General features: G+C 62.5%; 49 protein-coding genes (2 of these 49 only partly in view). 28 read left to right on the top strand and 21 right to left on the bottom strand.

What is annotated here, in order from left to right; translation table 11 throughout:
* The 4 genes in view from prsK to ACZ0BA_RS08710 are tightly spaced (at most 56 nt apart) and all read left to right on the top strand, a layout consistent with a single transcriptional unit that may run on beyond the window.
* Window positions 1–1843 carry the 3' portion of an XrtA/PEP-CTERM system histidine kinase PrsK gene (prsK, locus tag ACZ0BA_RS08725; protein WP_463450893.1) on the top strand. Its footprint begins 212 nt before the window's first position, so only the last 1843 of its 2055 coding nucleotides appear in the window; its start codon lies beyond the left edge, outside the window; the stop codon is at window positions 1841–1843.
* Window positions 1844–1861: 18 nt separating this feature from the next.
* Window positions 1862–3214: a PEP-CTERM-box response regulator transcription factor gene (gene prsR / locus ACZ0BA_RS08720; RefSeq protein WP_463450892.1), complete on the top strand. Its 1353-nt coding sequence runs from the start codon at window positions 1862–1864 to the stop codon at window positions 3212–3214.
* Between the two features lie 56 nt (window positions 3215–3270).
* Window positions 3271–5010: a S8 family serine peptidase gene (locus ACZ0BA_RS08715; protein WP_463450891.1), complete on the top strand. Its 1740-nt coding sequence runs from the start codon at window positions 3271–3273 to the stop codon at window positions 5008–5010.
* 3 nt (window positions 5011–5013) lie between these two features.
* Window positions 5014–5277: a hypothetical protein gene (locus tag ACZ0BA_RS08710; protein WP_463450890.1), complete on the top strand. Its 264-nt coding sequence runs from the start codon at window positions 5014–5016 to the stop codon at window positions 5275–5277.
* Window positions 5278–5281: 4 nt separating this feature from the next.
* Here the strand turns inward: ACZ0BA_RS08710 and ACZ0BA_RS08705 are convergent, their stop codons facing one another.
* The 4 genes from ACZ0BA_RS08705 to ygfZ all read right to left on the bottom strand — a co-directional run bounded on the left by ACZ0BA_RS08705 (window position 5282) and on the right by ygfZ (window position 7771).
* The gene (locus ACZ0BA_RS08705) at window positions 5282–5668 is read right to left on the bottom strand and encodes a VOC family protein (RefSeq protein WP_463450889.1); all 387 of its coding nucleotides are present in this window, start codon (window positions 5666–5668) and stop codon (window positions 5282–5284) included.
* A 63-nt stretch (window positions 5669–5731) separates the two neighbouring features.
* Window positions 5732–6475: an NRDE family protein gene (locus ACZ0BA_RS08700; protein WP_463450888.1), complete on the bottom strand. Its 744-nt coding sequence runs from the start codon at window positions 6473–6475 to the stop codon at window positions 5732–5734.
* Entirely contained in the window at window positions 6466–6753 is a 288-nt protein-coding gene (locus ACZ0BA_RS08695) for a DUF4936 family protein (RefSeq protein ID WP_463450887.1), read from the bottom strand. Before ACZ0BA_RS08695 ends, ACZ0BA_RS08700 begins: the two co-directional genes overlap by 10 nt.
* Before the next feature lies 1 nt (window position 6754).
* Window positions 6755–7771: a CAF17-like 4Fe-4S cluster assembly/insertion protein YgfZ gene (gene ygfZ / locus ACZ0BA_RS08690; protein WP_463450886.1), complete on the bottom strand. Its 1017-nt coding sequence runs from the start codon at window positions 7769–7771 to the stop codon at window positions 6755–6757.
* A gap of 163 nt (window positions 7772–7934) precedes the next feature.
* On the opposite strand from ygfZ, the gene mltG reads away from it, so the two are divergent.
* The 6 genes from mltG to ACZ0BA_RS08660 all read left to right on the top strand — a co-directional run bounded on the left by mltG (window position 7935) and on the right by ACZ0BA_RS08660 (window position 12560).
* Window positions 7935–8924 carry an endolytic transglycosylase MltG gene (gene mltG, locus ACZ0BA_RS08685; RefSeq protein WP_463450885.1) on the top strand — a complete coding sequence of 330 codons (990 nt, stop codon included), beginning with the start codon at window positions 7935–7937 and terminating at the stop codon, window positions 8922–8924.
* 7 nt (window positions 8925–8931) lie between these two features.
* Window positions 8932–9564, top strand: a complete 633-nt coding sequence (gene tmk, locus ACZ0BA_RS08680) for a dTMP kinase (RefSeq protein WP_463450884.1) — start codon at window positions 8932–8934, stop codon at window positions 9562–9564.
* A gap of 33 nt (window positions 9565–9597) precedes the next feature.
* Window positions 9598–10635: a DNA polymerase III subunit delta' gene (locus tag ACZ0BA_RS08675; RefSeq protein ID WP_463450883.1), complete on the top strand. Its 1038-nt coding sequence runs from the start codon at window positions 9598–9600 to the stop codon at window positions 10633–10635.
* Between the two features lie 10 nt (window positions 10636–10645).
* A complete protein-coding gene (locus ACZ0BA_RS08670; protein WP_463450882.1) occupies window positions 10646–11026 on the top strand; it encodes a PilZ domain-containing protein in 381 nt (126 codons plus the stop codon).
* A gap of 69 nt (window positions 11027–11095) precedes the next feature.
* Entirely contained in the window at window positions 11096–11875 is a 780-nt protein-coding gene (locus tag ACZ0BA_RS08665; RefSeq protein ID WP_463450881.1) for a TatD family hydrolase, read from the top strand.
* A 7-nt stretch (window positions 11876–11882) separates the two neighbouring features.
* Window positions 11883–12560 carry an ankyrin repeat domain-containing protein gene (locus ACZ0BA_RS08660; RefSeq protein ID WP_463450880.1) on the top strand — a complete coding sequence of 226 codons (678 nt, stop codon included), beginning with the start codon at window positions 11883–11885 and terminating at the stop codon, window positions 12558–12560.
* Window positions 12561–12621: 61 nt separating this feature from the next.
* Here ACZ0BA_RS08660 and ACZ0BA_RS08655 read toward each other — a convergent pair whose 3' ends face one another.
* Window positions 12622–13443, bottom strand: coding sequence for an alpha/beta fold hydrolase (locus ACZ0BA_RS08655; protein ID WP_463450879.1), 822 nt, complete (start codon window positions 13441–13443; stop codon window positions 12622–12624).
* 185 nt (window positions 13444–13628) lie between these two features.
* Here ACZ0BA_RS08655 and ACZ0BA_RS08650 point away from each other — a divergent pair, with 185 nt between their 5' ends.
* From ACZ0BA_RS08650 to ACZ0BA_RS08640, 3 genes are all read left to right on the top strand, one after another.
* Entirely contained in the window at window positions 13629–14552 is a 924-nt protein-coding gene (locus tag ACZ0BA_RS08650; protein ID WP_463450878.1) for a methyltransferase domain-containing protein, read from the top strand.
* 64 nt (window positions 14553–14616) lie between these two features.
* A complete protein-coding gene (locus ACZ0BA_RS08645; RefSeq protein ID WP_463450877.1) occupies window positions 14617–14865 on the top strand; it encodes a hypothetical protein in 249 nt (82 codons plus the stop codon).
* A gap of 156 nt (window positions 14866–15021) precedes the next feature.
* Window positions 15022–15222: a hypothetical protein gene (locus tag ACZ0BA_RS08640; protein WP_090318760.1), complete on the top strand. Its 201-nt coding sequence runs from the start codon at window positions 15022–15024 to the stop codon at window positions 15220–15222.
* Window positions 15223–15245: 23 nt separating this feature from the next.
* Here the strand turns inward: ACZ0BA_RS08640 and ACZ0BA_RS08635 are convergent, their stop codons facing one another.
* Window positions 15246–16346, bottom strand: coding sequence for a phospholipase A (locus ACZ0BA_RS08635; protein ID WP_463454729.1), 1101 nt, complete (start codon window positions 16344–16346; stop codon window positions 15246–15248).
* Window positions 16347–16556: 210 nt separating this feature from the next.
* On the opposite strand from ACZ0BA_RS08635, the gene fusA reads away from it, so the two are divergent.
* Window positions 16557–18668 (top strand): elongation factor G, encoded by a 2112-nt coding sequence (fusA, locus tag ACZ0BA_RS08630; RefSeq protein WP_463450876.1) that lies wholly within the window; start codon window positions 16557–16559, stop codon window positions 18666–18668.
* 49 nt (window positions 18669–18717) lie between these two features.
* Here fusA and ACZ0BA_RS08625 read toward each other — a convergent pair whose 3' ends face one another.
* Window positions 18718–19224, bottom strand: a complete 507-nt coding sequence (locus ACZ0BA_RS08625; protein ID WP_463450875.1) for a hypothetical protein — start codon at window positions 19222–19224, stop codon at window positions 18718–18720.
* A 130-nt stretch (window positions 19225–19354) separates the two neighbouring features.
* Here ACZ0BA_RS08625 and ACZ0BA_RS08620 point away from each other — a divergent pair, with 130 nt between their 5' ends.
* A complete protein-coding gene (locus ACZ0BA_RS08620) occupies window positions 19355–19507 on the top strand; it encodes a hypothetical protein (protein WP_463450874.1) in 153 nt (50 codons plus the stop codon).
* A gap of 97 nt (window positions 19508–19604) precedes the next feature.
* Window positions 19605–21002 carry a DUF2799 domain-containing protein gene (locus ACZ0BA_RS08615; RefSeq protein ID WP_463450873.1) on the top strand — a complete coding sequence of 466 codons (1398 nt, stop codon included), beginning with the start codon at window positions 19605–19607 and terminating at the stop codon, window positions 21000–21002.
* A gap of 163 nt (window positions 21003–21165) precedes the next feature.
* Here the strand turns inward: ACZ0BA_RS08615 and ACZ0BA_RS08610 are convergent, their stop codons facing one another.
* Window positions 21166–23355 (bottom strand): TonB-dependent receptor, encoded by a 2190-nt coding sequence (locus tag ACZ0BA_RS08610; protein WP_463450872.1) that lies wholly within the window; start codon window positions 23353–23355, stop codon window positions 21166–21168.
* Between the two features lie 123 nt (window positions 23356–23478).
* Here ACZ0BA_RS08610 and ACZ0BA_RS08605 point away from each other — a divergent pair, with 123 nt between their 5' ends.
* Window positions 23479–24648: a PepSY-associated TM helix domain-containing protein gene (locus tag ACZ0BA_RS08605; RefSeq protein ID WP_463450871.1), complete on the top strand. Its 1170-nt coding sequence runs from the start codon at window positions 23479–23481 to the stop codon at window positions 24646–24648.
* A gap of 209 nt (window positions 24649–24857) precedes the next feature.
* On the opposite strand, the gene ACZ0BA_RS08600 is transcribed toward ACZ0BA_RS08605, so the two are convergent.
* Both ACZ0BA_RS08600 and ACZ0BA_RS08595 read right to left on the bottom strand, forming a co-directional pair.
* Window positions 24858–25238, bottom strand: coding sequence for a hypothetical protein (locus ACZ0BA_RS08600; RefSeq protein WP_463450870.1), 381 nt, complete (start codon window positions 25236–25238; stop codon window positions 24858–24860).
* A gap of 234 nt (window positions 25239–25472) precedes the next feature.
* Window positions 25473–27155 (bottom strand): FAD-dependent oxidoreductase, encoded by a 1683-nt coding sequence (locus ACZ0BA_RS08595; protein ID WP_463450869.1) that lies wholly within the window; start codon window positions 27153–27155, stop codon window positions 25473–25475.
* Between the two features lie 205 nt (window positions 27156–27360).
* Between ACZ0BA_RS08595 and ACZ0BA_RS08590 the strand changes: the two genes are divergently transcribed.
* Window positions 27361–30528 carry a TonB-dependent receptor gene (locus ACZ0BA_RS08590; RefSeq protein WP_463450868.1) on the top strand — a complete coding sequence of 1056 codons (3168 nt, stop codon included), beginning with the start codon at window positions 27361–27363 and terminating at the stop codon, window positions 30526–30528.
* Between the two features lie 53 nt (window positions 30529–30581).
* On the top strand, window positions 30582–31571 hold the full coding sequence (locus tag ACZ0BA_RS08585; protein WP_463450867.1) for a glycoside hydrolase family 43 protein: 990 nt from the start codon (window positions 30582–30584) through the stop codon (window positions 31569–31571).
* Between the two features lie 16 nt (window positions 31572–31587).
* Here the strand turns inward: ACZ0BA_RS08585 and ACZ0BA_RS08580 are convergent, their stop codons facing one another.
* From ACZ0BA_RS08580 to ACZ0BA_RS08555, 6 genes are read right to left on the bottom strand one after another with little or no spacing between them, the layout of a single operon-like run.
* A complete protein-coding gene (locus tag ACZ0BA_RS08580) occupies window positions 31588–32976 on the bottom strand; it encodes an FGGY-family carbohydrate kinase (RefSeq protein WP_463450866.1) in 1389 nt (462 codons plus the stop codon).
* Entirely contained in the window at window positions 32973–33992 is a 1020-nt protein-coding gene (locus ACZ0BA_RS08575) for an ABC transporter permease (RefSeq protein ID WP_463454728.1), read from the bottom strand. Before ACZ0BA_RS08575 ends, ACZ0BA_RS08580 begins: the two co-directional genes overlap by 4 nt.
* A gap of 14 nt (window positions 33993–34006) precedes the next feature.
* Complete coding sequence (locus ACZ0BA_RS08570) at window positions 34007–35008, bottom strand: ABC transporter permease (protein WP_463450865.1); 1002 nt, start codon at window positions 35006–35008, stop codon at window positions 34007–34009.
* On the bottom strand, window positions 35005–36528 hold the full coding sequence (locus tag ACZ0BA_RS08565) for a sugar ABC transporter ATP-binding protein (RefSeq protein WP_463450864.1): 1524 nt from the start codon (window positions 36526–36528) through the stop codon (window positions 35005–35007). The genes ACZ0BA_RS08570 and ACZ0BA_RS08565 overlap by 4 nt, the downstream gene beginning before the upstream one ends.
* A gap of 11 nt (window positions 36529–36539) precedes the next feature.
* A complete protein-coding gene (gene rhaS / locus ACZ0BA_RS08560) occupies window positions 36540–37553 on the bottom strand; it encodes a rhamnose ABC transporter substrate-binding protein (protein ID WP_463454727.1) in 1014 nt (337 codons plus the stop codon).
* Entirely contained in the window at window positions 37544–38410 is an 867-nt protein-coding gene (locus ACZ0BA_RS08555; RefSeq protein ID WP_090318706.1) for a DeoR/GlpR family DNA-binding transcription regulator, read from the bottom strand. The genes rhaS and ACZ0BA_RS08555 overlap by 10 nt, the downstream gene beginning before the upstream one ends.
* Before the next feature lie 334 nt (window positions 38411–38744).
* Between ACZ0BA_RS08555 and ACZ0BA_RS08550 the strand changes: the two genes are divergently transcribed.
* The 6 genes from ACZ0BA_RS08550 (at window position 38745) to ACZ0BA_RS08525 (ending at window position 47923) form a co-directional block, all read left to right on the top strand.
* On the top strand, window positions 38745–40844 hold the full coding sequence (locus ACZ0BA_RS08550) for a bifunctional rhamnulose-1-phosphate aldolase/short-chain dehydrogenase (protein ID WP_463450863.1): 2100 nt from the start codon (window positions 38745–38747) through the stop codon (window positions 40842–40844).
* Window positions 40845–40876: 32 nt separating this feature from the next.
* On the top strand, window positions 40877–42184 hold the full coding sequence (gene rhaI, locus ACZ0BA_RS08545; protein ID WP_463450862.1) for an L-rhamnose catabolism isomerase: 1308 nt from the start codon (window positions 40877–40879) through the stop codon (window positions 42182–42184).
* A gap of 72 nt (window positions 42185–42256) precedes the next feature.
* Window positions 42257–44968, top strand: a complete 2712-nt coding sequence (locus tag ACZ0BA_RS08540; protein ID WP_463450861.1) for a glycosyl hydrolase — start codon at window positions 42257–42259, stop codon at window positions 44966–44968.
* Between the two features lie 8 nt (window positions 44969–44976).
* Window positions 44977–46416 (top strand): glycoside hydrolase family 28 protein, encoded by a 1440-nt coding sequence (locus ACZ0BA_RS08535; RefSeq protein ID WP_463450860.1) that lies wholly within the window; start codon window positions 44977–44979, stop codon window positions 46414–46416.
* Entirely contained in the window at window positions 46416–47612 is a 1197-nt protein-coding gene (locus ACZ0BA_RS08530) for a glycoside hydrolase family 88/105 protein (RefSeq protein ID WP_463450859.1), read from the top strand. The genes ACZ0BA_RS08535 and ACZ0BA_RS08530 overlap by 1 nt, the downstream gene beginning before the upstream one ends.
* Window positions 47609–47923, top strand: coding sequence for an L-rhamnose mutarotase (locus ACZ0BA_RS08525; RefSeq protein WP_363495213.1), 315 nt, complete (start codon window positions 47609–47611; stop codon window positions 47921–47923). Before ACZ0BA_RS08530 ends, ACZ0BA_RS08525 begins: the two co-directional genes overlap by 4 nt.
* Here the strand turns inward: ACZ0BA_RS08525 and ACZ0BA_RS08520 are convergent.
* Window positions 47911–48819: an alpha/beta hydrolase gene (locus ACZ0BA_RS08520; RefSeq protein ID WP_463450858.1), complete on the bottom strand. Its 909-nt coding sequence runs from the start codon at window positions 48817–48819 to the stop codon at window positions 47911–47913. The genes ACZ0BA_RS08525 and ACZ0BA_RS08520 overlap by 13 nt on opposite strands.
* A 17-nt stretch (window positions 48820–48836) precedes the next feature.
* On the opposite strand from ACZ0BA_RS08520, the gene ACZ0BA_RS08515 reads away from it, so the two are divergent.
* Window positions 48837–49469, top strand: coding sequence for a 3-keto-disaccharide hydrolase (locus ACZ0BA_RS08515; RefSeq protein ID WP_463450857.1), 633 nt, complete (start codon window positions 48837–48839; stop codon window positions 49467–49469).
* Between the two features lie 7 nt (window positions 49470–49476).
* On the opposite strand, the gene ACZ0BA_RS08510 is transcribed toward ACZ0BA_RS08515, so the two are convergent.
* Window positions 49477–50805: a TolB-like translocation protein gene (locus tag ACZ0BA_RS08510; protein ID WP_463450856.1), complete on the bottom strand. Its 1329-nt coding sequence runs from the start codon at window positions 50803–50805 to the stop codon at window positions 49477–49479.
* Between the two features lie 125 nt (window positions 50806–50930).
* Here ACZ0BA_RS08510 and ACZ0BA_RS08505 point away from each other — a divergent pair, with 125 nt between their 5' ends.
* Entirely contained in the window at window positions 50931–52595 is a 1665-nt protein-coding gene (locus tag ACZ0BA_RS08505; protein ID WP_463450855.1) for a rhamnogalacturonan acetylesterase, read from the top strand.
* 34 nt (window positions 52596–52629) lie between these two features.
* Here the strand turns inward: ACZ0BA_RS08505 and ACZ0BA_RS08500 are convergent, their stop codons facing one another.
* From ACZ0BA_RS08500 to ACZ0BA_RS08490, 3 genes are read right to left on the bottom strand one after another with little or no spacing between them, the layout of a single operon-like run.
* The gene (locus tag ACZ0BA_RS08500) at window positions 52630–53589 is read right to left on the bottom strand and encodes a glycoside hydrolase family 43 protein (protein ID WP_463450854.1); all 960 of its coding nucleotides are present in this window, start codon (window positions 53587–53589) and stop codon (window positions 52630–52632) included.
* A 1-nt stretch (window position 53590) separates the two neighbouring features.
* A complete protein-coding gene (locus ACZ0BA_RS08495) occupies window positions 53591–54967 on the bottom strand; it encodes a rhamnogalacturonan acetylesterase (RefSeq protein ID WP_463450853.1) in 1377 nt (458 codons plus the stop codon).
* Window positions 54968–55009: 42 nt separating this feature from the next.
* The gene (locus ACZ0BA_RS08490) at window positions 55010–56233 is read right to left on the bottom strand and encodes a DUF4861 family protein (RefSeq protein WP_463450852.1); all 1224 of its coding nucleotides are present in this window, start codon (window positions 56231–56233) and stop codon (window positions 55010–55012) included.
* Between the two features lie 340 nt (window positions 56234–56573).
* Here ACZ0BA_RS08490 and ACZ0BA_RS08485 point away from each other — a divergent pair, with 340 nt between their 5' ends.
* Window positions 56574–56942 carry the 5' portion of a cellulose binding domain-containing protein gene (locus ACZ0BA_RS08485; RefSeq protein ID WP_463450851.1) on the top strand. Its footprint extends 2118 nt past the window's final position, so the window shows 369 of its 2487 coding nt (coding positions 1–369); the start codon lies at window positions 56574–56576; its stop codon lies off the right edge, out of view.

The raw sequence follows: 56942 nt of genomic DNA, 5'->3' as shown, positions 1-56942 counted from the left end.
GCGCGACGCCGCCTGCAGTTTTTTCATGCTGCGCCTGCTTGGCTACCCGCGTGCCGACGCCCGTTGGCGCTGGGTCGCTTATTGCGTCGGCTATGGCGCCGCACTGCTGCTGGCGCTGCTGCCGGGATGGCGGCTGGCAGAGGCGGAAGGGCTGGCGCTGGCGACGCTGCTGGCTACCCGTACCGTCATGGCGGTGGCCGGCATGGTGCTGGTCGAACAGCTGTATCGCCAGAAGGACGCGCAAAGCCAGTGGGCCGTCAAGTACGCCTGCCTGGGCATCGGCGGCATCTTCGCCTACGATTTTTACCTGTACTGCGATGCGATGCTGGTGCGCCGCGTCAGCGCCGACATCTGGGCCGCGCGCGGCGTGGTCAACGCGCTGACGGTGCCGCTGATCGCGGTGGCGGTGGCCCGCAGCGCCTCGTGGCCGAGCGGCATGCTGCTGTCGCGCCAGGCGATGTTCCATTCCGCCGCGCTGCTGGGATCGGCCGCCTACGTGCTGGCGATGGGCGGCGTTGGCTATTATTTGCGTTATGTCGGCGGCAACTGGGGCGGTTTGATACAGGTCGGCTTCCTGTTCGGCGCCATGCTGCTGCTGGCCGGCGTGCTGTTTTCCGGCACCTTCCGCTCGCGCCTCAAGGTTTTTATCAGCAAGCATTTCTACCGCTACGACTACGACTACCGCGAGGAATGGCTGGGCTTTACGCGCAAGCTGTCGCAGCAGACCCCGGGGCCGGCCGAACGCGCCATCGAAGCGGTGGCGCAGCTGGTGGAAAGTCCCGGCGGCGCGCTGTGGATCTGGCGCGACGGCGAGCGTTTCGCCTTGTCCGCGCACCGCCAGATGACCGTGCCGGCGGCAGCGGCGGGCGGCGGTGCGCAAGACGAGGATGCCGCCTTCTGCCAGTCGGTCGAGCGCAACCAGTGGGTGATCGATCTGGGCGAGCCGTTGCAGCGGGCATCGGTGCCGGCGTGGCTGGCCGGCTTGCCGCGCGCCCGGCTGGTGGTGCCGTTGATGTTGCAGGACCGTTTGTTCGGCGTGTTGCTGCTTCAGCAGCCGCGCAGCGCGTTGCGCCTGAACTGGGAGGTGATCGACTTGCTGAAAGTGGCCGCCAGCCAGGTCGCCAGCTATCTGGCGCTGCAGGAAACCACCACCGCGTTAATGACCGCACGCCAGTTCGAGTCGTTCCACCGCATGTCGACCTTCATCGTGCACGACCTGAAAAACCTGGTAGCGCAACTGTCGCTGATGATCCCCAACGCCAAACTGCATCTGGACAATCCGGAATTTCAGCAGGACATGCTCGACACGGTCGAACACGGCGTGCAGAAAATGAAGCTGATGCTGCAAAAACTGCAACGCAGCGACGCGCCGGAAGCGGCGAGCCCGATAGAGCTGGCTCCGCTGCTCGCGCAAATGGTGGCCTTGCGCGGCAGCGCCTTGCCCAAGCCGGTGTTGCGCTGTGACGAGCCAGACCTTTGCGTGATGGCGGCGCACGGGCGCCTGGAACGGGTGCTCGGCCATCTGCTGCAAAACGCCGTCGAGGCCACGCCGCACGACGGCCAGGTGGCGCTGCGTCTGCGCCGCGAAGGTGACGACGTGCTTATCGAGATCAGCGACACCGGGCAGGGCATGACGCCCGAGTTCGTCCGCGAACGCCTGTTCAAGCCATTCGAGTCGACCAAGGCGGCGGGCATGGGCATCGGCGCCTTCGAGAGCCGCGAATATGTCGCCGAACTGGGCGGCCGGCTGGAGGTGCACAGCGAACTGCGGCGCGGCACCACCTTCCGCGTGGTGCTGCCCGGCTGGCGCGCGGCCGATATTCCCGTAATCCAAGCGGCCTGAACGCCAGAGAGGTAGTACATGGCCAACAAAGCCAAATTATTGATCATCGAGGACGACGTCGGGCTGCAAAAGCAGCTGCGCTGGAGCCTCGATCACTACGACATCGCGCTGGCGGACAACCGGTCCAGCGCGCTGGCGCAGCTGCGACGGCACGAGCCGGCCGTGGTGACGATGGACCTCGGCCTGCCGCCCGATCCGGACGGCGCCACGGAAGGACTGGCAACGTTGCGTGAGATCCTGGCGCTGGCGCCGGACACCAAGGTCATCGTCCTGACAGGCAACCAGGATCACGCCCACGCGCTGAGCGCGATCGCCGCCGGCGCCTACGATTTCCACCAGAAGCCGGTCGATCCGGGCGTGCTCGGCCTGGTGTTGCAGCGCGCTTTTTATCTGCACGGCCTGCAGCAGGAAAACGTGCGCATGCGCGAGGTGCAAACCACCTCGGCGCTCAGTACCGTCATCAGCCGCGCGCCGGGAATGCAAAAGGTCTGCCGCAATATCGAGAAAGTGGCGCCAACGTCGGCCACCGTGATGCTGCTGGGCGAAAGCGGCACCGGCAAGGAAGTGCTGGCGCGCGGCCTGCATCAACTGAGCCCGCGCGCCAACCAGCGTTTCATGGCCATCAACTGCGCGGCAATACCGGAACACCTGCTCGAGAGCGAGTTGTTCGGCTACGAGAAGGGCGCCTTTACCGGCGCCGCCAAGCAGACCAAGGGCAAGGTCGAGATGGCGCAGGGCGGCACTTTCTTCCTCGACGAAATCGGCGATCTGCCGATGGCTTTGCAGGCCAAACTGCTGCGCTTCCTGCAGCAGCGCGTCATCGAGCGGGTCGGCGGGCACGAGGAGATCGCCGTCGATGTGCGGGTGGTGTGCGCGACACACCAGGATCTGAAGCAGCTGATCGCGCAGGGCCGCTTCCGCGAGGATTTATATTACCGCTTGTCCGAGATCGTGATTCCGATTCCGCCGCTGCGCGAGCGTAGCGGTGACGCCACTTTGTTGGCTTATCATTTCCGCAACCTGTTTTGTGCGCAGGAGGGCCGCAGCCGCATCGAGTTCAGCCAGCAGGCGCTGGCGGCGGTCGAGGCCTGGCAATGGCCGGGCAATGTGCGCGAGATGGAAAACTGCATCAAGCGCGCCGTTATCATGGCCGACGGGCCGCAGATCGTCGCCGAGGATCTGGGGCTGGAGGCGCCCGGCGAGGCGGCCGACGACTTCAACCTGCGCCAGGTGCGCGACCGCGCCGAGCGTGAAGCCATCGTGCGCGCGCTGGTGCGTTGCGAGAACAATATCCTGCGCACCGCCGAATTGCTGGGGGTCAGCCGGCCCACACTGTACGACCTGATGAACCGGCACGCGATCGATGCTTAATCCGGCTATGTTGTACAGTATGTCCTATCTTTAACATATTGAAGACAGGGCGAAACATGGCGAGCAAATCGAAGGCCGCGGTCGGCGGCAAAACCAAGATGTCGGCTGGTCTGGCCGTGTTACTGGCATCCAGCGACGCCGGCCAGGTCGCGGGCGCGCGGACGTTGCTGCCGGTCACAAAAGGTGTGCCGAACCTGTCGCCGGTCTACCATGTGCTGGTGCGTTGCAGCGATCCGCAGGTCAAATCGATTGCCGGCATCAAGCTGTCGAAAGGCTCTGGCGAGGTGATGACGGCGTTGGTGCCGGCGTCCAAGTTGATGGAGTTTGCGCTGGATGAGAAGGTGATACGCGTGTCGGCGCCAAGGCGGCTGCGCCCGCTGATGGACATCGCCGGACCGCTGGTCGGCGCCCCGCAATATAGTACCGAGAACAACGTCTCCGGCAAGGACGTGATCGTCGGCGTGGTCGATACCGGCATCGATGTCAAGCATCCGGCGTTTGCCGGCCGTGTGTTGAAGATATGGGACCAGGAAATCGCCGGTGAGGGGCCGGGCACCGGCTATAGCAAGCTCGGCCGCGTGCTGACCGGCGCCACGATGGATGCCAGCGCCGATATGCATGGTCACGGAACCCATGTGGTGGGCATCGCCAGCGGGGCGATCGCGCCGTACAGCGGCATCGCCGGCGGCGCCGAGCTGATCATCGTCAAGACCAATTTCCAGAACAGCGCCATCGTCGAAGGCGTGCGCTGGATCTTCGACGAGGCCAGGAAGCTTGGGCGTCCGTGTGTCGTCAACCTCAGTTTGGGCGGGCACTTCGACGGCCACGACGGCGAGGACGACACCAGCGTCGGCATCAGCGATGAATGCGGCCCGGGCCGGCTGGTGGTGGCGGCGGCCGGCAACGAGGGCGGCGATGCGATCCACGCGCGGCAGACCGTCAAGTCCGCGCAGGCCGTGCGCTTCGAGATCAAAGTGCAGCCCAAGCGGTCCGCGCAGTCGGCGCCGTGGTTCCTGATCAACGGCTGGTACTCGGGAAAAACCAAATGCGAGGTCCGGGTCATCAGCTCGACCGGTGCGGCGACTCCGTGGCAGGGTTTGCTCGATACCGATCCGGCCGCAAAGACCACCATGCTGGGCACCGATCAGGTAGTGGTTTCCACGCCCGACTCCCCCGCGCCGGGCGGCGATCGGCAATTTCTGGTGGAGGTGTCCGGGCAGGGCGCGGTGCAGGGCGGCGCTTGGAAGGTGGAGGTGCGGCGCAAGTCCGGCGCGGCGACCGACGTCGATGTCTGGTTGCTCAGTGATCAGGAACGCTATGGCTCGGCCGAGCTGGTCGCGCCGGTATTCGATACGCTGATCGGCTCGCCGGGTTCCGGCCAGGAAGTCGTCACGGTCGCGTCCTATACTTCGCGCAACCAGTGGGTCGACATCTCCGGCGCGCCGCAATCGGTGGGTCTGGCGCCGGACACGGTCTCCGAATTCAGCAGCCCGGGTCCGCTGCGCGGCGGCGCCCTGAAGCCGGACGTGACAGCGCCCGGCGCCATGATCGCGTCGTGCCTGTCGTCGGCGTCGAGCGTCGAGAAAAACGATGTGATCGCCCAGGGCTACCGCGTGATGGCGGGCACCAGCATGGCCTCGCCTGTGGTGACGGGTTTGCTGGCGCTGTTCCTGGAATCAAACCCGAAGGCGACGCCGGCGCAAGCGAAGGCGTGGCTGAAAAAGAATTCGGCCGTGCCCGATGCGGCTGCCGGCGCCCATGATATAAAGTGGGGCTATGGCCTGGTCAAGGTGTAGATCATGAACGGTAACAAGTTCGACGCCGCCCTCAGCCTGGCGCTGGTGCGGCCACCACAGGGCAATGTCGACGTCTCGGTGCGGCTGCGGTCGCCCCTGACGGACGACGAGGTGGGCGCTTTTCAGCAGCTGGGCTGCGCGGACGCGGATACCGGGCGCAGGGTGCTGTTCGCCTGCCTGCCGCCCGACGCGTTGAGCGCGTTGGCGCAACATGACAAGGTCGCGCAACTGTCTTTGGTGCAGAAGCTGGCGCCCAATATCAAATAATTCGTTATTGTCCGGCCGGGGGTTGCCAGAGTTCGACTTTGTTGCCCTCCGGGTCGACAACCCAGCCGAATTTGCCATATTCCGAGTCATCGGTGTTTTCCAGTACATGGCAACCTTCGTCGCGCAGCGCCTGGAGCAGCGCGGCCAGGTCATCGACCCGGTAGTTGATCATGAAGGACGAGGCGCTCGGAGCGAAGTTGTTGTCGCCGGCCGCGCCGATCGACCAGATGGTGGAGCCGTTGGCCGGCGCGTCCGCGCCGTCTGCCCAGTTGAACGAGGCGCCGCCCCAGGCTTGGACGTCGATGCCCAGGTGCCGCCGGTACCAGTCGCGCAGTGCAGCCGGGTCCTTTGCGTGGAAGAAGATGCCGCCGATGCCGGTAACACGTTTCATGGAGTTCCCCTGTCCTTAGGTTTCTGCTAACTCTAGCACAGCCTGGGGAATGTACAACCTGAACTACTGAATCAACATTTCGTGCAAGGTGGCTTGATCGTCGGCGTATAGCTTGACGACGGTCGAGGTGCGCGTGCCATAGCTGGGGCTCTCGATGCGTACCGCCGACAGCATGCGCTCGAGGTCCAGGGGTACGCCTGTTTCCGGCAGGCGCTGGTCCGGCGCCGGCGCGGTGTCGGCCAGCATTTCGAAAAACGCATCGTCCGGTGCGCCCAGGCACAGCAAACTGGCGAATTGCGCTTTGGTCTTGACCACCTTCGGCCACGGCGCGTCGAGCAGCGCGTTCGAGAGCCCATAGACGCCTGGCTCGAGCGGCTTGCCGTTGCGCGGGTCGTCGTCGCCCCGGTTGGAGAACCAGATCAGGGTGTCGCGGTCGCCCAGCACCAGGTTAAAGCCGTTGTAGGCGCCGGCGCCTTCGCGGATGGCGTCGACATATTCCTGCGGCGTCATGCAGCCGGCCAGGAAATCGGCCACCAGGCGTCCGCGCGAGGGCGCGTCGTCGCGGTGCTCGGACGGCGCGCGGATATTGGTGATGGCGGCGAAGCGGGCCGCGCCGCCGCATTCGGTCGGCTGCGTGATGCCCATCCAGCTGCCACCGGCCTGCAGGTCGCGGCCGGCGTAAATTTGCGGATGCTCCGGCCACGGGGCCGCCGGCGCGGTGGCGCGCTGATAAAACTCATCGCGGTTGGCCGCAGCCACCAGCGGGACCGCCGGAATGACCCGCCAGGCAAATACAATCAAACACATGGGACTAAATCCGTAAAAACTTCGGTGTGGCGCGCGCCGCTGGTCCACGCGGACAAGCCGGCTTGTTCGACCGCGTTCAGCAATGTGTCCGCGAAGCCGGCCGGCGTGGCGGCGTAAACTTCCATCCACGTCTGCAAGCCGTCCCTCGCTTCGGGCCGGCGCTTGAGCTGGCAGGCGACGCCGTGCCGACGCGACAGTTCTGCCTGCATCGAGACGACCGCCCCCTGCAAGGAAGCCGCGTCGGCGTCCTTGACCTGGTAATAAATATAGAGATCCATGCTAGAGGTCGAGCGGGTCCAGCACGTACGGCATGTCGAGGAAGGCCAGGGCCGGGCCCTGCGCCGAGCCGAGGCGGACCGAGGCCGCTTCGATCGCGGCCAGCTTCATTTCCACCAGCGCATCGACGCCACCACTGCCGTTGGCCGCGGCGTTGACGATCATGCCGCATGGCTGCTCGGGGTCGGCCGTGGCGAACACTTCGGCGCCGGCGGCGGCGCTTGGATCGGGGATGCTGACCAGCGTGGTACGGCGCTTGAGCTTGCCGAGGTACTGGCTGCGGGCGACAATTTCCTGCCCCGGGTAGCAACCTTTTTTAAAGTTGACGCCGCCCAGCAGCTCCAGATTGACCATCTGCGGGACGAACTGCTCCTGTGTGGCTTTGGCGATCTGCGGGATGCCGGCGTGGATTTCCGACAGGTGCCAGGCCTGGTTGCCACCGACGGTCAGGCGCCCGGCCAGTTCCGCCGCGACCGTTTGCGCGACCTCGGCCGACAGCAGCCACTGGTAGCGCGCGGCGCCAAAGGCGTCGGCCACGCGGATCAGTGTGCCCAGCGGATGATCGACTTTGGCGAACGGTTTGGCGGGCAGCGTGTCGAACCACGTTTGCAGCACGGCTTCGGCCAGGCCGCCGCCCAGGCCGAGGACGACCTCGTTGGCGGGCGCGCCGGTGGCGTCGCTGAGTTTGGCTTTGGCGCGCAAAACGAACATCGACAGCCGTTTCTGCACAGCGACCTGAATGTCGCGCGATAATTGCAGGAAGATAGTCGTATCGTTGCGCCACATCAGGAACGAGGCCAATAAACGGCCCTTCGGCGAGCAGTAACCCGCCAGACGCGCTTCGCCGAGGCCGAGATGCTCGACGTCATTGGTGAGTTGGTTGTGCAGGAAACTGGCCGCTTCTTCCCCGTCCAGCGCGATCAAGCCCTGGTCCGTGATGGGCGCGACAAAGCCGACCGCCAGAGCGGTGGGCGTCAGCGGGGCGGCCGGCTGTGCTAAAAGTTCATTCCAAGAAGACATAATTTCCAATAGTTTGACGATTAAAGCATTATCATTACGGGCTCATTATAGTGATGTCCCGAAGATCGCGTCGGATGCCGTGCAAAACGCGGTGCTGGCGGTCTGGTCCGAGAAGTGGCAAGCTGTACCCGTTTTCAGTTGACTCTACAATCCGGCTCGAACAATGGCATTTATCAAAAAAATAATTACACTTTGCGTTCTCCTGGCAATCGCCGGCGGCGGCTACTTCATGTACTGGTCGCAGGCGCCGATCATCGTCGGCGACGTCGAACCGATACCGTTCACCATCATTCCGGGCAGCGGCGCCCACGCGGCCGGCGAGCAGATCTCCGACGCCGGCATTCCGATGGGGCCCTTGCTGTTCAACCTGCTGGCGCGCGTGACCAACAAAAGCGGCCGCCTGAAGGCCGGTTCCTACGAGCTCAAGCCCGGCACCACGCCGCTCAAGCTGATCGACCAGCTGGTGCGCGGCGAGTTCGCGCAGGAGCAGCTGACCATCATCGAAGGCTGGACCTTCCGCCAGATGCGCGCGGCGATCGCCGCCCATCGCGGCCTCAAGCACGACACCTCCGCGCTGAGCGATCAGGAAGTGATGAACGCCATCGCCTCCGAATACAAGCAGCCCGAGGGATTGTTCTTCCCGGACACGTATTTATTCGCCAAGGGCGCCAGCGACTTGCAGATCTACCGCCAGGCCCACACGATGATGCTCAACCGCCTGGCCTCGGCGTGGGAAAAGCGCGATCCGGCGCTGCCCTACAAGAACCCGTACGAGGCGCTGACGATGGCGTCCATCGTCGAGAAGGAGACCGGGCAAAAGTCCGAGCGCAACATGATCGCCGCCGTGTTCGTCAACCGGCTGCGGATCGGCATGATGCTGCAGACCGATCCGACCGTCATCTACGGCATGGGCGCCAAGTTCGAGGGCAACATCCGTAAAAAGGATCTGGAGACGGACACCCCGTACAATACCTATACGCGCAACGGCCTGCCGCCGACGCCGATCGCCTTGCCGGGCGTGCAGTCGCTGGCGGCCGCGCTGGCGCCGGCCAAGTCCCAGGCGCTGTACTTCGTCGCCCGCGGCAACGGCACCAGCAAATTTTCCGATAATCTGACCGACCACAACCGGGCAGTGAATCAGTATCAACGTTAAGAACCACATGACTCAACACAGCGCCACGCAGCACAGCGGCAAATTCATCACCTTCGAGGGCATAGACGGGGCCGGCAAGTCGACCCACATCGCGTTCGTCGGGGAGTACATCAAGTCGCGCGGCATTCCGCTGGTCAGCTCGCGCGAGCCGGGTGGCACGCCGCTGGGCGAAACGTTGCGCGAGCTGGTGCTGCATGAAAAAATGCATCTGGAAACCGAGGCGTTGCTGATGTTCGCCAGCCGCCGCGAGCATATCGCGCAGGTCATCGCGCCGGCGCTGGCCGAGGGCGCCTGGGTGATTTCCGACCGTTTCACCGACGCCAGCTTTGCCTACCAGGGCGGCGGGCGCGGCATGGATCTGGCCAAGCTGGAGGCGCTGGAGCAATGGGTGCATCCGCATCTGCAACCGGACCTGACGTTGCTGTTCGACGTGCCGCTGGAGGTGGCGCGCGCCCGGCTCGACGCCACCCGGTCGCTCGACAAGTTCGAGCAGGAGAAGGCCGATTTCTTTGCCGCCACGCGCAACGAGTATCTGCGTCGCGCGACCGAGTTCCCGGAGCGCTTCCGTGTCATCGATTCGACGCAATCGATCGCCGAGATTCAGTTGCAGATCGGCGCAATACTTGATGATCTACTTTAAACGTAACACCTAAGTATCTGTATCTAAAGACTAATGAGTAATACCATCTACCCGTGGCAAGAATCGTCGTGGACCCAGCTGCAACAGCTGCGCGAACGTATGCCGCACGCCATTCTGTTCCACGGCGCCGCCGGCATCGGCAAGTCCGACTTCATCGAGAGCTTCGCCCAAGGCCTGCTGTGCGAAGCGGTGCTGCCCGACGGCCATGCCTGTGGCCAGTGCGCCTCGTGCGGCTGGTTCGCCCAGCAAAATCATCCGGACTACCGCCGCGTGCGGCCGGAGGCGCTGGAGGATGAACCGTCCGCCGAAGGTGGCGAGGAAGGCGAGGCCGACACCAAGAAGTCCGCCAAGTCGACCAAGGCGCCGTCCAAGGAAATCAAGATCGAGCAAATCCGCAATCTGGCCGATTTCATGAATATCTCGACCCACCGCCAGGGGCTGCGGGTGGTGGTGCTGTATCCGGCCGAGGCGCTCAATATGCCGGCCTCGAACGCCTTGCTGAAGACGCTGGAAGAGCCGCCTCCGGGCACGGTGTTCCTGCTCGCCTCAAACAGCCTCGACCGCCTGCTGCCGACGATCCTGTCGCGTTGCCGCAAGTTCGCGCTGCCAATGCCGAGCCACGCCGAGGCGTTGGCCTGGCTCAAGGCCCAAGGCGTGGCCGACGCCGACAGCTGGCTGCGCGAGCAGGGCGGCGCGCCGCTAGCGGCGATGGCGCAGGCCGAGACGGGTAACCGCGACGATCTGGAAACGCTGCTGCAACTGCTGGCAAGGCCGAGCGTGGAAGGCGCATTGAAAGTGGCCGATAAACTTCAAAAAGTCCCGCTGAGCGCGCAGGTGTCTTGGCTGCAACGCTGGCTTTATGATTTGTTTTCCTACAAACTGGCAGGTAACATCCGTTACTATCCGCGCTACCAGAAAGAGCTGGCGGGGCTGGCGGACAAGGTCCATGTCAGCAAGCTGCTGGCGGCGATCAAGGGCGCCAACGAGCGCCGCGCGACGTCTGACCATCCGCTATCGCCCAAGCTGTTTTTGGAGGATATGTTGCTTGACTATACCTCCTGCGTTGCCTGAAAGGTAATCCATGTCCGCTGCCGGCCCCGTCGACCCGAACACCGCGCCCATTGCGCGGCCGACGGTGTTGTCGCTGGCAATCAAGGAAAAGGCGGCGCTGTATGCCGCCTACATGCCATTCCTCAAGAACGGCGGCATGTTCGTGCCGACCTCCAAGCCGTACAAGCTGGGCGACGAGATCTACTTGATCCTTGCCCTGATGGACGACCCCAACAAGTATCCGATCGCCGGCAAGGTGGCCTGGATCACGCCGCCTGGCGCGCACAACAACAAGGCGCAGGGCATCGGCGTGCATTTTCCCGACGACGAAAGCGGACAGCGCGCCCGGCTGCGGATCGAGGAAATCCTCGGCGCCGCCTTGCGGTCGTCGCGCGCCACGCATACCTTGTAAGTTTCGTTTTCAGCGGCGTTGCGCGTCCCTGACGCAGTGGGCTGGCCCCGTCCGGGGTACAATATCGGCATGTTTATCGACTCCCATTGCCATATCAATTTCCCCGAGCTGGCCGCTCGCATGCCCGAGATCCTGGCCAAGATGGCCGACAACAAGGTGACCCACGCGCTGTGCGTGTCGGTCGACTTGCCGGATTTCCCCCAAGTGTTGGCGCTGGCCAAGGAATACCCGCATATCTACGCGTCGGTCGGCGTGCACCCCGATTACGAGGATACGCCCGAGCCCAGTGTCGAACAGCTGGTCGAGCTGTCCGACCACCCGAAGATCATCGCCATCGGCGAGGCGGGCCTGGATTATTTCCGTCTGCAGGGCGACCTGGAATGGCAGCGCGAGCGCTTTCGCACTCACATCAAAGCTTCAAGAGTCACGCGTAAGCCATTGATTATTCACACCCGAGCGGCCAGCGAGGACACTATCCGCATCATGCGCGAAGAGGGCGCAGGCACCGAGGCGGGCGGCGTTGCCGGCGTTATGCACTGCTTCACCGAATCGCTGGAAGTGGCGCGAGCGGCGATCGACATGGGCTTCTACATTTCGTTCTCGGGCATCGTCACCTTCAAAAGTGCCAAGGACTTGCAGGCCGTCGCGCTGGAGCTGCCGCTGGAGCGTATCCTGATCGAGACCGATTCGCCGTATCTGGCGCCGATGCCGCACCGTGGCAAGATGAACGAGCCCGGTTTTGTCGCCCACGTGGGCGAATATATCGCCAAGCTGAAAGGCATCCCGGTCGAGCAGGTGGCGGAGCAGACGTCCGCCAACTTCTTCAAACTATTCAACGTGGTAGCGTGAGGACTTAATGTCGATTCTATCGCTTTCCCGGCGCCGTCTTTTGCTTGCCCTGGCCGCCTTCGCGTTGGTGTCGCCGGCCTTCGCCGACCAACAGTCCGACGACGAGGTCGATTTTTTCCGCGCCGTTCAGGTGGACTACGTGGCCGGCGTGAAGAAGGTGTTGGCGCGTGGTCTCAACCCCAACGTGCGCGACCCCAGCGGCGAGACCGGGCTGATTCTGGCGATGCGCCACGAAGCGATCAAGGTCGCCACCTTGCTTATGGATCAGCCAGGCATCGACCTGGAAGCGAAGGCGCCCAACGGCAACACCGCGTTGATGATGGCGGCGTTCCGCCAGAACAAGGCCGTGGTGCTGGATATGATCAAGCGCGGCGCGCACGTCAATCAAAAGGGCTGGACGGCACTGCATTACGCGGCCACCGCAGGCAGCGTCGAGATCACCAATATCCTGCTGGAGCAACATGCTTACATCGACGCCGAATCGCCATCCGGCATGACACCGCTGATGATGGCCGCGCGCGAAGGCAAGGAAGAGGTGGTGGAATTACTGTTAAAGCAGGGCGCGGACGCCACGCTGAGAGATCGCGGCTTCAAGCTTACCGCCTCCGAGTTTGCCACCAAGGCGGACAAGCCTTGGATCGCCAAGACCATCGACGCCTTTTTGGCGGCCAAGGGCAAACGCTAGCGTTTCGCTGTATCAGGGAAAGAGCCGAGGGTCGTAGACCCAGCGTTTGAGGGTGGTTGCCCTAGGCGCCAGATGGCCTGTGTTGTAATACGCGGTCAAGGTAGCGGGTGATGACTTCCCCGCTGGCCGACGGCGCGCTCAAATGTGGACAGTGGCCGATATTGTCGATCGCCCTGAGCGTACTGTGCGCCAGGTGTTTGTGCAGATATTCACCCACCTCGCGCGGGGCGATCAGGTCGTCGCTGCATTGCAGGATCAGCGCGGGCACGGTCGACTTCTCAACGTCGGCGCGGTGGTCGGCGGTGAAGGTCACCCGTCCGAAGTGCTTGGCGATCTCGCGGTTGTTCGATTGCAGACGCCCCAGTAGTTCCCTGGCCAGCGCCGGTTGCGCCGGCGCGCCCATGATGGCCGGCGCCATCGTCCTGGTCCACTCCAGGTAATTGTCGTCCATCATTTTCAGCAAGTCGCCGATCTCCTCGCGGTTGTAACCGCCCACGTAGTCGTCGTCGTTGATGAAGCTCGGCGAGGGCCCGATCATGACCTGGGCGGCAAATTTTTCCGGGGCCTCGATGGTCGCCAGCATGCCGATCATGGCACTCACCGAGTGACCGACAAAGACCACCGGTCCGACCGCGAATTCATCGATTATCTCTAGCATGTCGGCGGCGTGGCCGTGCAAGGTGCAGTATTTGTCGCGGTCGTAGGCAGACAGGTCCGAGCCGCCGCTGCCGACCAGGTCGACCAGGATCACTTGATAGCGCTCGGCAAAGGCGGGATACAAAAATCGCCACATCGTCTGGTCGCAGCCATAACCGTGTACCAGCATCAGTGTGTAGCGTCCGTCGCCGTGGCAATGAACGTTGTTGCGTCCTTGAATGGACATGGCTAACTTTCCCGTTGAGTGTCGCTATAATTAAATTGAATACGAGTTATGATAACTTTTTTCGCGGAAAACCAGAACTGGCAGGGGTTTCCTATTTAGCTCGCCACTTTGCAAGCGAACAATTCTAACGATAATGGGTTCACCGTATTGCACCAAAGCACAATGCGCAACAACCAAGGACAACCATGCTGAACGAACGCGAAATCGAAAGCTGCTATCTGGGGCAATTCATTCCAGTCCACTACCATCACAATATGTTGATGGACCAGAACCGTATGCACGGTTTCAAGTCGGCCATCGATTACGCGGTCAAGCCCGGCGCCAAGGTGCTCGAACTGGGCGGCGGCACCGGCGTGCTGTCCTGGTTCGCGGCGGCCAAGGCTGAGAAAGTCTATTGCGTCGAGTTTAATCCGGACATGGTGAAAGAGGCGCGCAAGATGCTCGCGCTCAATCCCAACGGCGAGAAGGTCGAAGTCGTGCATGCGGATGCGTTCGAGTATCTGCCGCCGGAGCCGGTCGATGTCGTCATTTGCGAAATGATCCACGTCGCCATGCTGCGCGAAAAGCAGGTCGAGGTGATCGAATCGTTCAAGCGCCGCTACCTGGAGCGCTTCGGCGGCCCGCTGCCGGTGTTCCTGCCGGAAGCGGTGATCATGGCCGTGCAGCCGGTGCAGCAGGAATATGACTTCGAGGGCTTTTATGCCCCGATCGTCCAGTTTCAGGAGACCAATGTGGTTTATCCTGGCACGGTGGAGGCGGCGCAGCCGGCCGTCTACAGCATCATCGACTTCAACCAGCCCAACGAGCTGGCCTATGCATGGCAGGGCAAGTTCGTCATCGAAAAAGCGGGCGAGATCAGCGCCTTGCGCTTCGTGACCAAAAACGTGCTGGCCGTGGTGGCCGAGCGCTCGACCACCATCGACTGGCTGAACCATTACATGACGTTGCCGCTGGCGACGCCTGTCAACGCTAAACAGGGCGACGTGCTGCAGGTGAGCTTCCAGTACCGCGCGGGCGGCTCGATCCCGTCGCTGCAGGCGGCGATACGCGCCGATATCCTGCACGATGCCGTCACTCAGCCGGCCGCGGCGATCCCGGCCTACGCTTAAAAAGGCTACACGAAGGTCGTTCTGCAGCGTATATTTCGTCTTTTACCGAAAGAGATTCAGAAATATGGAACAGAACGACCAGCGCTACCTCATCCAGCAAAACAAGATCGCCGACGGCGAGAGCAAACCTCCCGTGTTTGCCAAAGTCATGCGCAGCAAAGAAGGCGCCTTCGAGGGCGTATCCTTCATCAAGTCCAAGGAAAAAGCCTCGATCCTCACGATCGAGCAGGCCAACGAGGCGATCGCCTGGGCCGGCAAGAAGAAACCCAACGCCCACGAGTACGTGACCAAGATCATCTGCCTGGGCCAGTAGATCGCCGTTTTCTCTCCCTTTTGTCGACCGTTTATCCCCGAATTCCGGCGATTGATCGCGTTTAAACGCAGTTGGTCGCAAGGGAATTGCCCGCCTCGCCACCCCGTTCTACAGTGACAGCATTGACAATTGCATCACTGGATCGGAGGGCGTCTCATGCTGAGTTTTGTGCTGTGGCTGGTTCTGCTGTTTCTTTGCTGGCCGCTGGCGTTGCTGGCGCTGCTGCTGTATCCGGTGTTCTGGCTGCTGACATTGCCGTTCAGGCTGATCGGGATAGGCGTGGAGGGGGTGTTCGAATTGCTGCGCGCCGTGGTGCTGCTACCGGCGCGCATCCTGCGCGGCTCGCCAGGCCGCTGATAGGGCCTGGAGGTGAAATACCTTTAGAAATCGACCTTGAAGCCGCCGCCGATGGATTTTTGCGCGTAGTTATAGTCGATCAAACTTTGGCCGTAACCGGTGAAGACCTGCACGTAGCCCTTCAGGTTGGCCGACACCGGGAACGCCCAGCCGGCCTGCAGACCGCCGTGGTTGGTGTGGAAATTGCGCCGCGCGGTGACCGACAATTCATGGCCGTCGAAACGATAGGAAGCGTTCAAATCGCCATGGCCGAGGTAGTCGGTGATGTCGATGTTGTCGTTGTCCGAGCGGGCATTGTCCAGCCGGTGCCACAGGCGGAAATTGACGGCGAAATTGCCTTTTTCGGCGCCGACCTGCGCGTACACGCGGTTCCAGCTGCGCGACAGGGTCGAGGTCTGGCCGTTCGACTGGTGCACCAGGCCCATGGTCAGGAAGCGCACGTCGACGCCGCCCAGGTTCAGCGCCAGCGGCGTGGTCAGCATCAGCTCGGGCTGGTAGTTGGTTTCGCGGAACGGGCTCGATTCCGAGCGGTTATACGCCTGCCAGAAGCTCTCCTGCGTGTAGCCGAACCACAGATCGACCGGCCAGCCGAAGGCTTGCTCGATCATTTTCATCTTGAAGCTAAGCTGGTACATCAACTCGACGTGCTTGGACTTGAGTCCGTCGGGCGAAAATTCCTGGAACGGCGTATCGTTGTTACTGGTGCTGTAATTCGCCAATAACAAATAGTTGTCGCGGTGCGGGCGGAAGTTGAACACGCCGCGCTTGGCCGAGCGGTCCAGTTCCCACCATTGGACCATGCGCGAGACCTTGTCCTGCGGTGGGATGGTGGTCAGCTCGGCGACCTTGGCGGGGATCGCCGCGTCGGCCGGTGCGGCAGGAGGCTCGGCGGGCTGCGTGCTGGCCGGCGCCGTCGCCTTGCCGGCCAGCAGGTCGTTGCCCGGATCGGGCACGCCGACGGCCGCGCCGCCGGCTGCCTGCTTGGTCGGCGTGGTGCGCGCCAGGCCGTCGTAACAGGCCAGGCGGGCGCTGGCGTCACCCAGCACCGAGCAACGTTCGACGCGCAATTCGAGATCGGCGCTCGGGGGCGGCGCGGCCTGGGCTAAAGCGAGAGCCGGCCCCATGCCTAAGGAGAGGAAGAGGGTGGTTTTACGTCGGAAGATCATGCATTTATTCCAGGTGAGATGTAAGCTTGCAGTTTAGTACAGAGACTACATTACTTGCCGCTAGGTATGTCGCACATTAGGAAAATTTTAAGGACTTGATTTCGGCAACTATCGCCGCACTTGAGACTACCAAGGCTTAAAGACACATCGTGTTCAAGGAGATTTGTGATGACCCGCAAGACCCCCATCGAGCGTTACCGCAACATTGGTATCAGCGCGCACATCGACGCTGGCAAGACCACCACGACGGAGCGCATCCTGTTTTATACCGGCGTCAATCACAAGATCGGCGAGGTGCACAATGGCGCCGCGACGATGGACTGGATGGAGCAGGAGCAGGAACGCGGGATCACCATCACCTCGGCCGCCACCACCGCCTTCTGGAAAGGCATGGCCGGCAATTTCGCCGAGCACCGCATCAACATCATCGACACGCCGGGCCACGTCGACTTCACGATTGAAGTCGAGCGCTCGATGCGCGTGCTCGACGGCGCCGTCATGGTGTATGACGCGGTCGGCGGCGTGCAGCCGCAATCGGAAACCGTATGGCGCCAGGCCAACAAGTACAAAGTGCCGCGCATCGCCTTCGTCAACAAGATGGACCGCGTCGGCGCGGACTTCTTCCGCGTGCGCGAGCAGGTCGCCAACCGCCTCAAGGGCGTGGCCGTGCCGATCCAGATTCCGCTCGGCGCCGAGGATAACTTCCATGGCGTCGTCGATCTGGTGAAAATGCGCGCCATCAACTGGGACGACGAGAGCCTGGGCGTCAAGTTCACGTACGAGGACATTCCCGCCGACTTGCAGGCGCTGGCCCAGGAGTGGCACGACAAGATGGTCGAAGCCGCCGCCGAAGGCACGCCCGAGCTGCTGGAGAAGTACCTGGACGGCGGGGTGCTGACCGAGGAAGAGATCAAGACCGGGCTGCGCCTGCGCACCATCCGCAACGAGATCGTGCCGATGCTCGCCGGTAGCGCGTTCAAGAATCGCGGCGTGCAAGCGATGCTGGACGCGGTCGTCGAATACCTGCCGTCGCCGCTGGACGTGCCGGCGATCGCCGGCACCGACGAGGACGACAATCCGATCGAGCGGCATCCGAGCGACACCGATCCGTTCTCGGCGCTGGCCTTCAAGATCATGACCGATCCGTTTGTCGGCCAGCTGACGTTCTTCCGCGTGTATTCGGGCGTGGTCAATTCCGGCGACACGGTCTACAACCCGACCAAGAGCCAGAAGGAGCGCCTGGGCCGCATCCTGCAGATGCACGCCAACGAGCGCAAAGAGATCAAGGAAGTGTACGCGGGCGACATCGCCGCCGCCGTCGGCTTGAAAGGCGTGACGACCGGCGACACGCTGAGTTCGCCCGACCATGTGATCGTGCTGGAAAAGATGATTTTCCCGGAACCGGTGATCTCGCAGGCGGTCGAACCAAAGACCAAGGCCGATCAGGAAAAGATGGGCATCGCGCTCAACCGGCTGGCGCAGGAGGATCCGTCCTTCCGCGTGCACACGGACGAGGAATCGGGCCAGACCATCATGTCCGGCATGGGCGAGCTGCACCTGGAGATTCTGGTCGACCGAATGCGGCGCGAGTTCAGCGTCGAGGCAACGGTGGGCAAGCCGCAGGTGGCTTACCGCGAGACCATCCAGAAGGCCGCCAGCGATGTCGAAGGCAAGTTCGTCAAGCAGTCCGGCGGACGGGGGCAATATGGCCACGTGGTGCTGACCCTGGAGCCGATGGAGCCGGGCAAGGGCTACGAGTTCGTCGACGCCATCAAGGGCGGCGTGGTGCCGCGCGAGTACATTCCCGCCGTCGACAAGGGCGTGCAGGAAACCTTGCGCAGCGGCGTGCTGGCCGGCTATCCGGTGGTGGACGTCAAGGTGACGTTGACCTTCGGTTCGTACCACGACGTCGACTCGAACGAAAACGCCTTCCGCATGGCCGGCTCGATGGCGTTCAAGGATGGCATGAAGCGGGCCGACCCGGTGCTGCTGGAGCCGATGATGCAGGTCGAGGTAGAGACGCCGGAAGAGTTCATGGGCAACGCCATGGGCGACCTGACGGCGCGGCGCGGCATGGTGCAGGGCATGGACGAGATTCCCGGCGGCGGCGGCAAGATCATCCGCGCGCTGGTGCCGCTGGCGGAAATGTTTGGCTACTCGACGACGTTACGTTCGCTCACGCAGGGGCGCGCCACGTACACGATGGAGTTCAAGCATTACGCGGCCGTGCCCAAGCACATCCTCGACCAGATCGCCGTGTCGTCGAAGTCGCGGCATTGATTTGACAAGCGCGGCAGTCCGTCATCGATGGCGGACTACCGCGGTTTTTTTAGTCGAATACCTTCAATTTGAGCTGGATCGACAGCGCGCCATACAACCGGTCTTTGTACTTCGGCACAAAGGCGACGTTCACCCCCACGCTTTTATATTCGAAACTGGCGGTCGGTATCACCGCCGGAAACCAGCCGCCGTCGCGCATCTTCGGATAGCCGTTAAACCCGCCCACCACCGCGCCCAGCCGCACCGGCCCGACCTTGAACGGTTGATAATACACGCCGATGTAGTTCGAATAAGCGCGGTCGCTGTTATAAAACCGCCCGGCGGTGGCCGACGCCACAGTCGAAAACCGGTACTCCGCCCCCAGGCCCGGATTGCTGTCGTTCAGATCCCTGTCGCGGTCGAAGTGATACGAATAGAAACCGCCATTTAGCCACACTTCCTTCAGCGGCGCCGACTCGATGGTCTCGAAGGTGTCGGCCGCAGCCGCTCCCGACAGGCAAGCCAACAACGGCAGCAGCACGCCGGCCGCGATGGAATTACGCAAACGCTTGATCATCCGAAGCTTTCTTCATTGTTGTTGAGTACGCAGGATTATAGCGAATGATTGCTTTCCGCTTGATCTGGATTAGAAGTAAAACATTCCACCAGAGCAAAATGATTGTTCCATACTCAACAAGGGGAGCATCATGAACCGTTTCAATCTAATGACTTACACCGCCGCCCTGGCACTGGCGATGTGCGCATGCGTGTCGACGTCCAAATGCGGTGCGGCCGGCACGGCGCGCCAGCACATCTCAATCATCTCCACGCCCTCTATCGGAAACCTCGTCAAATCGTGATGCGCAAGCCACGGTCGGTCCGCACGTGGATTGAAGATTATCATCCGTGTAACTTTTGGATTTATAATCTCGCGGCTAAAACTTTTTTGTGTACCTCATGATCTCTATCGCCCGCCTGCTGCCGCTGATGCTTGTTTTGCCCCTGGTGCTGGGAGGTTGTGGCGCTTCGATGAAGCAGCGCATCGAAGCTTGCAAGACCGGAGATTGGAACCAGATCGGCAGGACCGACGGCCTTGACGGTGCACCGCCCACGTTCGCCGACCGCAAGGACTTCTGCGACGATCACGGCGACGAGAAAAAGCCCGCCACCGCCGATGCCGGCGCGCGCTACACGGCTGGTTGGGAGCAGGGCAACCGGGAGATGTGGTCGGCCGTGGGCGCCATCGACGGCGCCAAGGGTTTGCAGCAGTCGCAGTACGCGGTGCGCGCGGCCGGTGAGGAAGTCCGCAAGCGCAAGACGCCATTGAACCAGGCAGCCTACGACGAAGGCTGGTTGCGGGGGAACTCGCAGTATTGGGAAGATATCGGCAAGCGCGAAGGCACCGAAGGCCTGCCGCTGACGAAGAAGGACGACAGCCGCGCACGCGCCGCAAGCGCGCAACTGCGCTTCGACGAAGCGGCATATACCAACGGCTGGCACGCCGGCAACCGCGCCTTCTGGCAGGACGCAGGTTTCACCGACGCCCGCAACGGCACGCCGGACAGCCACTTCCGCGACCGCGCTACGGCCGCGCGCGACGCCGGGGTGCAGGTGCAGGAGGAAGTGTATCGCATGGCGTGGAACGCGGAAATCGTCAACTACTGGCGCAACCTCGGCGCGCAGGATGCCGTCAGCGGCAAGGAGTTCGGCACGCGCGGCAAGGAGGCCCGTCAAAGGGGTTTGAAGGTGTTCGAGTCCGAATACCGCAAGGCTTGGGAAAATCGTCTGGACAGCCATTGGCGCCAGGCGGGCCTTGAGGACGGCTACGGAAAACCGTTCATGCTCGAGGAGCGCATGGCCAGCGCATCGCGCGACGGCGTGTTTGTCATTCCATCGACGCGCGACATGTACACGAAGGCGTGGGAAGAGCAGAACGCCAAATACTGCGTGCCGGACAATGCCTTCGAACGCGGTCGCGCCAACACCGGCATGGCGGTGGAAGTATGTCGCGGCGAGTTGCGCAACCAGTTAAAGCGCGCCTACGTCAGCGGCCAGGATTTCGAAGTGGCGTCGATGAAGCGCGCGCAGGCGCTCAGCGACGTCAGCGATCTGGAAAGTCGATTGTACGACGCCAACCGGCGGCTCGGACGCCTGGAGCGCGATATACGTGGCGCGCAAGATGCCAAGGACCGCCAGGTCAATGACGAGTCCAAGAAACAGGACCGCCGCCGCGAGCAGGAGCGGCGCGAGCTGATCGACTTTATTCGCCGTTTGGAGTGGCAGCTGGACGAGGCGCGACGCTGGGTCGAGCGTCACGACATGCAAATGCAGCGCCTGCGCCGCGAGATATACTGAGCCTCGCGTGATGGGGCTGGAGGCTTCCGCGTCAATCTAAACTAGGTAGGGCGGATTAGCGATGCGCAATCCGCCAAGCTTCGCCACCAGTCACGTTTGAATCGGTAGCCCTTACGTGAGAGGAGCTGGCGCCGAGTAGTACGTTTGAGAGATAGCGATCACATCAAAAATCCACCGTCGCCGACAACACCGCCGTGCGCGGCGAACCAAGCACCAGATAGCCCGATCCCGGATAGCCGCCTGCCGACGCCCAGTAGTTTTTGTCGGCGACGTTGTCGATGCGCGCGCGGAAGGTGACTTTGCGATCCGCGATGGTGGCGACATAACTCGCACCGATGTCTAAACGGGTCCACGACGGCAGCTCCTGCGTATTGGCGCCATCCGCGTATTGCGATGACGTGTACAACGCGCGCGCATTCAGATTCAAACCACGCACGCCCGGCACATCCCACTCTGCGCCGATGTTTAGCTGCGTCTTCGGCACGCCGATCACGTCGTTGCCTTGATTGACGCCGCCTGCCGTGACGCGCTGTTCCGCGTCGAGCAAAGTCAAGCCACCCAACACACGCAGGCCGCGCGTCGGCACGCCGAACACGGTCATCTCCAGGCCACGGTTGCGCTGCTCGCCGAAGACGCCGAAGATCCTGTCCTGCACATACGCCGATGGCTGCTTGGTGCTGAAGACCGCCGCGCTGGCGCCCACCGTGCCGACATCGTACTTCACGCCGATTTCCTTCTGCTTCGATACGTAAGGCGCGAACGCCTGTCCGATATTGTCGACATCACCGGATGCCACCGGCCCTTGCTGCAGACCCTCGGTGTAATTCGCGTACAGCGACACCGCTTTCACAGGACGGTAAACGATGCCCGCCATCGGCGTGTTTTTGCTCTGGTCGTAATGTGAAATCGAGACGCCGGAATTGTAGTCGTAGCTGTCGGCCTTGATGTTCTGGCGGCGCACACCGACCGTCAACAGCACCTTATCGTCCAGCATCGACAACGTGTCCGCCAGCGCGTAGCTCGACAGGATGGACTTCGAGGTCAGTCTCGGGTTACTCATGTCGCCGCCCACGAAGTAGTCGGGGACGGGCGCGCTGACAGCGACCGGATTGAAGATGTTGGTCGCGAAGCCGGCGAAGTTACTGAACGCGTAGGCGTTGCGCGACTCCTGCCAGAAGCCGGACGCCGTCGCGCTCAGGCTATGGCCGATGGCGCCGGTGCGCAGCTTGGTGCGCACGCCGACCTCGCCGGTGCGCACGCTGTCGTGGCGCACGTTGTCGAAGCGGTAGGCGCTGGCCGCGCCGCCGGTGCTGCTGACGGTCGGTTCGGCGATGATGTTGGACTCGTCGCCGCTGCGCGCGCCCAAGGCGGCCCACGCCACCGTGTCCTTGGCCAGATCGACTTCGCCGCGCAAGGTGCCGAAGGTGTCGCGCTCCTTCGAGTGGGTCCACTTCTGCGCCCAGTTGCTGTCGGAGTCCGGCGCGGAGGGCAGGGCGATGCCCTGGTTGACGGTCACGCTCGGACGCGCGTCTTCCAGATTGTGGTTCTGATAGCCGACATCGGCCGACAGGCGGAACCCGCGTCCCTGGAAGTCGACACCGACCGAGGCCACCGACAGCTCGCGCTTCTCGCCGTCGATCGGCGTGTCGCCGTCGCGGCGCACCGCGTTGACGCGGATGCCGGTGTTGCCGTTCTCGCCGAAGCGGCGGCCGATATCGATTGCGCCGTAACCCTGGCCGCCGCTGTCCACGCCGACCGTCAACTGCGTCAGCGCGTTGTTGCTGGCGCGTTTGGGCAGCAGGTTAATCGAGCCGCCGACACCGCCGCCGCCGGGCGCCGCGCCGTTGATGAAGGAATTCGCGCCGCGCAGCACTTCCACCCGCTCGAGCAGCTCGGAAGCGACGAATTGGCGCGGCAGCAGCCCGAATAAGCCGTTGTAGGCCAGATCGTCCGAGTTGACCGGGAAGCCGCGAATCACGTACAGCTCCTGGTAGTTGCCGAAGCCGCGCGCCACGCGCACCGACGGATCGTTCTGCAGCACGTCGGCCACGCTGCGCGCCTGCTGGTCCTGGATCACGGCTTGCGTGAAGTTCAGCGTATTAAACGGCGTATCCATCATGTCCACATTACCCAGCAAACCCAGACGGCCGCCGCGCGCGATCTGGCCGCCGGCGTAGTCTTTGGTCAGGCCGTCGGCCGAAGCGTCCGCCGACGCGCTGACGACGACGGTCGGCATCTTGCCGTCAGCGCTGTCGACCGCTGGGGCCTGGGTTTGCGCGTTGGCGGCGGCGGCGCTGATCATCAGCATTGCGGCCAATGCGAGCGGGGAAAGCTTGAGATGTGGAGTGTGCATGTTTTATTTTTGGTAAGTAAATGAGAGCGATTCTCAATTATACCGCCGGAGACTCCTGTTTTGCTACTAAATGAGAGTGATTTGCATTATCATTGCAATTTCCGGTTTGCCGACTTACTTCAAATGACACCTGTTACCGTTCGCCGCTGGGCCTGGATTCATAAATGGAGCAGCCTGGTCTGCACCGTGTTCATGCTGCTGCTGTGCCTGACCGGCTTGCCGCTGATCTATCACCACGAAATCGACCACCTGCTGGGCAATGCCATCGAGGCGCCGAAGATGGCGCCGGATACGCCCAAGGCAGATCTGGATGCCGTCATCGCCGCCGGCAAGGCGCGCTATCCGAACAAGCTGGTGATGTATATGTCGCAGGAGGCCGACGAGCGCGAGATCTGGTATCTGACGATGGGCGACCATCCGACCGACGAAGCCTTCAAGTCGGTCGCCGTCGATGCCCGCACCGCCAAGGTGCTGGCCGAGCCGAGTTTCGAAGGCACCTTCCTGGGCGTGATGTTCCACCTGCACGTCGATCTGTACGCCGGCCTGTGGGGCAAATTGTTCCTCGGCTTCATGGGGTTGTTGCTGGTGGTGGCGCTCATTTCCGGCGTCGTGCTGTACGCGCCGTTCATGCGCAAACTGGAATTCGGCGAGGTGCGGCGCCAGCGCGGCCCGCGCGTCAAATGGCTCGACCTGCACAATATGCTGGGCATCGTCACGCTGACGTGGGCGCTGGTGGTGGGCGCCACCGGCATGATCAACACTTGGGCCGATCTGCTGGTCAAGTACTGGCAATCTACCGAAATGGCCGAGATGACCGCGCCCTACAAGAATCTGGCGTTGCCGAGCAAGCTGGGTTCGATGCAGAAAGCGATGGACAACGCCGTCGCCGCCGAACCGGGCATGCAAGTGGCCTTTGTGGCGTTCCCGGGCACCGCGTTCTCGAGCCCGCATCACTACGGCATCTTCATGCATGGCAATGAGGCGCTGACGTCGCGCCTTTACAAACCGGTGCTGATCGATGCGCAAACCAGCGAGATTACCGATCGCCGCAAACTGCCTTGGTATCTGACGGCGCTGCTGGTGTCGCAGCCGTTGCACTTCGGCGACTACGGTGGCGCGTGGATGCAGTTCCTGTGGGCGATGCTCGATATCGCCACCATCTTTGTGCTCGGCAGCGGTGTGTATCTGTGGTTGAAGCGTGGGGTGCAGGCCAAGGCACCGGCCCGCAACGACCAGGATGTCGGCGCGGACCGGCAGGCGCCTGCCTACGCGACCGAAGGGGATGCGCGATGAGCGGCGCGGCCAATCGTCAAGCCCGGCGTGTCCGTCGTCCTTTCGTGCACATGTGGGGAGCGCCGATCATGCTGGCGATACTGACGGCGATCGGTTTGATCTCGGCGTTGCTAGGCGACGGCGTGTGGGATTACGTATCCGCCGTCGCACTTGGGGTACCGACCGTCGCTTGCGCTTGGTACGGTTTACGCCGCTAAGTTGCCGGCTCGCTAGCTGGACAGATTTTTCAACCCAGGTTGCCGTTGGTCCGTTAGCAGCGGCAACAGCTGCATGGTCAGCTCGTTGAGATCCGACCCGCCGCGCTCGCGGATCTTGTTCACCTGCGCGACGATCTGGTCGTTCGCCAGCGTGTACTCGACGGTTTTAAGCATCTCAATGCGGTTGCGTATTTGCCGCAAATCGTCCACCGCCTTGGGCTCGGCGGTCAGTGATGTTTCCTCCACGATCGCCAGCAACACCTCGGTGATCAAACCGAGCTGTTTGCCGTACGACGCAACGTCGCTAAAGGCTTTCTCTTCAATTGCCGCGTTGCCTGCACCGGGGGTAATCCAGTGTGAGAACCACGTCAGATCGGGGTCGATCTGTTGCATTACTCCTCCGCTCCAGGGGAAGTAAAATTGTGGCGACCAGGTCCAGAATGAATATGGCGATGTCATCGCTGACTCCTTGACTGTAAGTTTTAGTCAGGGGTTAGACAAGGCTCATCAGTTAAGTTCAACCTATATAAGTGTTGATTGATGTGAGCGAGGAGCCCTCGTCATCGCGGCGAAGAAACAGTTGCGTTGGCCGAAAGGAATTAGTGATAGTCCGTCACACGCCGGCGTTCACTTGACCGACTGCTCAAGTTCCTGCCGGGCCAGAAACGCATGGATCTGCGACACCACGGCGGCGCCTTCGCCGACGGCGGCGGCCACCCGCTTGGTCGAGTTGGCGCGCACGTCGCCGATCGCGAACACGCCCGGCACGCTGGTCTCCAGGCTGGCCTGCCTGCTGTCGAGCGAGCATCCCGGCGCGTCGTAGCCTGTCAGGATAAAGCCCTTGGCGTCGACCTCCACGCCGCAGTCGCCCAGCCAGCCGGTGTTGGGATCTGCGCCGATGAACAGGAACAGGCGACGTACGTCATAGTCGGTTTCGACCTCGTCGCGATTGTCGCGCACCCGTACCTGGCGCAATCCATCCTCGCCGCCGCCTTCCAGGGCGACGATCTCCGAATGCGTGTGCAGCACGATGTTGGGCGTCGCCTCGATGCGTTCGATCAGATAGCTCGACATCGTCGCCGCCAGGCTGTCCCTACGTATCAACATATGCACCCGCGACGCGAAACCGGACAGGAACACCGCCGCCTGGCCGGCCGAATTGCCGCCGCCGACGAGGATGACTTCCTCGCTGGCGCACAGCTTGGCCTCCAGCGGCGAGGCCCAGTAGTAGACGCCTTTGCCCTCGAACTGCGTCAGGTTGGCCAGGGAAGGGCGGCGGTAGCGCGCCCCGCACGACAGCACCACTGTGCGCGCCTGCAGCCGTTGCAGGCTGCCGCACATTTCCACCTGCAGCGGATAGGCGTCGCACACCAGCCGTCCGGCCGGCGCCGGTATCGCCAGTTCGACGCCGAATTTGCGCGACTGTACGTAGGCGCGGCCGGCCAGCGCGCGGCCTGAAATCCCGGTCGGGAAGCCCAGGTAATTTTCAATGCGCGCGCTGGCCGCGGCCTGGCCACCGTAAGCGCGCGTTTCCAGCGCCAGCACGGACAAGCCCTCGGAGGCCGCATACACAGCCGTCGCCAGCCCGGCCGGTCCGGCGCCGACCACGATCACGTCCCACACCTGGTTGGAGTTCAACTCCGGCAGCGTGCCCAGACAGCGCCCAAGTTCGACCGTCGTCGGGTTTTTCCGCACGCTGCCGTCCGGGCACACCACCATCGGCATGTCCTCCGGCAGCGGGTGATAATGTTCGCACAGCGCGCGCGCCTGTTCGTCGGCCTGCGGGTCGAGCAGCTTGTTGGGTATGCCATTGCTGTTCAACCAGCCCTGTAGCGCGTGCACGCGCGGATGGCCGGCTGTTGCGATCAGTACCACGCCGCTGGCGCCGTTGTCCATCAGTTCGACGCGCCGCAATATGAAGGCGCGCACGATTTTCTCGCCCAGCTCCGCCTCCGCCACCAGCAGCGCGCGCAGCGACTGCGTGGTCAGCACCAGCACTTCGACGGCGCCGATCGCGTGGCCGTTGACCAGCGACGGCGCGTTCGAGAGCTGGCTCATCTCGCCGGCGAATTCGCCCGGCAGATGTTCGGTGATCACCGAGGTATTTCCCAGTCCGTCATAGCGGCTGATGCGGATTTTCCCGTTCAATAAAACGAACATGCCGAAGGTGCTGCGGCCGGCCTCGAACAGCATCTCGCCGTCGCGGTAGCAGGCGCGCGCGCCGAAGCGCTCGATGCGACGGATCTCGGAGGCGTCGAGTTTGGGAAGCGCCTGGCCGGCGCGCGATTTAAAGGTGTCGTAGGTCGTCATGGTCACAGTCTAACGCGAATAAATGCTGCACTGCCAGATTCTAAAGGTAGAGCGGTCGGTGATCATCATTGTGATTCTTTGAGCGGGCGATGATTTTTATGCGCAAGCGACTACTAGAATGCGCTCACAAGCTGATCAAAAACACCGGCCGGATACAAGGCCGAGACGACGGGAGACCAAAGTGAGCACAGTAATGAACGCGGTAGTGAAAGCAGCAAACAAACATTCGAAGCAGGCCGGCAGCCGTACCACCCAGCGTGTCATCGTAGCGGCGGTGGCGTCGGCGGTCGCCTCCCTCCTGGCCAGTAACGCGGCGCTGGCGCAGTCGAACGAGCCGGCCGCTTCCACCTCGCAGCCGGCGGCCGTGCCGCGCGCGCCGGACGACGCCGCGCCCGCCGTCGTCACCGTGGTCGGCACCCGCAAGTCGGTGGCGTCGGCGATCGACCGCAAGATCCGCAACTCGACCGTCTCCGACTCCCTTGTGGCCGAGGACATCAACCAGTTCCCGGACAAGAACGTCGGCGAGGCGCTGTCGCGCATCACCGGCGTGCAGCTCACGCGCGACTTCGGCGAAGGCTCGCAGATCTCGATTCGCGGCGTGGAGCCAAACCTGAACCGGGTCGAGGTCAACGGCATGTCGGTGCTGGGCACCAACGGAGGCGCCGGTCGTGGCGCCGAGCTGCGCGAATTGGCCTCCGAATTGATCTCCTCGATCGACGTATACAAGGGCAGCACCGCCGACCTGACCGAGGGTGGCGTCGGCGGCACCGTAGTGATCACCACCCGCAAGCCGCTCGATTTCAAGAAGTTCACCATCGCCAGCACCTTGTCGGGCGAGCAGTCGTCCAGCCGTGGCGGCGTGCAGCCGCGCGCCAGCCTGCTGATCGCCGACCAGTTCCTCGACGGCCGACTCGGGGTGATGGCCAACGTGGTGTACGACGACGTCCGCACACGCAACGACTACACGCGCAACACCAGCTGGCGCTTCCTGCGCGACTGGGACTTTTCGCCCGAGAAGACCGTCACTTCGCTTGATCCGACGGTGGCCGGCATATCGGAAGCGTCCGGCTGCGCGTCGACCGCCTTGACGCCGGCCCAGCGCACCGCCTGCAGCTCGCAGTGGTACGACTATTCGCCGGGCGTGCCGCGTTACGGCATCTGGACCCGCGACCATAAGCGATCGTCGGCCGAACTGACGGCGCAGTACAAATTCAGCAACGAGCTGAAAGCTTACGTGACCTACCAGGGCAACAAGCAGGACCAACGCCTCAACGATCGCAACTTCGGCACCGATTTCGCGGCGGTCAACCGCTTGGCCAACGCTGGCGTCGCGCCGACCTACAACGCCTCGGGTGTGCCCTCCGGGGGCAGTTGCGTCGCCGCGCCGACCAATGCCACGCCGGCAGGGATGACCGTCACCAACCACTATGTCACCGACTACACCGTCGGCAATTGCACCTACGTGGCTGGAAGCGGCGCGCAGGGCGCCTTCAGCACCTCGGCGCGCGACTTCGACCTGAAGATCGATTCGCGCTACGTGAGCACGGGCTTCACCTACAAGAACGGACCATTGGAGGTCGAGGGCTTGGGCGGCACGTCCCGCTCGAACTACCACAACGAGACCAACAGCATTGTGTTGACCCAGAACGCGCCAGGCCTGAAGGTCTCGCTCGACAACCAGGGCATGCCGCACTTCACCTTCCCGCAAGGTTATTCGCCCGACGACAGCAGCTCCTATGTACGCGCCGAGCTGCAATACCGGCCCTACGAAACCAAAAACGACGAAGACCAGGCCAAGCTGGATTTAAAGTACCGTCTGTCGACGCCATTCTTCAGCAAGGTATGGTTCGGCGTCCAGGCGCGCAAGGCCTCGGCGCAACAGTACAAAGGCGACCCCTATAAGCTCAGTAGCGGCGCCGATCTGGTTAGCACGGCGGACGACATCAATGTCGGCGGGGCCAATGCGAATCAGACGCTGACCTACGATCCGAACAACAAGACGGGCGTGATTCGCCCTCCCGATATCTTCAGTCCCGTCAACGCGCCCACTTCAAGCGGCTACCTGAGCGCCGCCCAGATGGCGCAGTTGGTCGACGCCGTGCGCGGTCGCTCTCCAGGTACGTTCTTCGGTGGCTACGACAAGGTTAGCAATATCCCGAGTGGGTGGCTCGCGCCGGTCTACAGCCAGGCGACGCAGTTCTTCAACCCCGCCGGGTTCAACTTCGATACCATTTACAACGGCTTGGGTACCGACGGCAACATGCACCCGCAAGTGCCGGTATATCGGGTCGAAGAGCGTATCAAGTCGGCCTATCTGCGCGTCGACTTCGACACCGAACTGTATGACCACCAGATCTGGGGGAACGTCGGCGTGCGCTATACCGGCACGCGCGACAAGTCCACCGGCTCGCAGACCTACGGTGTGCGCCTCGCTAACCCAAGCAGCGGAAGCGGCTATTCCGACTACCTATACGGCACCAGCATCGCCTCGGTCGAGAATACGTATCACGACTATCTGCCTAGCCTGAACGTCATGGGCTGGGTGGTTCCGGACAAGTTCATGGTGCGATTCGGATTGTCCAAGGTGATGTCGCGACCAAGTGTCGACCTGCTGGTGCCGAATGCCCGCTGCATCCGTAACAGCGGCCTGGCGGTCTTCGGCGGCGACGGCGACGATGATTGCACTGCAGGTAATCCAGATCTGAAGCCATTCCGAGCCAAGAACACTGATTTGAGCTTCGAATACTATCCAAGCGCCGACAGCCAGGTCAGCGTGGGTTTGTTCAAGAAGGACATCGACAGCTATATCCTGGAGAAGCAGATCGTCAAAGGCGTGGACCTGTTTAAGGACGGTGAACGGTTCGACGTCACGCAAGCGATCAACGGCAAGGGTGCTACCACCAAGGGCGTCGAATTGACGGCACGCACAGCCTTCACCTTCCTGCCCGGCTGGTTGGGTGGCTTCGGCGGCGACGCCAACTACACCCGCATGACATACAAATACGCGCCGGGGACGGAGCGCCTGAACATCCTGGATGGCACCGTGCTGCCGTATGCGGGACTGTCGAAAAATAGCTACAACGTCGCCCTGTGGTATGACCTGGGCAAGGTCAACGCCCGTCTCGCCTACAACTATCGCGACCGTTTTTACACCGGCAGTAACGACGTTTCGGGCAACCCGAACTTCCAGGAGAAGACCGGTTTCCTCGACGCCAAGTTCCAATATCGCTACAATGACAACATCACCTTCTCCATCGAAGGTAAGAACTTGACGGACCAGGCGCAGACCACCGACGCCGGCGATACGTTCCGCGTGAACGAGTTGGCATGGTCTGGACGTCGTTACTTTGTCAGTGTGTCGTTTAAAAATTAAGGGCATCCATGGCGCAAGCGTTTATTGCGCGCGGACTGAAAACGGCGGCCTGCATGGCCGCTGTTTTTTCGTTCGTGCTCGTCGCATCGGCGGCGGAACCGGTATTCAACAACCCGCTCGTCAAACAGCGGGCCGACCCACAGGTAGCGCTGCACAGCGACGGCTATTACTACTTCACGGCCACGGCGCCCGAATACGACCGCATCGAACTGCGGCGCGCGCGCTCGCTCAACGAGCTTGGCGCTGCAGAGACCAAGGTGGTGTGGCGCAAGCACGCCAGCGGCATCATGGGCGCGCACATCTGGGCGCCGGAGATGCACTACATCGACGGCAAGTGGTATATCTACTTCACGGCCGGCGCCGCCGACAAGATTTGGGATATTCGTCTCTACGTGCTGGAAAATAGCTCGCCCAATCCGCTGGAAGGCGAATGGAAAGAGCTGGGGCAGCTCAAAACTGGCTGGGAGTCGTTCTCGCTGGACGCCACCACGTTCGCGCTGGACGGCAAGCGCTACTTGCTGTGGACGCAGGTTGCTCAGGAATCGAAGGCGCATGCCACCAATATCTACATCGCCGCGATGGATACACCATCATCGATCAAAGGCCCGGCGGTGCTGTTGACGAAACCCGAGTATGACTGGGAGAAGGTCAAGTACGCGGTCAACGAGGCGCCCGCGGCGCTGGTGAAAAACGGCCGGGTGTTTGTCAGCTACTCGGCCAGCGCGACCGATGCCAATTACGCCTTGGGTTTGTTGACGGCGCCGGTGGGAGGCGATCTACTCAAGCCAGGCACGTGGAGCAAATCGGCCAAGCCGGTGTTTGTCAGCAGCGAAGCGAATGGACAGTATGGGCCGGGCCACAACTCGTTTACGACTACGCCCGATGGCAAGACCGATATCCTGGTCTACCACGCGCGTAACTACCGCGACATCGTCGGCGATCCGCTGAACGATCCAAACCGCCACACGCGCGCGCAGGTTCTGCACTGGAACGCGGACGGCAGTCCCGATTTCGGCGTGCCGGTAGCCGATCAGCGTAATTGACGAGGTAAATACGACGTTATGCGGCCGCCGCCACGACGGATAACCACCGCCGGCGGTATTCGCCCCACCCATCGATCCGCAGCGCCTCCGCCGTCGCACTCCGAACCGGCGGCGCGCTGCCCCAGTGGTGCAGCATCCATCCTCCGCACGTGGTGCCGCTGGTGTCGTCCGTGCTGGTGATCTGCTGGTTCGGACGCAAAGCCGCCAACAACGGCGCGAACCAGGGATTGCCGGTATAGCTGCCCTCGACGACCACCGCGCCGTCCACACCCAATTGCTGCAGACAGTAGTCGCTCATCAAAACGCAATACAGCGTGGCGAGCGCGTAACGCTGCCTGTTGTCCTGCGGCGCCAACCCGATAATCTGCCCGGTGCGTCCCGCGAACGGACCACCCGCCTGCGAATAGCACGGCAGCGCCATCGTTTGCCGTTCGATCAGCAAGCGCAAATCCTCAACGCCGCACACCTCCAGATCCGCGCCGGCCAGTTCCCCGAACTCGCGACCTCCCATGAACCGCATGCACGCCACGGCCTGACCCATCGCGTTGCTGTTGGCGAGCATGTCGTCCCCCTCGCACAGCCCATCCAGCGGCTTGCCCGGCGCGGCGGCGATCACCCAGGTACCGGTGGACAGCACTGCCGGCGTATCGCCTTGGCCGTCATCCGCACGCTCGAAATGCCGCAGCAGCGACGCATTGCTGTCGTGGATGCCGCACAAAACCCTGCACCCGGCCGGCAAACCGGTCTGCCGCGCCAGTTCCGCTTTTATAAAACCAAGCGGCGCCCAAGCCGGCTGCAGCGGCGGAAACAGGTCGCTCCATCCCATGCGCTCGACCAGCGATGAATACTGCTGGCTGGCGGGCTGCCACAAATCGGTGTGACAACCGAGCGATGTGACCTCGCTTGCCGCCACACCGCTCAAACGCCATGCCCAATACTGCGGATACATGAGGATGTGTCGGGCGCGGCAGAATTCCTCAGGGAAGGTCTGCGCCTGCCACGCCAGTTGCCTGCCGAGATTCAGGCCGGCCGGCAGTTCGGGCGAATACGTCGTGGAATAGGGCGGGCGCTGGCCCGCATAGTGCGCATCCTGCCCGGCGGGCATCTCGAACTCGTAGTCCAGAACCGGAAGCACCAGCCCATCGTCATCGACCAGCGCCGCCGTGGCCCCGTGGGTTACGCTGACGATCGCGCCGACCCGCGCCAGCGCGGAAAATTGCTGCATCCCGTCCAGCATCCAGGCCCAGATGCGATCCGTATCATGGTGCGGATACGGCGCGCCTTTGCGTATGGTATTCGGACTGCGGCGCTCCGCCAGCACCGCACCATCGACATCGATCAGCACCAGCTTGACGTTGGTCTTGCCGATATCGAGGACGATGGTCGCTTCGCGCGGCGAGGTCATTTGGCGGTCCTGCGACCGCGCAGCAGCCGTGGCAGGGCGATGGTCGCAAGCAGCAGAATGCCGACCACGATGGTCATGTAGATGCCTGGAATATTGGCCAGCGACAGACCGTAAGTGACGGTGCCCAGCGTCAGAACCGCGAGCATCACGCCGCCGATGGTGCCGGCGCCGCCCGCGATGCTGACGCCGCCCAGGATCACCATCGTGATCACTTCCAGCTCCCAGCCCATGGCGATGTTCGGACGGGTGCTGCCGATACGTCCCGTCAGCAGGTAGGCGGCCAGTCCGGCCATGGCGCCGGTCAGCATGAACAACACCAGCCGATAGCGGTCGACGGCGATACCGGAGAAGCGCGCCGCGACCGGATTGTTACCGATGGCGTAGATGCGCCGGCCCCAGGTCGTCGCGTGCAGCACGAAAGCGAAAAGCGCCGCGAACAGCAGCAGGATCACGAACTCGCGCGGAATGAATCCGAAGAAGTAGCCCTGGCCCCAATCGGCCATCACCTGCGGATAACCGGTGAACGCCTTATCGCCCAGCACCACGCTGGCCAGGCCCCGGAACAGCGACACGGTGCCGATGGTGACGACGATAGACGGCAGGCGAAAGCGCGTGACCATGATGCCATTGAGCCAGCCGCAGGCTGTGCCGGCGGCAAGTGCGATCGGCAGCAGCAGTTCCGGCGCCACACCGTTGGCGTGCGCCAGGCCGATGGCGACCGACGACAGCGCGAGGATGCCGGAAACAGAGATGTCGATCTCACGGCAGATGATCAACAATGCCATCGGCAGCGCGATCAGCGCTTTTTCGCTGAAGTTGAAGGTGCCGTCGGCCAGGTTGTACAGGTCGAGGAAGTGCGGCAGCATGATGGCGTTGGCCGCGAAGGCGGCCACCAGCAGCAGCGCAAGCAGGCTTTCCCAGCGGCCAAGCAGAGCGCCCAAGCGGAAGCCGGGACGGTCTGCGATGATGTAGCGCGAGGAGCCGGCCGTTTCAGGAGCGGTGGCGGAATTGGACATCACGGTACTCGTATTCACGCAGCGCTCCCGGTTGCGTTGGATTTATTCAGGTGCAGCGGCAGGATCTGCCGGCCGATAGGTCTGCCGCCACGGGCGTTGATCAGCACCGCCGTCAGGATCACGACGCCGGTCAGCGCGCTTTGCCAGAAGGGCGACACCTTCACCACCGGCAGTGCGTTGCCGATCACGGCGAGGAACAAGCCGCCCAGTACCGCGCCGGCCACGCTGCCGCTGCCGCCGGCAATGCTGATGCCGCCGATGACGCACGCCGCGATGACGGTAAATTCAAAGCCGTATGCGATCTCGGTGTAGGCGACGGCGTAGCGCGCCACCCAAAGGTAGCCGCACAAGCCGGCCATGGCGCCGGACAGGCCGTAGGTCCACATCAAACGGCTGGCAATGGGGATGCCGACATAGCGCGCGGAGAACGGCTCGTTGCCGATGGCGTAAAGATCACGGCCGAAGCGGCTGTGCTTTGCGACATACCACGCGGCCAGCACCGTCAACGCGGCAATCCACACCAGATGCGTCACACCGAACAGGCGCGCCAGCGGGAAGGCGACAAAGTCGGCAGGCATCTGGTGCGACGACACCCAGGCGCCGCCGGAGAGCACGAACACCAGGCCACGATAGACGCTCATGGTGCCCAGCGTGACGACGATGGGCGCCAAATCCAGGTAGCCGATCAGGTAACCGTTGATCAAACCAAGCAGCAGCCCGATGGCCACTGCGGCCAGCATCACCAGCGGCAGCGGCAGCTCGGGGAAGCGCGACGCCAGCAGCGCCGACATCATCCCCGCCAGCGCCAGGCTGGAGGCAACCGACAGATCGACCCCGCGCGTGACGATCACCAGCATCTGCGTCAACGCCAGCATGATCAGCAAGGTGCTGTCGGTGAGCAGATTGGCCAGGCTCGAACCGGTGACAAACACCGGTGCGCGCGTGCCCACCAATATAATCAGTGCGACGGTGCACAGCGCGAGTTGAACTTCGCGCATTTTCAGCAGCGCCTTCATACGCATTCCTCCACTGGCAGCGCGCAGCCCGAGGCCGCGGCCACGATATTTTCCGGCGTGGCGTCCGCGCGGTTATAAGTATGCTCGATACGGCCTTGATGCATCACGACGATGCGGTCGGCCAGCCCCATGACCTCCGGCAGTTCCGACGACACCAGTATTACCGACAGGCCCTTGCTCACCAACTCGCCGATGAAGCGGTGCACGGCGGCCTTGGAGCCGATGTCGATGCCCTTGGTCGGTTCGTCCAGGATGATCACTTTTGGATTGGTCGCCAGCCATTTTCCCAACACGACCTTCTGTTGATTCCCGCCCGAGAGCTCGGAGACGTTTTGCGTCAGGTGCGCCGCCTTCAATTCCAGCTGCTCGGCGTAGTGTCGCGCGATGGCGGTTTCCTGTGCCCGGCGTCCACGTAGGAAGAAGCCGACCCTGGACAATATCGGCAGCGTGATGTTTTGCATGATGGGTAGCGACAGATGCGCGCCCTGATGTTGTCGGTCTTCCGGCACATAGGCGATGCCATGTTTGATGGCGTCGGCCGCGCAACCCACGCAGATCTCCTTGCCATCCAGCCTGATGGTGCCACGCGCGGCGGTGCTCAGGCCAAAGATGGCGTGCATGACTTCCGAGCGCCCGGCGCCAACCAGGCCATAGAAGCCGAGGATTTCACCGCGCCGCAACGAGAAGCTGACATCGTCGAATTCGGTCGGATGGCAGAGGTTTTTCACCTCCAGCAGCACCTCGCCCGGCGTCACATCCGCTTTCGGGTAGGCTTGCTTCACGGTGCGGCCGACCATCAAGGCAACCAGCTCCGCTTCGGTGACGTCTGCAATCGCGCCCTCGGCGATGAACTGGCCGTCGCGCAGCACCGTGTAGCGGTCGGCGACCGCGAAGATCTCGTCGAATTTGTGGGTGATGAAGATGATCGCCGTGCCGGCCGCGCGCAGCTGGCCGATGATGCGATACAGCTCGTGGATCTCACGCTGCGACAGCGAGGCCGTCGGCTCGTCCAGGATCACCACCCGGGCGTCCTGCGACAGCGCGCGGGCGATTTCGACGAAGTGGCGCTGGGCCACGCTCAAGTCCTTGACGCGCGCGCGCACCGGCAGGTTCACCTCGAGCCGCGCAAACAGCTTTTCCGCCTCGGCCTCGATTGTCCGCCAGTCGATGCGCCCGGAGGCGCCCTTGCAAGGCTGGCGGCCGACATAGATATTCTCCGCCACGGTCAGCTCGTCGAACATCACGGTTTCCTGGTGCACGGCCGTGACGCCCGCGCGCATGGCATCCTGCGCGTTGGCGAACTTGATCGGTTGGCCGGCCAGCTCGATCGAGCCTTCGTCCGGACGATAGATACCGGTCAGGGTTTTGACCAACGTCGATTTGCCGGCGCCATTCTCTCCGATCAGCGCCATGACTTCACCCGCGCGCACCGACAGCGCCACGTTGTTCAACGCGACGATGCCGGCAAAGCGCTTGCAGATCCCGGTCAATTGCAGGACCGGGGTTGTATTGATATTCATAGGACTCCAGCTCAGAAGATCTTGGAGAACTTGTCGACGTTCCCTTTGTCGTAGGTGAATGGCGGCGCCATCGCGCCTTCACCGTTGGCGTCCAATGCGATACTGCCCATGCGGCCGGCCGATACGCTGCCTCCCGGTTTGGCGGTTGGCTGGCCTTTCACGAAGTCGTACGCGGCGTAAGTGGCGGCGTAACCGAGGTCGATCGGGTTCCAGATCGCGAACTCGCGCACCGCGCCGCTCTTGACATGGCCCGCCATCTCGGACGGCAATCCTAAGCCGGTGACGAACACCTTGCCGACCAGGTTTTCATCGACCACCGCCTTGCTGGCGGCGTTGATGCCAACCGTGGTCGGAGCGATGATCGCCTTCAGGTTTGGATTGCTGCGCAACAGGCCGATCGCCTCGCGGTAGCTCTTGTCCGACTGGTCGTCGCCGTAGACGGTGGCAACCAGTTTCATGTTGCTGAACTCTGGCTTCTGCAGCGTCTTCTTCATCACGCCTATCCAGATATTCTGGTTGGTCGCCTGCGCCGACGCCGACAGGATCGCGATCTCGCCTTTGCCGCCGATGGCATCGGACGCCATCTGGATCTGCTTCAAGCCGATCAAATCCGCGTTTGAAGGATTGAGCTGCATCAAGCGGCCTTCCGGCGCCAGACCGCTGTCGAAGGAAATGACCTTGATCCCGCGCGCCATGGCCTTTTTGGTGATCGGCACCAGCGCGTTCGGATCGTTGGCCGAGATAACGATGGCGTCGACCTTCTGGCTGATCAGCGAGTTGATGATTTCGATCTGGCCCTCGGCGCTAGGCGTGGTCGGGCCGGTGTAGATGATCTCCACGTTTTTCAGCTCTTTGGCCGCATCCTTGGCGCCGGTGTGGGCGGCGTCGAAGAAGCCGTTGCCCAGGCTTTTGACGACCATGGCGATGCGCATGTTCTCATTTTTTTTCTCGCCGCAGCCGGCGATGGCCGTGAGCAGGCCGGCGGCAACGGCCGCCAATACGATCTTCCTGCGCTTCAATGCGATACCTCCGATTGATACATCGCGGCCGACTGGTAGTCGAACGGTGGATTGAACTGGCTGGCATTGTGCTGGGCGGGGATCGCTTCCGGTTCCACGGTCACCACGCGCACGCCGGACTGCTCGAGCAGCTGCACCGCCGAATCGGAGGCGTAGGTGTCGGTGATGACGGTTGATACGCGATTCAAGCCGCACAGGATCAGGCCCGCCTTCTTGGCGAACTTGGAGCTGTCGACCAAAACGATCAGTTCCTCGGCTTGCGAGATCAGGCGCTTCTCGGCCTGGATCAGCAGCGGGTCGGCTTCCATCAGGCCAAGCAGCGAGAGGCCGTAGACGCTCATGAACATCTTGGCGGCGTAGTGGTGCTGGGTGATGTCGTTATCGAAGGGGCTGAGGATGACGTTCTGCTCGCGATAGACTTTGCCGCCGGGGACAATGATCTCGTTCTCGCTCGATACCAGCAGGCGTTCGGCCATCAGGAAGGAATTGGTGAGGATCTTGAGGTGCTGGTCGACCAGGAATTCGGCCATCATGAAGGTGGTCGTGCCGCCGTTGATGATGATCGTTTCGCCTTCGGTGCACATGCCGGCGGCATGGCGGGCGATGGCGCGTTTGCGCTCGGCGTAGCACTGGATATTGTGCTGGAAGGTCTCGCTGGTGAGGGTGAAACTGCGTTTTTTCTGCTCCAGGTTCGCGGCGCCGCCACGGGTGCGGGTGAGCAGACTTCGAGCGGCGAGCCAGCTGATATCGCGGCGGACCGTCGCTGGGGAGGCGCTGAGCCAGTCGACCAATTGCGGCACGCTGGCCGTATTATGTTCGGCGAGCAACTTCAGCAAACGTTTACGGCGCTTGTGATTTACCATTCCTGTCTCCTTTTATTCGTCACTACTACCGTCGCTGCCACAGTTTTCTGGGGGACCGATCCGGTGTGTGACTTTATTAATTACTAAGACTAAACATTTCAAAATCGTCCGTCAATCATTAGTCGATCAAATCTTTGATTGTTTCGATACCGATTTCGCGATCCAATCACCTATTGATCATCGATATGATTATTTCCTACTTGGTCACCAACTTGAGCGCTTGCGCATTGACACCCATGCGCCGCTGATTTCTACTGGTTACAGTTGCCAAAAGCGGCATGGAATGTATGAAACGCAAAGACGAAACGCACAATCAAATAACGGAGATCAGTAAATGAATGTAACCCAGCAGCAAGCCCCGATCACTTCTTTGTGGGACGACAAAGCTGCGGCAGCCATGAGCGAGCCGGAGCTGTTGCTATACCGTTCGAACCTGCTCGGTTCGGACCTGCGTATCACGAATTTCGGCGGCGGCAATACGTCGGCCAAGGTGATGATGGCCGATCCGCTGAGCGGCGAGCAGGTGGAGGTGCTGTGGGTGAAGGGCTCCGGCGGCGACCTTGGCAGCATCAAGCTTGACGGTTTTTCGACGCTGTACATGGATAAGCTCAACGCCTTGAAAGGGCGCTATCGCGGCCTGGCGCTGGAAGACGAGATGGTCGCCTATCTGCCGCATTGCACGTTTAATCTGAACCCGCGCGCAGCAAGCATCGACACGCCGCTGCACGCGTACATCGCCCGCAAGCACGTCGACCATATGCACCCGGACGCGGTGATCGCCATCGCCGCCTGCGCCGGCAGCCAGGCGCTCACGCAAAAAATCTTCGAGGGCGAACTGGGATGGCTGCCATGGCAGCGTCCAGGCTATGACCTTGGCCTGAAGCTGGAGGAAGTATCGAAGGCGCAGCCCAACCTGAAGGGCATCATCCTCGAAGGCCACGGCCTGTTCACCTGGGGCGACACCGCCAAGTCCTGCTACGAGACCACGCTGGCGATCATCAAACGCGCAGAGGAATGGCTGGCCGCGAACTCGAAGCAGCCATCGTTCGGCGGCCAGGCGATCGAGCCACTGCCGTCCGAGCAGCGCAGCGCCCTGGCGGCCAAATTGATGCCGCTGCTGCGCGGTAAAATCAGCCGCGACGAATACAAACTCGGTCACTTCGACGACAGCGCGGCCGTGCTGGAATTCGTCTGCAGCCGCGACCTGCAGCCGCTGGCCGCCCTCGGCACCTCGTGCCCGGACCACTTCCTGCGTACCAAAATCCGTCCGTTCGTGATCGACTTCGATCCGCTCAAGCCGGACTTCGACAAGCTGGTTGCCGGTCTCGATCAGGCACTGGAAGAATACCGCGCCGGCTATGTGGCCTACTACGAGCGCTGCAAGCACGATAACAGCCCGGCCGTGCGCGACGCCAACCCGATCATCTACTTGATTCCCGGCGTCGGCATGCTGTCGTTCGCCAAGGACAAGGCCACCGCGCGCATCGCCGGCGAGTTCTATGTCAACGCAATCAACGTGATGCGCGGCGCGAACGGTGTGGACACCTATGTCGGCCTGCCGGAGCAGGAAGCCTTCGACATCGAATACTGGCTGCTGGAAGAAGCGAAGCTGCAGCGCATGCCCAAGCCGAAAAGCCTGGCCGGCCGCATCGCGCTGGTCACCGGCGGCGCCGGCGGCATCGGCCAGGCGGTCGCCAAACAGCTGCTGCAGGAAGGCGCTTGCGTGATGTTGACGGATATCGATCCGGAGGCGCTGTCGCAGGCGCACGCGGATCTGGTGAAGTCGGCCGGTAAGGACAGCGTCGGCAGCATCGTCGCCAACATCACCAGCGAAGAAGCGGTGGAAAGCGTGCTGCAGGCGGCGGCGCTGCGTTTCGGCGGCGTCGATCTGCTGATCTCCAACGCAGGCATCGCCTCGTCGGCGCCGCTGGAAGACACCACGCTGGAAATCTGGCAGCGCAACCAGGACATCCTGGTGACCGGCTACTTCCTGGCCAGCCGCGCCGCCTTCCGCATCATGAAGCAGCAGGGGCTGGGCGGCAGCATGGTCTTCGTCGCCAGCAAAAACGGCCTGGTGGCATCGGCCGGCGCGTCGGCTTACTGCACAGCCAAGGCGGCGGAAATCCACCTCGCGCGCTGCATCGCGCTGGAAGGCGCGCCGCATGGCATCCGCGTCAACGTCGTCAATCCGGACGCCGTCATCCGCGGCTCGCGCATCTGGGACGGAAAGTGGAAGCAGGAACGCGCCCAGTCGAATAAAATCGAGGCCGACGACGTCGAGAAGTTCTACCGTGACCGCAGCATGCTGAAACTGAGCGTTCTGCCGGAAGACATCGCCGAAGCGGTGTACTTCCTGGCGAGCGACAAGGCTGGCAAGAGCACCGGTAATATCCTCAACGTCGATGCCGGCAACGCTGGCGCATTCACGCGCTAAGCAGTCACTATAAAAATAACGAAGGAGACCTAATGACTTCCACAGCAAGTACGATCATCGACAGCGGCCGCGTGGCCGAACATAACGCCAAGCTGCGCGCCAATCTGGACGAGGACTATGCGGCGCTGGGCGGCATGCTGGCCCGCCGTGGCCAGGACATCGAAAAACTGACCGCGCAGGCGCAGAAGTTTGCAGTGGCCTTGCCAAGTTGGGGCGCCGGCACCGGCGGCACGCGCTTTGCCCGTTTTCCGGGCAAAGGCGAGCCGCGCAACGTGGTCGAAAAGCTCGAGGATTGCGCGGTCATTCATCAACTGACTTGCGCCACCCCCGGCGTGTCGCTGCACTTCCCGTGGGATAAAACCTCGGACCCGTCGGCGCTTCGCCAGCAGGCCGAGAGCCATGGCCTGTACTTCGACGCCGTCAACTCCAACACCTTCCAGGACCAGGTGGGTCAGGAGCACACCTATAAATACGGCAGCATGACGGCGCACAGCGCCGCCACGCGCGCCCAGGCGGTCGAACACAATATCGAATGTATCGAATTGGGCCGGGCGCTGGGATCGAAGGCGTTGACGGTGTGGGTGGGCGATGGCGCCAACTTCCCGGGCCAGCACAATCTGCGCGGTGCGCTGGAGCGTTATCTGGACAGCGCGCGCGGCATCTACGCCGCGCTGCCGGCCGACTGGAACATGTTCATCGAGCATAAGTTGTTCGAACCGGCGTTTTACGCCACCACCATCGCCGACTGGGGCACCAGCTTCGCTTGCGCACAAACCCTGGGCGAGAAGGCCAAATGCCTGGTCGACCTGGGCCACCATGCGCCAAACACCAACATCGAGATGATCGTCGCGCGGCTAGCGCAGTTCGGCAAGCTGGGTGGCTTCCACTTCAACGACAGTAAGTACGGCGACGACGATCTGGATTCGGGCAGCATCAATCCATTCCAGCTGTTCCTGGTCTTCAACGAGCTGGCCGATGCGGCCGAACGCGAAGGCGCCTCGTTCGCGCCGGCCTACATGCTGGACCAGTCGCACAACGTGACCGATCCGATTGAAAGCCTGATGAACAGCGCGGTCGAGGTGCAGCGCGCTTTCGTCCAGGCCAATCTGGTGGACCGTGCGGCCCTGCGCCAGTACCAGGAAGCCAACGACGCACTGCAGTCGGCGCAAACGCTCAAGCACGCATACCGCACCGACGTCAGTGCGATTCTGGCCATGGCGCGTCTGCGTTCGGGTGGCGCGATCGATCCGGTGGCGTTCTATCGGTCCAGCGGATATCGCAGCCAGGCGGCGGAACGCCGGCCGGCCAAGGCGGGTGCCAGCAGCAGCGGTATCGTCTAAGCGGTGGCCCCGACAATCAAGGGGCCGCGCGATCAGCGCCGCCCGACTACACGTGCCATCACTGCGGCATGTTTGTCGACGTTGCTGTACGCCGGCGTTGGCGTGGCCGCAGCGCAGGGCGGGACGCCTGGGCCGGTGCTGTCCGACCGTCTCGCCGACGTCGCTGCACGCCTGGCCAATCCACCGGCGGACGCCCGTCCCATGGTGCGGTGGTGGTGGTTCGGCCCGGCGGTCGTGCAGTCGGAGCTGGAGCGCGAACTGCTGGCGATGAAGGCCGGCGGCTTTGGCGGTGTCGAGATTCAGCCGGTGTATCCGATGGAACTCGACGACCCGGCGCGCGGCATTCGCAACGTTCCCTATCTGTCGGCGGAATTCCTCGATTCGGTCAGCTTCGTCAATCGCAAGGCGCGCGCCGAAGGCATGCGCGTCGATATGACGTTGGCCAGCGGTTGGCCGTATGGCGGCCCCAATGTTCCGGTCACGGAATCGGCCGGACGTTTGCGGGTCGCCGTCGCGGAAGTGGCGCCCGGCGCTGGCAGTGTCGCACTACCGGCCATCATGAGCGGGGAAAAACTTCTGGCGGCCTTCGTCGGCGCGGGCAACGCCAAACAGTATGACGCCGCCGCGCTCAAGCTGACGCAGCTGCCCGACGCTGCAGCCCCCGGACGCGCGGTGGTGGCGCCCGTGGCCGATGCGCGCGTGATGGTGTTCTACATCGCCAGCCGCACCGGCCAGCAGGTCAAGCGCGCGGCGCTGGGCGCTGAAGGTTTTGTGCTGGACCATCTGAGCCGCAAGGCTATCGATCATCATCTGAACACCGTCGCCGAGCCGCTGCTCAAGGCATTTGGCGACCAGCCGCCTTACGCGGTGTTCTCGGACAGTCTGGAAGTCTACGGCACCGACTGGACCGACGACTTTCTCGACGAGTTCCAGCACCGGCGCGGCTATGACCTCAAGCCGCACCTGCCGGCGATCTACAGCGGCACCGGGCCGGATGCGGGTGCGTTGCGCCACGACTGGGTGCAAACGCAGACGGAATTGGTCAACGAGCGTTATCTGACGCCGGTCAACGATTGGGCAAAGGCGCACAAGACGCAGTTCCGCTCCCAGACTTATGGCGAGCCGGCGGTCTCCATGTCCAGCAACCGCCTGGTCGCGCTGCCGGAGGGCGAAGGGCCGCAATTCCGCACCTTCTCGTTCACCCGGCTGGCGACATCGGCGGGGCACCTATATAACAAGCCGGTGATCTCGGCCGAGACGTGGACCTGGCTGCACTCGCCGGCGTTCAGCGCGACGCCGCTGGATATGAAGGCCGAAGCCGACCGCATGCTGCTTCAGGGTGTGAACCTGTTTGTCGGTCATGGCTGGCCTTACACACCGCCTGGGGCGCCGGAACCCGGTTACTCCTTCTACGCGGCGGCCGTGTTCAACGATCACCAGCCCTGGTGGAACGTCATGCCGGACGTGACGGCGTACCTGACCCGTACCAGCTATCTGCTGCGACAGGGACGTCCGGCGAACGATGTCGCCGTGCTGCTGCCGAATGACGACGTGTATGCGTCAATGTCACCGGGTAAAGTCTCGCTGTCGGCCGAGATGCACAAACACGTCACCCCGGAATTGACGGAGCAGATCCTCGATGCCGGTCACAATCTCGATTATGTCGACGCCGAATCGATACTCGCGCTAGGCATCAGTCATCCGGTGCTGGTCATGCCGCATGTGACGCGGCTGTCCCCGGAAGTGATGGCCAAGCTGGCGAACTACGTACGTGACGGCGGCAAAATCATCGTCGTCGGTGGTTTGCCATCGATGGCGCCTGGTTATGCGGACGCGCAGCGCATCACGTCGCAAGTGGTGCTGGCTTCCGGGGCTTTGCACGCCAAGGCCGGCGTAACGCTGGTGGCGGATGACGCGGCGGTCGGCGCGGCGCTCGCCAAGGCGCTGACGCCGGATCTGAAGCTGGCGTCGCAGTCTGCAGATGTCGGTTTTATCCACCGCAAGCTGGCCGATGGCGATATCTACTTCATTGCCAACACCGGCAACCACGAAGTTCGGACCACTGCAAAGCTGAGAGCTACCCGCAAATCCGCATCGTGGTGGAATCCGCACGATGGCACCACCAGCGCCGCCCAGGTGACGCCGCTGCTGGAGCTGGTTCTTGCACCATACGAGTCGCGGATACTGGTTCTGAGCGACCGCGAGGCCGCAGGTCCGGCCGCGGTTCCGAAAACATCGGCTGTTCTATTGGATCTGAGTCGTGACTGGCAGGTGCGGTTCCCTGGCACGCAACCGCAATCGATGCCGCAACTGCGCTCGTGGACCGACGATACATCCACGCGATTTTTCTCCGGCATCGCCGTCTACAGCAAGGACGTGGAGCTTGGCGCCTTACAGCTGAAGGGCGCGGTCATCCGCCTGGATTTCGGCAAAGGCACGCCATTGGACACCACGCCCAAGGTCCCTGCCGGTATGCGCGCGATGATCGATGGCCCGATACGCGAGGCGGCGGAGGTCTTCGTCAACGGACAGCGCGCGGGTTCGGTATGGCATCCGCCTTATGAGCTGGACGTCACCAGTCAGCTGCGGGTGGGGGTCAACAAGATCGAGGTCAAAGTCGCCAATCTGTCGCTTAACGCGCTGGCGGGTCAGGAGCGTCCGGACTACCGGCTGCTCTCGGCACGCTATGGCCAGCGCTTCGTGCCGCAGGATACGCATTTGATCGTCGCTACGCCATCCGGCATGCTGGGCCCCGTGCGACTGCTGACGCAACCCAAACAATGAGAACCACCATGAAGATAACCAAGTGGATGCGCCTGGCCGCAACCGTCGTCCTCGCGCTGGGCATGGCAACCGCAGGCGCCAAAACCTATAACGCTTCCACCTACGGCGCCAGGGGCGACGGCGTCACGCTCGACACCAAGGCGATCCAGGCGGCCATCGACGCCGCCGCCAAGGATGGCGGCACAGTGGTGCTCAGCCCCGGCACCTACCTGAGCGGATCGATCTTCGTCAAAACCGGTGTCACGCTGCAGGTTGACAAAGGCGTCACCATCCTCGGCTCGCAGCGGATCGAGGATTATCCGGTCATGCCTACACGGATCGCCGGTATCGAAATGAGCTGGCCTGCTGCGCTGGTCAACGTCTACGAACAGAAAAACGCGGCGATCACCGGTCAGGGAACCATCGACGGCGATGGCAAGATCTTTTGGGACAGCTACTGGACCTTGCGCAAAGCCTATGAGCCGCGCGGCTTGCGGTGGGCCTCCGACTACGATGCCCGGCGTCCGCGCCTGGTTCAGGTATTCAACTCGTCGCAAGTCAAAGTGGGGGGCGGCCTGCTGTTGCGCCGCTCGGGTTTCTGGACGCTACACATCTGCTACTCGACCGATATCACCGTCGATGGCGTAGTCATTCGAAACAACGAGGGTGGACGTGGGCCGTCGACCGACGGTATCGATATCGATTCGTCGAAGAAGATCCTCGTGCAAAACGCCGATATCGCCGTCAACGACGACGCATTGTGCCTGAAGGCCGGGCGCGATTCCGACGGCCAGCGTGTTGCCCGGCCAACCGAGGACGTGATCATCCGCGACTCCATTGTGCGAGACGGCGCCGCAGGCGTCACCTTCGGCAGCGAGACGGCGGGCGGATTCCGTAATGTCGAGGCCTACAATATCACCGTGCTGGACAAAGTCCCTGTCGGTATCCTGTTCAAATCGGCGCACACGCGCGGCGGATTCGGTGAAAATCTGCGCCTGCACGACTTTACGATGAAAGGCACACCGGTCGTCATCCGCATCACGATGAACTGGAATCCGAGCTACAGCTACGCCGAGATCCCCAAGGAGATCAAGGACTATCCCGCCTACTGGAAGGTGCTGGCCACGCCCGTGCCGAGGGAGAAGGGAATCGCGCACTTCCACGATGTACGCATCTGGAATATCAAGGCCACCGGCGCCACCACCGCTTTCGAGGTCGACGGCTACAAGGAAGTGCCGCTGGATCGCTTCAGCCTCGCCAATCTGGATATCGAAGCGGAGAAGGGCGGCCATATCTACGACGCCAAGGCCTGGCAATTCACCGATGCGAAGCTGCGCCTGAAAACGCCGGTCGCCATTGAGGACGCGACGGCGGTACAAGGCCTGCCTGCCGGCAGCGTTGTCGTCAAACCGGCGCCGCCGAAGGAAGATCCAACCAAGAAGAGTTTCGAAGAACAGGACAAGACTTGATGAAGACATCCTATTTTCTCCTTGCGGCGCTGGGCCTTGTCAGCGGCTGCGGCACCACGAACACACAGCAATATCCGCTGCCGACGCCGGCCATGCAGGCCATCGTCGACAAGGACACCAGCCGCCACTTCGGCGACGCACCGGCTGATGGCGGGCCGCTGGCCACCGATCTTTCACCAGCGCTGCAAGCTGCAGCGATCGACAAGGCGCTGCGCAAGGTGGCCGACTGGCAGCTGGCGCGTACATTGCCGCACCTGGACCGGATCTGGACCTCCAGTGTGCTATACAGTGGGTTTATGGCAGCATCCGATGCGACCGGAGACCCCAAATATCGCGATGCCATGCTGGCCATGGCGAACCAGTTCGAATGGAAGCTGCGCACGCCGTATCCCAATGCCGACGATATCAGCGTGGCGCAGACCTATCTGGAACTGTATGAGCGCGATCCATCGTCAGCACGCCTCGGCCCGACCAGGACCGAGCTCGATACCCTGATCAACCTGAAAACGCTCAAGCCGGGCGACGACCGGCTACCTTGGTGGTGGTGCGATGCGCTGTTCATGGCGCCGCCGGTATGGGTGAAGATGTACAAGGCCGCCGGCGAGCGCAAATACCTCGACTACGTGCACGATCAATGGCGCAAGACCTACGATCTGCTGTACGACAAGGAAGATCATTTGTATGCGCGCGACGCCAGCTACATCACCAAACGCGAGACCAACGGCAAGAAGATTTTCTGGTCACGCGGCGAGGGCTGGGTACTTGGCGGTCTGGCGCGCACGCTGGATTACATCCCCGAGAACGACCCGCAAAAGCCGTTCTACGTACAGCAGTTGCGTGAAATGTCCGCCCGTATCGCCAGCTTGCAGGGGGAGGACGGCCTTTGGCACGCGGGCCTGCTCGATCCTGCCAGTTATCCGCTGCCGGAGATCTCCGGTTCGGCGTTGTTCGTGTACGGCATGGCATATGGCGTCAACAAAGGATACCTGGACGCCAAAGTCTACCGCCCAGTAATCGAACGCGCCTGGGCCGGCATCCTTAAAAACATTTATGCTGACGGGCGCCTTGGCGGCATCCAGCAAACCGGCGCGGAGCCGGCGTTCTACCGGCCCGCGTCCAGCTTTAATTATGGCGTTGGCGGCTACCTGCTGGCCGCCGCCGAACTGAAAAAGATGGCCAACGGAGGCAAAAAATGATCACCCGCGCGTTCCGCATGAAGCTTAAACCCGGCACGGTGGATGAATACAAGCGCCGCCACGATGTGCTGTGGCCCGACCTTGCGGCGGCGCTCAAGGAAGCGGGCATCTACGACTACTCCATCTTCCTCGACGAGGAAACGCTGCACCTGTTCGCGGTCCTGAAGCTGGCGCCGGATAACAAGATCGAGGCCTTGCCGGGCCAGCCGGTGATGAAGCGCTGGTGGGACTACATGGCGGACCTGATGGAGGTGGAGCCGGGCAACCGGCCCCGCGAATGGCCGCTGCAGCCGATGTTCTACTTCGCCTGAGTGAGCAGGCCGCGATCGCGCATCCATTCTTCCGCGCGGCGTGGCCACAGCGACGAGGTACCCAGTCCGTCGCGCATGCCCATGCCATGACCACCATGCTCGAACAGGTACATTTCGGCCGGCACCTTGGCCTTGGTCAGCGCCTGGTAGAACAGGATGCTGTTTTCCACCGGGACGGCTTGATCTTCCTGGGTGTGAATCAGCAGCGTTGGCGGTGTGGCGGCAGTGACCTGATTTTCCAGGGACATCAGCTGCAGCGTTTCGGCCGATGGCGCGTCGCCCAGCAAGGCCTTGCGCGAGCCCGCGTGGACGGCCGGCTCCTGCATCGATATCACAGGGTACATCAGCATCAGGAAGTCCGGACGGGCGCTGACGGCGTCCATGGCGGCCCCGGTACGGCCGGCGGGATTATCGAACAGCGTGCCGGCGCTTGCCGCCAGGTGGCCGCCGGCGGAGCTGCCCATGACGCCTATACGCGCCGGGTTGATGTTAAATTCGGCGGCGCGCGAGCGCACCATGCGCACCGCGCGCAGCACGTCCTGCAGCGGGGCGGGATGGCCGTACTCCTGCATGCGATACTTGAGCACAAAGCTGGTGACGCCCAGGGTGCTAAGCCAGTTGGCGTATTGATCGCCTTCGCGCGCCGTGGACATGCGTACATAGCCGCCACCGGGGCAGATGATGACGGCGGTGCCGTTGGGACGGTCGACGGCGGGACCGATCATGGTCAGCGTCGCTTCGCTGACGTTGGAGTTGTAGCCGCTACCGATTTTCTCGGGGCCGATGTCCGTTTTGATTCCGGGCACGCCCTCGGGCCAGAGCTGGATGACGGTGGGGGCGGCGCCGGCCAGGCCGGCGCTAAGGCCGAGGATCAGGGTAATCAGGGTTTTTTTCATAGTGAAGAGAGTATCAGATGATGAATCGAATGGCATGCGCCGCGTTGCTGATTTTATCCACGCACACGGCGGGCGCGGTGGATTTGTTCAACGGCCGCGATTTCAGCGGCTGGGAGTTGAAGACGTCGCCGTCGGCCACCGTGGACAGCGTGTTTCGCATGCTGCCTGATGGTGTCGTCGCCTCGACCGGGCAGCCTTCGGGCTTCCTGGCGACGCTGAACAACTATCGCAACTATGAACTGCATGTGGAATGGCGCTGGAGCGGGAAGCCGGGCAATGGCGGAATCCTGCTGCATATCAGCGATGGCCCGATGGACCGCGTCTGGCCGCGCAGTCTCCAGGTGCAGACCAAGCGCGGCAACGCCGGCGATCTGCTGCCGATGGCGGGCGCCGGTTTTGCCGAGCCATTGACGTCCGCTGCTGGCGCCGAACCGCGCATCAAAGCCCGCACGTCGCCGGACAGCGAGCTGGCGGTCGGTGAGTGGAACGTCTGCGATATCGTCAGCCGCGACGGCAAGGTTGAGGTTTCGATCAATGGCGTTCATCAAAATAGCGTTACGCGCAGCGAGCCGGCGACCGGGCGGATCGGTTTCCAGCTCGAGGGGGCGCCGTATGAGCTGCGGCGCGTGGAGCTAACCGAGCTGGATTGATTTGCGACTAGCGCTTGAGCCACGCCTCCGGCACCGGGACGATGCAGATGTTCATGCTGCGTCCATCCTCCGATAACATCGCCGACTGAATCTGTATGCGCGTGCCGTCGGCATTGAAGGTCGGGTGGGGGTGATCGGCGGCCGTGGGTTTGTGCCCGGTTGTCAGCATGATCATCTCGCGTGTTTTGCGGTCGATCAGATAAACGCTGCGGCTGAAGTCATCGCCCACCGCCCAGCGTCCGTCGGACGATCCGTGTACATGCCACAAACCGCTGCCGGACGGCGTTTGGCCGGCAATCGTCATCTCGCGGGTGCGCAGATTGACGATCGCCAGGCCGCTCGGCTTCTCGCGGGTGCCGGTGATGCCCCAGCCCTCGTCCTGGCCGGGATTCGCACCTTGAACGCCGGTCGCCGGCGCGCCAACCCCGCCGCCACCCTCTGCGATCGGACGATGCCCCATGATCGCCATCGCCACTTCATCCTTCGAGATCACCGCTTCGTGTGTGACCCATTCGTATGGCGCTTCCGGGTAGAGCGGCCGCAGGCCGGTGCCGTCGGCCTTCACGGTCCAGGTACGCTGAGGCGACTTGCCGCCGGTCTCCCAGCAAAAGACAATCTCGCCCGGATTCCACAGATTCGCCTGGATATGACCGATCTGGAAAGGGACGGACACCACGTGTTTGACTTCGCCAGTGCGCACATTCATGCGCGAGATCCCGTTCGGTCCCGCACCCATGCGGCGCGGCCCGAACGCCGGTTCGATTTTCACGCCCGGCGCCAGATGTTTTGCCGCCTCGGTCGGACCGGTGCGGAAGTATGCCCATTCCTCGTCGGCGTCCAGCGCCATGTCGCCGCCGGCTTCCAGATCCGGCGCTGTGGTGCCGCAAATGCGCTGGTAGGCGTCGGCGGATTTGAGTTTGCCGGCCCTGCTGTCGGCCAGCAGCGCCGCCAGATCCACTTCGACGAACTGCAGGCGTTTGGCATCGCTGTCCTTGCGCATGAAGTAGAGCTTCATCGACTTGCGGGCCAGGTTCAACATGCCGACGTATCCACCCTCGGTGACCTGTACCAGTTCGCCGGTTTCCTCGTTGACCGCCATGGCCTCGCCCTTGACCCGCGCGGAGCGGAACACAAGCCACTTGCCGTCGGAGGTCCACTGCGGGTGCGTCGGGTAGATCTTGGAATCGCCGTTTGGCTGGCTTGTCAGGAAGGTCAGCATGGTCCCGGTGACCGGATCCTTGACCACCTTGCGCTCGGACGGGAAGCGCTTGCCGATCTGCGCGTGCGCGCTGCTGGAGAGGATCAGGGCCGCGCAAATCAGGATCTTGGTAATCATCGATGGCTCAAATGGGTTTGGAAGGTTACGATTGTCTGCTCATACTGCTGCTGACACTGCTCATTTTTCTGATTCTTTAGGCTCACCGTACAAGCCCCGAAAAATCCTCGCATAGAATTGGCCCCATGAACAGATACTTCGCTTTCGTCCTCAAACTGTGCTGCGTCGCAGCAGTAGTAACTGCGCCGACGGCTTGGTCGCAAACCCCGCCGGCGGCCGTCAACACCGATCCGCGCAACGCGCAGGTGGTGCTGCCGGAGCCGGCGAATCGGGACCTGCCTTCGCTCATTTTGATCGGCGATTCGACGGTTCGCAACGGCAAGGACGACGGCCAGGGTAAAGGCGCCGCCGGTCAATGGGGATGGGGCCATCCGCTGGCCGCGATGTTCGATCCAGCGAAGATCAATGTGGTCAATCGCGCCATCGGTGGACTGAGCAGCCGCACCTATCTGACCACCAGGCATTGGCAGCGCAGCCTGGCATTCGTCAAGGCGGGAGACGTGGTGCTGATTCAGTTCGGCCACAACGACGCCGGACCGGTCAACGACAACGTCCGCGCGCGCGGCACCATCAAAGGCATCGGCGACGAGGTGGAGGAAATCGACAATCTGATGACCGGAGAGCGCGAAGTGGTGCACACCTACGGCTGGTATTTGCGCACCTTTGTGGCGGACATCAAGGCGCGCGGCGCCACGGCGGTTATCTGTTCGCCGATACCGCGAAAAAGCTGGGGAGACGATGGAAAAATACGCCGAAGCCAGGATGGTTACGCCGGCTGGGCCGAGCAGGTGGCGCGCCAGCAGAAGGTCGGCTTCATCGATCTGAATGGCATGATCGCGCGTCAGTACGACGCCATGGGCCGCGATGAGGTAATGAAGATGTTCCCGCTGGTGACGCCGGACGAGCAGACGCACACCAATCTGGCCGGCGCCGAACTCAATGCCCGTGCCGTGGTCGCCGGCCTCAAGTCCTTGCGCACGCCGGCCGTCATGACCGCATTGAACGCAGCCGGCTTGGCCATCCCCGCCGCCGAGGATGACCGGCCGGTGGTCGATGCCGGCAAGGTCGCCGGAGTGCAGCCCCGCGATCCATCGTTGCCCAGTCTTTTCCTGGTGGGCGACTCGACCGTCAAAAGCGGCGGCACGAACGGCGCGATAGGGTGGGGCGAGCGTATTGCGACGCACTTCGACACGGACAAGATCAATGTCGTCAACCATGCGATCGGTGGCCGCAGCAGCCGCACCTTCTTTACCGAAGGACGTTGGGACAAGGTACTGGCGCAGGTAAAGGCCGGGGACTTCGTCGCGATCCAGTTCGGTCACAACGACGGCGCGCGCATTGGCGATCCGGCCGGGAAAAATCGCGGTTCCGGTCCGGGAACCGGGCCTGAGACGGTCGAAGACACCCGGCCGGACGGCAGCAAGGAGCAGGTCCACACCTTCGGCTGGTACATGGCGCGCTATGTGGCCGATGCGAGGGCCAAAGGCGCCACCGTTATCCTCTTGTCGCCGGTTCCGCACCGAGACGTGTGGGAGCAGGGGCGCGACTTCGCCAGTTATGCGCAGTGGGACGAGGAAGTGGCGCGCGAGGGCGGGGCACAATTCGTGGATCTGACGATGGTCGTCAGCGACGCATACCGCAAGGTTGGCGCCAGTACTGTCGACGGTTTCTTTTCCGATGCCCGCACCCATACCAATGAAGCCGGAGCGCGGTTCAATGCCGCGCGCGTGGTCGACGCGTTCAAGGCCTTGCCGGGCAGTCCATTGGCGGCTTATATGAGACGGGATTGATCCACGCCGCTTGTCCGCCAGTGCTGCACGCTTATTACTGCGGTTGGCGCTTGTTTAACGTCCCAAGCACTTCTTCAGGTACGGCAAACACCGTGCCGTGGCGCAGGCGCAGTGGCGTACCTTCATCCGGGAAGCGCATCTTCGCCGTCACATCCTCCCAGTTCACCATGTCGCTCGAGCGCATGGCGCCGTAATGCTTGGTCGTGTAAGCGTCGTAGTACAGGATGACGTCCTGGCCGATTTGCAGCGCTGTCGGACCTTCCACCCACAGGCCGGGTAGCGTGATGGGCGCGCCGAGTTTGCCGAATGGTCCTTGCAAGTCCGGCGCCGCAGCGATCTGCAAATACTTCTTCGGCGGGTTGCGCGTTTCATCCTTGACCATCAGGTAGTTCTTGCCGTTGGCGCGTACGAAGCTGGCGTCGATCACGCTGAAGCCTGGATCGTAGTACAGTTTCGTCGGCGCGTAGGTCACGAAGTCGCGGGTGGTCGTGTAGTACATGCGGTGGTTGTATTTTTCCTCCGACGAGCCGTCCGTGGCGGCGAAACGCCCAGGTATCGTCGACGCCCAGAAGATCAGGAACTCCCCGCGTTTGTCGTCGTAGACGATCTCCGGCGCCCAGGCGTTCAGCGAACCCGGTTCGTGCGCCATCACCGGCACCTGCTGCTGCGGCGACCAGTTGACCAGATCTTTGGAAGACGCATAGCCGATGTTGTTCTCGTTCCAGCCCGAGGTCCAGACCATGTGATAGGTGCCGTCCGGGCCGCGCACGATGCACGGATCGCGCATCAATTTCGAGTTCCCCACCTTCGGCGTCAGAAAGCTGCGGCCTTCGCCCACCTTGTCCCATTTGTAGCCGTCGGCGCTGCCGGCGAAATGCAGGCCATCTTCACCGTTGCCGGTAAAGTAGGCGAAGACGTAGGCGTCGGCGGCCTGCGACACGAAGCTGACGATCGCCAGCGTTAAGCCAGCGGCCAACTGCCGCGTGATCTTCATATTATTGGTTTGCCTCGTCGCCCAACGGGCGTTGATTGGTGAAGGTGGGACTGGCCGGGAGCAAGAATGCGGTCACGGGGTCGGGATGTGAGGGATCGAAATTGCCGTAGTCTTCGGCGATGAAAGCGGCAACCGGCAGGCCGTTCTGCCGTATACCCGTCAATACCGCCTGCGCCAGTTCGTAACCACCGTAGTTGTTGTGGTGCGTGTTGTCGATGCGTCCGGGTTGCGGTTCGGCGAAGGCTTTCTTCGATAGCTCCGGGCCCAGCGCTTCGTAGAACGGTTTACTCATCGCATTCAGGTCGATAAAGGCCACGCCCAATTCCTTCGCCGATTCGCGGGCTGCGTCGGCGTAGTCCCGCAGCGATGGCACAACCTTGCCGGCGGCGTCGAAATTACGGCGTTCCATCGAAGACACGATCACGGGAACACCGCCGTGCGCGCGGATGGCGTCGACATGGGCGCGTATCTCGTCCTTGTAGGTGGTGAAAGGCCCGCCCTTGTTGTCCTTGATCTGTTTTTGGTCGTTGTGCCCGAACTGCATTAAGACCGTGTCGCCGGGGCGCATCGCGCTGACGACCTTGTCCAACCGCCTGCGCGCCAAAGAGTCGCGATAGGTTTCGCCGGATTCCGCATGGTTGGCGACGGCGATGCCGGGCTTGAGAAACCGCGGCAGCATTTGTCCCCAGCTGCTATAAGGCTCGCCCGGCTGGTCGCAGACGGTGGAGTCGCCGAGCAGGAACAGCGTCGGCGCATTGATCGGGACGATTTCGATAGCGCTGATCGCCGGATTCGTGCCGTTGATTTCCAACGTCAGGCGCTTGTCCCAGTTCCAGGCTTCTTCCACCGTTTCGCGTGGCGCCTTCAGCTTGACGCTGCCGGCGGCGATGCTTGCTACCGCCGGTATGCGGGGCGAACGGACATTGACTGTGAAGCTACGTTTGAGCGTGGCGCCCGGCGCGGTCGATATACTCTCCAGCATCAGCCGGCGCAATTCCGATTTCACCGTGGTATTGGACGCCGTCTCGCCGCCGCCGAAGGTGATGGTGACGTTGTAATTGCCTTCGGGCAGATCGACGGAAAAGAAGAACGGCTTGTCGGCGGCGAGGTGGCCGGAACCCGCCGCGACATTGCGCACAACGGCGCCCGGCTCGAAGCCGAAGCCGCGCTTTTCGTCGTAGTCCATACCTGGTTGCACGGCAGTGTAGCCCGCAGGCGGCTTGCCACCGCCGAAGGCCAGTCGCCACGAATCGGTGCTTGCCGCCGCCTGGGCAGGACCGCATGCTGCCAACGCCATAATAGAAAACCCTGCCAACAGCCGCGCCGAGGAGAAACGGCTTGCCACTGGCAGGGAAGGAGTGCCCGGTTTAAACAGCATTGCTTAATTTACCTAATTTAAGCTGCCTGATTCAAGCTGATTTTATTTGCTCGCGCCCAGCGTAACGCTGACTGGCGCGCGCACGCGCGCAGCATGCGCCGCCACATACTTCTGCCAGTCTGCAAAGGTCGCGAAGTCGCCGCCACGGGTCCAGCCGGAACCCACGTAGTAGCGCAGCGGCTGGCCAGATACGACTTTGGCCAGCATCAGCTGATTGAGTTTGTCTTCGGCGTAGCCCTTCTCGTCGGCGGTCGGCAAGATGACGGCGGTACCGAAGGCGCCGTTCGATTTTTGCTCCACCCACTGCAGCATCGAGCGATCGGCCGGAACGGTCGATGGCTTGACGACGGCTTCCTGGCCTTTGTCGGCAGGCGTTTTGTTCAGCCCCACGGCGGCGGTCAGCTGCTGCGGACCGGCGAAGGTGAAGGTGCTGTCGATCTGGTCGAAATAGTGACCGGCATCGACGGTGAAGCGTTTGACTTCCGAAACCTTGGTGCCGGCGGCATCCCAGCCGTCGTAGTTCAATTCGAAGATGGCGCGCACCGGACCGTTGGCGATGACTTTCCATGTCGCGTAATTCACGCTGGTGAACAAGGCGCTGCCGTCCCAAATGCCGGTGCCGCCCGCGCCGCGCGATTTGCCGACGTTGTACATGTCCATGCCTTCGCCTTCATCATGGTGATAATGGTCGTGGCCCTTGTTGTACCAGCGGTCGACGATCGGATAGGCGACGCGCTTGTGCCATATATCCATGCCGCTGGTGACCAGCACTTCCTTGCCGCTGCCTTCCGGCGCCGGCGCGGACAGCGCGGGACCGTAGGTGCGGTGCGCCACCTTGTCGTTCTCCCACGCGAAATCGTCCAGGCGTTCCTGGATGTAGCGGGCCGAGACCTTGCTCGGGAAGGGCGGCGCCATCGCCTCGATCTTCTCGACCGTGAAGGTGGCCTTCTTTTCGCCGGCGGCGAAGTTATGCTGGAAAATCAGGTCGCCGTACGCGATGCCGACGTTCTTCGGGTCCTTGGCCTGCGGGGCGACATTGGTGACCTGGTACGGCAGCACGCGGCCGGCGGCGTCTTTCACTTCGATATGCTGCAGCAGGGCGCCAGGCAGCACGCGATTGACTTCGGACCAAGGGACGGTGATGGTCTCCGACGGACGTGCCGCGTCCAGATTGTGCGTGACGGTGACGGTCAAACGGTCGGCGGCGAAGCCGGCGCCGGCTGCGGCCAGTGCGGTAGGTACGAACAGGATGTGGCGAAGGTTCATGTATTTACCAATGTTAGTGACGACGTTATGGAAGCGGGTATTTCCGAGACTGTACCGCATCTTGCATATTCGGCAAAGCACGAATGAAACCGTCATGCCGACCGCCGTCGTCTCCGTAATGTTCTGCTTTTCGGCTGCGATGAGTATCGATAATCGAATTGATAGTGTCAACGGCGGACGCGATCTAATCAAATTTATGACTGAAGCTAGTAATAGTTCGTAAGCCAAATTTCGTTGTGCGCTCTGGTGATTTTCGTAATTGCGGCGGCCTTGACGACATCGCAGAATGGTCGAACGCGCATCATAGACGCGATAACTATAAATCCAAGAGAGACAAAAAATGAAAATCAAGCCCGTTGTGGCGCTGCTTGCGGCAGCGTTGTCGATCCCGCTCGTCTCCACGGCGGAAAACTACCACTGGGACTCGGTCGCCATCGGCGGCGGAGGCTTCGTCACCGGGGTAGTCCCTAGCAAGAGTGAACGCGATGTCGTCTACGTCCGCACGGACGTCGGCGGCGCCTATCGCTGGGATGCCGGCAAGTCGCGCTGGGCCTCGATGACCGACTGGATAGGGCAGAGCGATGTTGGCCTGCTTGGCATCGAGTCGCTCGCGGTCGATCCGCACAACGCGGCCAACGTCTATATGCTGGCCGGCACCAGCTATTTCAGCGGCGGCAAGACCGCCGTGCTGCGCTCCAGCGACTACGGC

The sequence above is a fragment of the Duganella sp. AC917 genome (assembly GCF_979258245.1).
The sequence above is the reverse complement of the archived record's forward strand: the minus strand, read 5'-3'. Positions and strand labels throughout refer to the sequence as shown.

Excerpts from the sequence above, each read along its gene's own strand:
- prsR (WP_463450892.1), top strand. The coding sequence starts at position 1,862 with ATGGCCAACAAAGCCAAATTATTGATCATCGAGGACGACGTCGGGCTG.
- ACZ0BA_RS08715 (WP_463450891.1), top strand. The coding sequence starts at position 3,271 with ATGGCGAGCAAATCGAAGGCCGCGGTCGGCGGCAAAACCAAGATGTCG.
- ACZ0BA_RS08710 (WP_463450890.1), top strand. The coding sequence starts at position 5,014 with ATGAACGGTAACAAGTTCGACGCCGCCCTCAGCCTGGCGCTGGTGCGG.
- ACZ0BA_RS08705 (WP_463450889.1), bottom strand. The coding sequence starts at position 5,668 with ATGAAACGTGTTACCGGCATCGGCGGCATCTTCTTCCACGCAAAGGAC.
- ACZ0BA_RS08700 (WP_463450888.1), bottom strand. The coding sequence starts at position 6,475 with ATGTGTTTGATTGTATTTGCCTGGCGGGTCATTCCGGCGGTCCCGCTG.
- ACZ0BA_RS08695 (WP_463450887.1), bottom strand. The coding sequence starts at position 6,753 with ATGGATCTCTATATTTATTACCAGGTCAAGGACGCCGACGCGGCTTCC.
- ygfZ (WP_463450886.1), bottom strand. The coding sequence starts at position 7,771 with ATGTCTTCTTGGAATGAACTTTTAGCACAGCCGGCCGCCCCGCTGACG.
- mltG (WP_463450885.1), top strand. The coding sequence starts at position 7,935 with ATGGCATTTATCAAAAAAATAATTACACTTTGCGTTCTCCTGGCAATC.
- tmk (WP_463450884.1), top strand. The coding sequence starts at position 8,932 with ATGACTCAACACAGCGCCACGCAGCACAGCGGCAAATTCATCACCTTC.
- ACZ0BA_RS08675 (WP_463450883.1), top strand. The coding sequence starts at position 9,598 with ATGAGTAATACCATCTACCCGTGGCAAGAATCGTCGTGGACCCAGCTG.
- ACZ0BA_RS08670 (WP_463450882.1), top strand. The coding sequence starts at position 10,646 with ATGTCCGCTGCCGGCCCCGTCGACCCGAACACCGCGCCCATTGCGCGG.
- ACZ0BA_RS08665 (WP_463450881.1), top strand. The coding sequence starts at position 11,096 with ATGTTTATCGACTCCCATTGCCATATCAATTTCCCCGAGCTGGCCGCT.
- ACZ0BA_RS08660 (WP_463450880.1), top strand. The coding sequence starts at position 11,883 with ATGTCGATTCTATCGCTTTCCCGGCGCCGTCTTTTGCTTGCCCTGGCC.
- ACZ0BA_RS08655 (WP_463450879.1), bottom strand. The coding sequence starts at position 13,443 with ATGTCCATTCAAGGACGCAACAACGTTCATTGCCACGGCGACGGACGC.
- ACZ0BA_RS08650 (WP_463450878.1), top strand. The coding sequence starts at position 13,629 with ATGCTGAACGAACGCGAAATCGAAAGCTGCTATCTGGGGCAATTCATT.
- ACZ0BA_RS08645 (WP_463450877.1), top strand. The coding sequence starts at position 14,617 with ATGGAACAGAACGACCAGCGCTACCTCATCCAGCAAAACAAGATCGCC.
- ACZ0BA_RS08640 (WP_090318760.1), top strand. The coding sequence starts at position 15,022 with ATGCTGAGTTTTGTGCTGTGGCTGGTTCTGCTGTTTCTTTGCTGGCCG.
- ACZ0BA_RS08635 (WP_463454729.1), bottom strand. The coding sequence starts at position 16,346 with ATGGGGCCGGCTCTCGCTTTAGCCCAGGCCGCGCCGCCCCCGAGCGCC.
- fusA (WP_463450876.1), top strand. The coding sequence starts at position 16,557 with ATGACCCGCAAGACCCCCATCGAGCGTTACCGCAACATTGGTATCAGC.
- ACZ0BA_RS08625 (WP_463450875.1), bottom strand. The coding sequence starts at position 19,224 with ATGATCAAGCGTTTGCGTAATTCCATCGCGGCCGGCGTGCTGCTGCCG.
- ACZ0BA_RS08620 (WP_463450874.1), top strand. The coding sequence starts at position 19,355 with ATGAACCGTTTCAATCTAATGACTTACACCGCCGCCCTGGCACTGGCG.
- ACZ0BA_RS08615 (WP_463450873.1), top strand. The coding sequence starts at position 19,605 with ATGATCTCTATCGCCCGCCTGCTGCCGCTGATGCTTGTTTTGCCCCTG.
- ACZ0BA_RS08610 (WP_463450872.1), bottom strand. The coding sequence starts at position 23,355 with ATGCACACTCCACATCTCAAGCTTTCCCCGCTCGCATTGGCCGCAATG.
- ACZ0BA_RS08605 (WP_463450871.1), top strand. The coding sequence starts at position 23,479 with ATGACACCTGTTACCGTTCGCCGCTGGGCCTGGATTCATAAATGGAGC.
- ACZ0BA_RS08600 (WP_463450870.1), bottom strand. The coding sequence starts at position 25,238 with ATGCAACAGATCGACCCCGATCTGACGTGGTTCTCACACTGGATTACC.
- ACZ0BA_RS08595 (WP_463450869.1), bottom strand. The coding sequence starts at position 27,155 with ATGACGACCTACGACACCTTTAAATCGCGCGCCGGCCAGGCGCTTCCC.
- ACZ0BA_RS08585 (WP_463450867.1), top strand. The coding sequence starts at position 30,582 with ATGGCCGCTGTTTTTTCGTTCGTGCTCGTCGCATCGGCGGCGGAACCG.
- ACZ0BA_RS08580 (WP_463450866.1), bottom strand. The coding sequence starts at position 32,976 with ATGACCTCGCCGCGCGAAGCGACCATCGTCCTCGATATCGGCAAGACC.
- ACZ0BA_RS08575 (WP_463454728.1), bottom strand. The coding sequence starts at position 33,992 with ATGTCCAATTCCGCCACCGCTCCTGAAACGGCCGGCTCCTCGCGCTAC.
- ACZ0BA_RS08570 (WP_463450865.1), bottom strand. The coding sequence starts at position 35,008 with ATGAAGGCGCTGCTGAAAATGCGCGAAGTTCAACTCGCGCTGTGCACC.
- ACZ0BA_RS08565 (WP_463450864.1), bottom strand. The coding sequence starts at position 36,528 with ATGAATATCAATACAACCCCGGTCCTGCAATTGACCGGGATCTGCAAG.
- ACZ0BA_RS08555 (WP_090318706.1), bottom strand. The coding sequence starts at position 38,410 with ATGGTAAATCACAAGCGCCGTAAACGTTTGCTGAAGTTGCTCGCCGAA.
- ACZ0BA_RS08550 (WP_463450863.1), top strand. The coding sequence starts at position 38,745 with ATGAATGTAACCCAGCAGCAAGCCCCGATCACTTCTTTGTGGGACGAC.
- rhaI (WP_463450862.1), top strand. The coding sequence starts at position 40,877 with ATGACTTCCACAGCAAGTACGATCATCGACAGCGGCCGCGTGGCCGAA.
- ACZ0BA_RS08535 (WP_463450860.1), top strand. The coding sequence starts at position 44,977 with ATGAAGATAACCAAGTGGATGCGCCTGGCCGCAACCGTCGTCCTCGCG.
- ACZ0BA_RS08530 (WP_463450859.1), top strand. The coding sequence starts at position 46,416 with ATGAAGACATCCTATTTTCTCCTTGCGGCGCTGGGCCTTGTCAGCGGC.
- ACZ0BA_RS08525 (WP_363495213.1), top strand. The coding sequence starts at position 47,609 with ATGATCACCCGCGCGTTCCGCATGAAGCTTAAACCCGGCACGGTGGAT.
- ACZ0BA_RS08520 (WP_463450858.1), bottom strand. The coding sequence starts at position 48,819 with ATGAAAAAAACCCTGATTACCCTGATCCTCGGCCTTAGCGCCGGCCTG.
- ACZ0BA_RS08515 (WP_463450857.1), top strand. The coding sequence starts at position 48,837 with ATGATGAATCGAATGGCATGCGCCGCGTTGCTGATTTTATCCACGCAC.
- ACZ0BA_RS08510 (WP_463450856.1), bottom strand. The coding sequence starts at position 50,805 with ATGATTACCAAGATCCTGATTTGCGCGGCCCTGATCCTCTCCAGCAGC.
- ACZ0BA_RS08505 (WP_463450855.1), top strand. The coding sequence starts at position 50,931 with ATGAACAGATACTTCGCTTTCGTCCTCAAACTGTGCTGCGTCGCAGCA.
- ACZ0BA_RS08500 (WP_463450854.1), bottom strand. The coding sequence starts at position 53,589 with ATGAAGATCACGCGGCAGTTGGCCGCTGGCTTAACGCTGGCGATCGTC.
- ACZ0BA_RS08495 (WP_463450853.1), bottom strand. The coding sequence starts at position 54,967 with ATGCTGTTTAAACCGGGCACTCCTTCCCTGCCAGTGGCAAGCCGTTTC.
- ACZ0BA_RS08490 (WP_463450852.1), bottom strand. The coding sequence starts at position 56,233 with ATGAACCTTCGCCACATCCTGTTCGTACCTACCGCACTGGCCGCAGCC.